At 40.6% G+C, this 57671-nt stretch carries 50 protein-coding genes and 2 tRNA genes (2 of these 52 cut by a window edge); 29 read left to right on the top strand and 23 right to left on the bottom strand.

Translation table 11 applies throughout. The features are described from left to right. Window positions 1-1724: the 5' portion of a DNA mismatch repair endonuclease MutL gene (mutL, locus tag H9X96_RS07900; protein WP_187665775.1), read on the bottom strand. Its footprint begins 178 nt before the window's first position; 1724 of the gene's 1902 nt are visible here — the first part of the coding sequence; it begins with the start codon at window positions 1722-1724; its stop codon lies off the left edge, out of view. Between the two features lie 265 nt (window positions 1725-1989). Between mutL and H9X96_RS07895 the strand changes: the two genes are divergently transcribed. Both H9X96_RS07895 and H9X96_RS07890 read left to right on the top strand, forming a co-directional pair. After that, a complete protein-coding gene (locus H9X96_RS07895; RefSeq protein ID WP_187665774.1) occupies window positions 1990-3822 on the top strand; it encodes a serine hydrolase in 1833 nt (610 codons plus the stop codon). Window positions 3823-3872: 50 nt separating this feature from the next. Beyond that, window positions 3873-4445, top strand: coding sequence for a DUF1579 domain-containing protein (locus tag H9X96_RS07890; RefSeq protein WP_187665773.1), 573 nt, complete (start codon window positions 3873-3875; stop codon window positions 4443-4445). Window positions 4446-4545: 100 nt separating this feature from the next. Here the strand turns inward: H9X96_RS07890 and H9X96_RS07885 are convergent, their stop codons facing one another. Then, the gene (locus tag H9X96_RS07885) at window positions 4546-5511 is read right to left on the bottom strand and encodes an isopenicillin N synthase family oxygenase (protein WP_187665772.1); all 966 of its coding nucleotides are present in this window, start codon (window positions 5509-5511) and stop codon (window positions 4546-4548) included. Between the two features lie 262 nt (window positions 5512-5773). Between H9X96_RS07885 and msrA the strand changes: the two genes are divergently transcribed. Beyond that, window positions 5774-6358: a peptide-methionine (S)-S-oxide reductase MsrA gene (gene msrA, locus H9X96_RS07880; RefSeq protein WP_255431045.1), complete on the top strand. Its 585-nt coding sequence runs from the start codon at window positions 5774-5776 to the stop codon at window positions 6356-6358. 152 nt (window positions 6359-6510) lie between these two features. After that, window positions 6511-6969 carry a copper resistance protein NlpE gene (locus tag H9X96_RS07875; RefSeq protein WP_187665770.1) on the top strand — a complete coding sequence of 153 codons (459 nt, stop codon included), beginning with the start codon at window positions 6511-6513 and terminating at the stop codon, window positions 6967-6969. 138 nt (window positions 6970-7107) lie between these two features. Here H9X96_RS07875 and H9X96_RS07870 read toward each other — a convergent pair whose 3' ends face one another. After that, on the bottom strand, window positions 7108-8391 hold the full coding sequence (locus H9X96_RS07870; RefSeq protein ID WP_187665769.1) for an SGNH/GDSL hydrolase family protein: 1284 nt from the start codon (window positions 8389-8391) through the stop codon (window positions 7108-7110). Between the two features lie 23 nt (window positions 8392-8414). Continuing rightward, entirely contained in the window at window positions 8415-9623 is a 1209-nt protein-coding gene (locus tag H9X96_RS07865) for an OmpP1/FadL family transporter (protein ID WP_187665768.1), read from the bottom strand. Between the two features lie 307 nt (window positions 9624-9930). Here H9X96_RS07865 and H9X96_RS07860 point away from each other — a divergent pair, with 307 nt between their 5' ends. Beyond that, window positions 9931-10563: an NAD(P)H-dependent oxidoreductase gene (locus H9X96_RS07860; RefSeq protein ID WP_187665767.1), complete on the top strand. Its 633-nt coding sequence runs from the start codon at window positions 9931-9933 to the stop codon at window positions 10561-10563. A 528-nt stretch (window positions 10564-11091) separates the two neighbouring features. Then, entirely contained in the window at window positions 11092-13809 is a 2718-nt protein-coding gene (locus tag H9X96_RS07855; protein ID WP_187665766.1) for a carboxypeptidase-like regulatory domain-containing protein, read from the top strand. A 6-nt stretch (window positions 13810-13815) separates the two neighbouring features. Here H9X96_RS07855 and H9X96_RS07850 read toward each other — a convergent pair whose 3' ends face one another. Together H9X96_RS07850 and H9X96_RS07845 are read right to left on the bottom strand one after the other, a co-directional pair. Next, entirely contained in the window at window positions 13816-15372 is a 1557-nt protein-coding gene (locus tag H9X96_RS07850) for a PspC domain-containing protein (RefSeq protein WP_187665765.1), read from the bottom strand. Then, entirely contained in the window at window positions 15369-15737 is a 369-nt protein-coding gene (locus H9X96_RS07845) for a PadR family transcriptional regulator (RefSeq protein ID WP_187665764.1), read from the bottom strand. Before H9X96_RS07845 ends, H9X96_RS07850 begins: the two co-directional genes overlap by 4 nt. Window positions 15738-16051: 314 nt before the next feature. Here H9X96_RS07845 and H9X96_RS07840 point away from each other — a divergent pair, with 314 nt between their 5' ends. Then, window positions 16052-16210 carry a hypothetical protein gene (locus H9X96_RS07840; protein WP_187665763.1) on the top strand — a complete coding sequence of 53 codons (159 nt, stop codon included), beginning with the start codon at window positions 16052-16054 and terminating at the stop codon, window positions 16208-16210. Between the two features lie 113 nt (window positions 16211-16323). Here the strand turns inward: H9X96_RS07840 and H9X96_RS07835 are convergent, their stop codons facing one another. Together H9X96_RS07835 and H9X96_RS07830 are read right to left on the bottom strand one after the other, a co-directional pair. Further along, complete coding sequence (locus tag H9X96_RS07835; RefSeq protein ID WP_187665762.1) at window positions 16324-17466, bottom strand: putative sensor domain DACNV-containing protein; 1143 nt, start codon at window positions 17464-17466, stop codon at window positions 16324-16326. A gap of 23 nt (window positions 17467-17489) precedes the next feature. After that, complete coding sequence (locus H9X96_RS07830; protein ID WP_187665761.1) at window positions 17490-19769, bottom strand: TonB-dependent receptor; 2280 nt, start codon at window positions 19767-19769, stop codon at window positions 17490-17492. Window positions 19770-19873: 104 nt separating this feature from the next. Here H9X96_RS07830 and H9X96_RS07825 point away from each other — a divergent pair, with 104 nt between their 5' ends. The 3 genes from H9X96_RS07825 to H9X96_RS07815 are packed head-to-tail and all read left to right on the top strand — an operon-like array spanning window position 19874 to window position 22190. Next, window positions 19874-20545 (top strand): metal-dependent transcriptional regulator, encoded by a 672-nt coding sequence (locus H9X96_RS07825; RefSeq protein WP_187665760.1) that lies wholly within the window; start codon window positions 19874-19876, stop codon window positions 20543-20545. Window positions 20546-20548: 3 nt separating this feature from the next. Continuing rightward, complete coding sequence (locus H9X96_RS07820; RefSeq protein ID WP_187665759.1) at window positions 20549-21838, top strand: DUF2130 domain-containing protein; 1290 nt, start codon at window positions 20549-20551, stop codon at window positions 21836-21838. Between the two features lie 4 nt (window positions 21839-21842). Continuing rightward, on the top strand, window positions 21843-22190 hold the full coding sequence (locus tag H9X96_RS07815) for a hypothetical protein (RefSeq protein WP_187665758.1): 348 nt from the start codon (window positions 21843-21845) through the stop codon (window positions 22188-22190). On the opposite strand, the gene rlmF is transcribed toward H9X96_RS07815, so the two are convergent. Further along, on the bottom strand, window positions 22129-23091 hold the full coding sequence (gene rlmF, locus H9X96_RS07810) for a 23S rRNA (adenine(1618)-N(6))-methyltransferase RlmF (RefSeq protein WP_187665757.1): 963 nt from the start codon (window positions 23089-23091) through the stop codon (window positions 22129-22131). The two genes, H9X96_RS07815 and rlmF, sit on opposite strands and share 62 nt — an antisense overlap. A 211-nt stretch (window positions 23092-23302) precedes the next feature. On the opposite strand from rlmF, the gene H9X96_RS07805 reads away from it, so the two are divergent. The 5 genes from H9X96_RS07805 (at window position 23303) to H9X96_RS07785 (ending at window position 25971) form a co-directional block, all read left to right on the top strand. Continuing rightward, window positions 23303-23659 carry a diacylglycerol kinase family protein gene (locus H9X96_RS07805; protein ID WP_187665756.1) on the top strand — a complete coding sequence of 119 codons (357 nt, stop codon included), beginning with the start codon at window positions 23303-23305 and terminating at the stop codon, window positions 23657-23659. Beyond that, window positions 23649-24374: a DNA repair protein RecO gene (gene recO / locus H9X96_RS07800; protein ID WP_187665755.1), complete on the top strand. Its 726-nt coding sequence runs from the start codon at window positions 23649-23651 to the stop codon at window positions 24372-24374. The genes H9X96_RS07805 and recO overlap by 11 nt, the downstream gene beginning before the upstream one ends. Before the next feature lie 128 nt (window positions 24375-24502). Then, window positions 24503-24580, top strand: a tRNA-Val gene (locus tag H9X96_RS07795). Window positions 24581-24625: 45 nt separating this feature from the next. After that, a tRNA-Val gene (locus H9X96_RS07790) sits at window positions 24626-24703 on the top strand. Between the two features lie 788 nt (window positions 24704-25491). Then, window positions 25492-25971, top strand: coding sequence for a cupin domain-containing protein (locus H9X96_RS07785; RefSeq protein WP_187665754.1), 480 nt, complete (start codon window positions 25492-25494; stop codon window positions 25969-25971). A 54-nt stretch (window positions 25972-26025) separates the two neighbouring features. Here the strand turns inward: H9X96_RS07785 and H9X96_RS07780 are convergent, their stop codons facing one another. After that, window positions 26026-26847, bottom strand: coding sequence for an ATP-binding protein (locus tag H9X96_RS07780; RefSeq protein ID WP_187665753.1), 822 nt, complete (start codon window positions 26845-26847; stop codon window positions 26026-26028). A gap of 337 nt (window positions 26848-27184) precedes the next feature. On the opposite strand from H9X96_RS07780, the gene H9X96_RS07775 reads away from it, so the two are divergent. Both H9X96_RS07775 and eboC read left to right on the top strand, forming a co-directional pair. Beyond that, window positions 27185-28354 (top strand): glycoside hydrolase family 105 protein, encoded by a 1170-nt coding sequence (locus H9X96_RS07775; protein ID WP_222943850.1) that lies wholly within the window; start codon window positions 27185-27187, stop codon window positions 28352-28354. Window positions 28355-28618: 264 nt separating this feature from the next. Next, window positions 28619-29512 (top strand): UbiA-like protein EboC, encoded by an 894-nt coding sequence (eboC, locus tag H9X96_RS07770; protein WP_370576722.1) that lies wholly within the window; start codon window positions 28619-28621, stop codon window positions 29510-29512. Here eboC and H9X96_RS07765 read toward each other — a convergent pair. Continuing rightward, window positions 29505-30962, bottom strand: coding sequence for a PQQ-dependent sugar dehydrogenase (locus tag H9X96_RS07765; RefSeq protein WP_187665752.1), 1458 nt, complete (start codon window positions 30960-30962; stop codon window positions 29505-29507). The genes eboC and H9X96_RS07765 overlap by 8 nt on opposite strands. 186 nt (window positions 30963-31148) lie before the next feature. Between H9X96_RS07765 and H9X96_RS07760 the strand changes: the two genes are divergently transcribed. Then, window positions 31149-33533 (top strand): phosphocholine-specific phospholipase C, encoded by a 2385-nt coding sequence (locus tag H9X96_RS07760; protein WP_187665751.1) that lies wholly within the window; start codon window positions 31149-31151, stop codon window positions 33531-33533. A gap of 41 nt (window positions 33534-33574) precedes the next feature. Here the strand turns inward: H9X96_RS07760 and H9X96_RS07755 are convergent, their stop codons facing one another. Further along, entirely contained in the window at window positions 33575-33823 is a 249-nt protein-coding gene (locus H9X96_RS07755; RefSeq protein WP_187665750.1) for an isoleucyl-tRNA synthetase, read from the bottom strand. 241 nt (window positions 33824-34064) lie between these two features. Here H9X96_RS07755 and ileS point away from each other — a divergent pair, with 241 nt between their 5' ends. The 5 genes from ileS (at window position 34065) to H9X96_RS07730 (ending at window position 39878) form a co-directional block, all read left to right on the top strand. Further along, window positions 34065-37460 carry an isoleucine--tRNA ligase gene (gene ileS / locus H9X96_RS07750; RefSeq protein WP_187665749.1) on the top strand — a complete coding sequence of 1132 codons (3396 nt, stop codon included), beginning with the start codon at window positions 34065-34067 and terminating at the stop codon, window positions 37458-37460. 4 nt (window positions 37461-37464) lie between these two features. Continuing rightward, a complete protein-coding gene (locus H9X96_RS07745; RefSeq protein WP_187665748.1) occupies window positions 37465-37848 on the top strand; it encodes a TraR/DksA C4-type zinc finger protein in 384 nt (127 codons plus the stop codon). Next, complete coding sequence (locus H9X96_RS07740) at window positions 37848-38450, top strand: lipoprotein signal peptidase (RefSeq protein WP_187665747.1); 603 nt, start codon at window positions 37848-37850, stop codon at window positions 38448-38450. The genes H9X96_RS07745 and H9X96_RS07740 overlap by 1 nt, the downstream gene beginning before the upstream one ends. A 207-nt stretch (window positions 38451-38657) precedes the next feature. Beyond that, entirely contained in the window at window positions 38658-39359 is a 702-nt protein-coding gene (locus H9X96_RS07735) for an SIMPL domain-containing protein (RefSeq protein WP_187665746.1), read from the top strand. A gap of 204 nt (window positions 39360-39563) precedes the next feature. Then, the gene (locus tag H9X96_RS07730; RefSeq protein ID WP_187665745.1) at window positions 39564-39878 is read left to right on the top strand and encodes a hypothetical protein; all 315 of its coding nucleotides are present in this window, start codon (window positions 39564-39566) and stop codon (window positions 39876-39878) included. Between the two features lie 122 nt (window positions 39879-40000). On the opposite strand, the gene serS is transcribed toward H9X96_RS07730, so the two are convergent. Further along, a complete protein-coding gene (gene serS, locus H9X96_RS07725) occupies window positions 40001-41272 on the bottom strand; it encodes a serine--tRNA ligase (RefSeq protein ID WP_187665744.1) in 1272 nt (423 codons plus the stop codon). A 121-nt stretch (window positions 41273-41393) separates the two neighbouring features. On the opposite strand from serS, the gene rsmI reads away from it, so the two are divergent. The 3 genes from rsmI (at window position 41394) to lnt (ending at window position 44676) form a co-directional block, all read left to right on the top strand. Next, window positions 41394-42113 (top strand): 16S rRNA (cytidine(1402)-2'-O)-methyltransferase, encoded by a 720-nt coding sequence (rsmI, locus tag H9X96_RS07720; protein ID WP_187665743.1) that lies wholly within the window; start codon window positions 41394-41396, stop codon window positions 42111-42113. A 187-nt stretch (window positions 42114-42300) separates the two neighbouring features. Next, the gene (locus H9X96_RS07715) at window positions 42301-42981 is read left to right on the top strand and encodes a PH domain-containing protein (protein ID WP_187665742.1); all 681 of its coding nucleotides are present in this window, start codon (window positions 42301-42303) and stop codon (window positions 42979-42981) included. A gap of 72 nt (window positions 42982-43053) precedes the next feature. Then, window positions 43054-44676 (top strand): apolipoprotein N-acyltransferase, encoded by a 1623-nt coding sequence (gene lnt, locus H9X96_RS07710; RefSeq protein WP_187665741.1) that lies wholly within the window; start codon window positions 43054-43056, stop codon window positions 44674-44676. A 124-nt stretch (window positions 44677-44800) separates the two neighbouring features. Here the strand turns inward: lnt and H9X96_RS07705 are convergent, their stop codons facing one another. Further along, the gene (locus H9X96_RS07705; RefSeq protein ID WP_187665740.1) at window positions 44801-46441 is read right to left on the bottom strand and encodes an NAD+ synthase; all 1641 of its coding nucleotides are present in this window, start codon (window positions 46439-46441) and stop codon (window positions 44801-44803) included. Window positions 46442-46473: 32 nt separating this feature from the next. Beyond that, window positions 46474-47145 (bottom strand): porin family protein, encoded by a 672-nt coding sequence (locus tag H9X96_RS07700; RefSeq protein ID WP_187665739.1) that lies wholly within the window; start codon window positions 47143-47145, stop codon window positions 46474-46476. A 187-nt stretch (window positions 47146-47332) separates the two neighbouring features. On the opposite strand from H9X96_RS07700, the gene gldB reads away from it, so the two are divergent. After that, window positions 47333-48313: a gliding motility lipoprotein GldB gene (gldB, locus tag H9X96_RS07695; RefSeq protein ID WP_255431044.1), complete on the top strand. Its 981-nt coding sequence runs from the start codon at window positions 47333-47335 to the stop codon at window positions 48311-48313. Between the two features lie 46 nt (window positions 48314-48359). Further along, window positions 48360-49154 carry a patatin-like phospholipase family protein gene (locus tag H9X96_RS07690; protein ID WP_187665737.1) on the top strand — a complete coding sequence of 265 codons (795 nt, stop codon included), beginning with the start codon at window positions 48360-48362 and terminating at the stop codon, window positions 49152-49154. Window positions 49155-49170: 16 nt separating this feature from the next. Here the strand turns inward: H9X96_RS07690 and H9X96_RS07685 are convergent, their stop codons facing one another. The 7 genes from H9X96_RS07685 to H9X96_RS07655 all read right to left on the bottom strand — a co-directional run bounded on the left by H9X96_RS07685 (window position 49171) and on the right by H9X96_RS07655 (window position 56227). Further along, on the bottom strand, window positions 49171-49887 hold the full coding sequence (locus H9X96_RS07685) for a 2-phosphosulfolactate phosphatase (RefSeq protein ID WP_187665736.1): 717 nt from the start codon (window positions 49885-49887) through the stop codon (window positions 49171-49173). A gap of 48 nt (window positions 49888-49935) precedes the next feature. Beyond that, complete coding sequence (gene gcvT, locus H9X96_RS07680) at window positions 49936-51015, bottom strand: glycine cleavage system aminomethyltransferase GcvT (protein ID WP_187665735.1); 1080 nt, start codon at window positions 51013-51015, stop codon at window positions 49936-49938. A gap of 164 nt (window positions 51016-51179) precedes the next feature. Beyond that, a complete protein-coding gene (locus H9X96_RS07675; protein WP_187665734.1) occupies window positions 51180-52382 on the bottom strand; it encodes a glycosyltransferase in 1203 nt (400 codons plus the stop codon). A gap of 18 nt (window positions 52383-52400) precedes the next feature. Then, window positions 52401-53012: a ribonuclease HII gene (locus H9X96_RS07670; protein ID WP_187665733.1), complete on the bottom strand. Its 612-nt coding sequence runs from the start codon at window positions 53010-53012 to the stop codon at window positions 52401-52403. Window positions 53013-53044: 32 nt separating this feature from the next. Beyond that, window positions 53045-54136 carry an ABC transporter permease gene (locus H9X96_RS07665; protein WP_187665732.1) on the bottom strand — a complete coding sequence of 364 codons (1092 nt, stop codon included), beginning with the start codon at window positions 54134-54136 and terminating at the stop codon, window positions 53045-53047. After that, window positions 54136-55272, bottom strand: a complete 1137-nt coding sequence (locus H9X96_RS07660) for a glycosyltransferase (RefSeq protein WP_187665731.1) — start codon at window positions 55270-55272, stop codon at window positions 54136-54138. The genes H9X96_RS07665 and H9X96_RS07660 overlap by 1 nt, the downstream gene beginning before the upstream one ends. After that, on the bottom strand, window positions 55250-56227 hold the full coding sequence (locus H9X96_RS07655; protein ID WP_187665730.1) for a lysylphosphatidylglycerol synthase domain-containing protein: 978 nt from the start codon (window positions 56225-56227) through the stop codon (window positions 55250-55252). Before H9X96_RS07655 ends, H9X96_RS07660 begins: the two co-directional genes overlap by 23 nt. Window positions 56228-56270: 43 nt before the next feature. Between H9X96_RS07655 and ruvC the strand changes: the two genes are divergently transcribed. Then, window positions 56271-56834, top strand: coding sequence for a crossover junction endodeoxyribonuclease RuvC (gene ruvC, locus H9X96_RS07650; protein ID WP_187665729.1), 564 nt, complete (start codon window positions 56271-56273; stop codon window positions 56832-56834). Here the strand turns inward: ruvC and H9X96_RS07645 are convergent. Beyond that, window positions 56827-57671: the 3' portion of a DUF4349 domain-containing protein gene (locus tag H9X96_RS07645; protein ID WP_187665728.1), read on the bottom strand. Its footprint extends 7 nt past the window's final position; 845 of the gene's 852 nt are visible here — the last part of the coding sequence; its start codon lies beyond the right edge, outside the window; it ends in the stop codon at window positions 56827-56829. The genes ruvC and H9X96_RS07645 overlap by 8 nt on opposite strands.

Genomic DNA, 57671 nt, shown 5'->3' with positions numbered 1-57671 from the left:
AGCGCATCTCTTTTACTCAGTTTAAGTTCCTGCTGAGAATTTTTAAATCCCTCAATCAGGTGTTCAAATAACTGCGTTTCATTGCCGTTGTTATTGCCAAGATCTACTGGAATTCCTTCTATGATCAGGGTATTTTTACCGAATTCTCGTACCTCAAAACCGAGGCTTTTGATGTCTTCCAATAAGCTCTTTGCCAATTCAAAATCGTTCGGACTTAAAGTTACCGTTTGTGGAAACAAGCTCTGCTGAGAAGCGCCTTTTCGATCATCCAGGTGTCTGCTGAAACGTTCATAAAGAATCCTTTCATGCGCAGCCTGCTGATCAATCAGCATCAACCCAGATTTAATCTGCGAGATGATGTACCTGTTGTGCAGCTGCATCAGCTGTTTCTGCAGGGGTACCAAAGAATCATCTGATAATTGTCCGGGTAATTCAATAGCCGCCTGCTGCGCTGTATCGCTATGGTTGGCCACTTCATATAAAGCGCCCCAGCCTTTGGTGTTTGGTACAATCGCTGCGCTGGCATCCTTGCTTCCTGCCCCATTTCCGCCTCCAGACCTCCTGAAACTAGGAAAAGTAACGGTGGTTTCTGGCGCCCTGCTTGGTTTATCCGCAGCAAAAGGGTTAAAGTCCGGGTTGAAACTAATGCTTGGCGGTACAATTTCTTCCGGTGCTTTATGCGTAATCATTCCGCTAAATCCAGTTTCCTGATCAAAATCAATCGTTGGACTGATGTTAAACCTGCCAATAGAGCGTTTAACTGCAGAATGCAGGATCGCATAAATAGATTTCTCGTCCAGGTATTTGATCTCCGTTTTTGTAGGGTGTACATTCACATCAATCTTTGCAGGATCAATTTCGATGAACAGCACATACATCGGAAAATGGTCATCAGGTAGTAAATCTTCATACGATTTACTCACTGCATGATTCAGGTAGGCATCTTTGATGTACCTGTTATTGACAAAAAAGAACTGCTCTCCCCTGGTTTTCTTTGCGAACTCAGGTTTTCCAATAAAACCCTTGATATTGATGATGCTGGTTTCCTCTTCTACCGGGATCAGGCGCTGGTTATAATTATTTCCAAACAGGTGAACAATTCTTTGTTTCATACCTGAGGCAGGTAAACGGTGAATTTCCACTCCATCATGGTGTAAGCTGAAAGCTATTGCTGGATTTGCCAGAGAAATGCGTTGAAATTCTTCCAGCACATGACGCATTTCTGCGGAAGTACTTTTCAGAAAGTTTCTTCTTGCTGGCGTATTGTAAAAGAGATTTTTCACCGAGATACTGGTTCCTACAGGAGTAGCTACCGGCTCCTGATTGGTGACTTCAGAACCTTCAATTTCTACCAAGGTACCCAGCTCATCATCATGACGGCGGGTTTTCATCTCTATCTGTGAAATTGCGGCAATAGAGGCCATCGCTTCACCTCTGAAACCCATGGTACGAATGGCGAATAGATCTTCTGCTTTTCTGACTTTCGAGGTGGCATGACGTTCAAAGCACATGCGTGCATCTGTGACGCTCATTCCACAGCCATTGTCTATCACCTGAATCAATGCCTTACCGGCATCTTTTAAAATCAACTGTATCTTGTTTGCACCGGCATCTATCGCATTCTCCAAAAGCTCTTTTACGGCTGATGCCGGGCGTTGCACTACCTCTCCGGCCGCGATTTGATTGGCAACACTATCCGGTAAAAGTTGTATTATATCTGACATTTATTTCTCTCTGGTAAAGGTTGCTAATTTAGGGAAAATAAGCCTCAATACTCTGTTTTCATTTGTTAATAATTTGTCTTTTAATGCCTATTTCCATTTTATTTGTTCCTTTTTCTATCTTTATCGACAGGAAAGAAAGCTATTGGCCCGACTATTGGAAGCCTCCGATTCGTCAGCTGTAAATACATCATCAGCGGATCTGATCGCCACTTAATTTTACAGCAGTACCAGCAGCAAGGAAACTACCTTCTTAAAACACACCTAAATGAATAAAAAATACAGCAAAAAAAGTAACCTTGCCGGGATCATCATCACCAGCTTCATGGCCTTGTTTACCTTCAGCGCCTGTGCGCAAAGCCACCAGCAGAACCAGCAAAAAGTAGCCGTTATCAACACAATCAGCAGCAATACCGTTCTCTTGAATAACCAAACAAATCTACTCCCTTTAACCGCATTAGATCAGAAAAACATTGCTGCAGTGAGCCTGGATTTTACCTTTAAAACTTCATTTGACAGCCTGCTAAACAAGTACGCGAAAGTCGGCAGTTTTTCTTCTGATGCTTACCTGACTTCTACTACGCTGGACGACCTGGAAGATGACCTTAAATATTTTAACCTCGTGATTGTAGCCTTACCGGTCTCGGCGATAAACAACCCAAGAAATACCAGTTTTATCAATAACATCTCGAAAAGCAAAAAGATCGTTATCGCACTATTTGGAGAAACCGGCAGCCTATTGGCATTTGACGGGATTACGGCGCCTATTGTATGGAGCAATCAATACAATGAAGAAGCCGCGGTCACTGTTCCCCAAATGATTTTTGGCGGCATTCCGTTTACTAAAAAACTAACGGCCAGCTACTCGCAGAAATATGTTGTCGGACAAGGTGCCAGTACTATCCAAACTCGATTAAAATATACGCTTCCGGAAGATGCAGGTATCAATGCCGACGACCTGAAAGAAATTGACAATATCGCTTATGAAGCCATCCGCGAGAAAGCCGCCCCAGGAATTGTGGTCCTGGTGGCGAAAGATGGAAAAGTAATTTTCAATAAAGCATATGGCAATCATACCTATGTAAACGGATTACCAGATAAAGTAAACGACATTTTTGACCTGGCATCGCTCACCAAAACTACTGCAACGACGCCAACTGTGATGCGTTTATTTGAAGAACATAAATTAAATCTTGACACAAACATTGGTGCCTACATCCCTAAAGCAAGGTTATCGCCCATGAACCCGATTAAAGTCAGGGAAGTAATGCTGCACCAGGCAGGCTTTATCCCTTTCATCCCTTTCCACGATTTTGTTAAACCAGGAGATTACAGCAGAGACTCCAGCGCTGCTTTCCCGACCAAGGTGGCCGACAATTACTACATCAAGAAAGGTTTTTTCAAAGAGGTGATGTGGCCAAAAATGCTAAATTCTCCAATCAGAACGCGCGGTAAATATGTTTACAGTGACATCAGCATGTACGTGATGAAAGAAATCTGTGAGCGCCTGAGTGGCATGCCATTGGATACCTATGTATGGGAGAATTTCTACAAGCCCCTGGGCATGCAAACGGCGGGCTTCCTACCAAGAAACCGCTTTTCAAGAGATCAAATTGTACCTACCGAGCAGGATAATTATTTTAGAAAAACATTACTGGAAGGTTTCGTCCATGATCAGGGTGCCGCACTAGCAGGCGGAGTTTCCGGTCACGCGGGATTATTCTCCAGTGCAAATGACCTGGCCATCATTTACCAGATGTTATTGAATAAAGGCAGTTATGGCGGAAACCAGTATTTCCAGCCGCAAACAGTAGATATGTTCACAAAAAAACAATCAGATGTGAGCAGAAGAGGATTAGGTTTCGACAGGTGGGATCCTGATTTGACCAAAAAATATCCTTCGCAACTGGCCTCTCCCCTTACTTATGGCCATACCGGCTATACCGGAACTGCAGTCTGGGTAGACCCCGCAAAAGGACTCGTTTACGTATTCCTGTCTAACCGGGTAAACCCCGCAGTATCAGAGAAATTAGGGAGCTTAAAGATCAGACCTAGAATCCAGGACGCCATTTATAAAGCCATAGAAAAAGGTAGTAATTAGGTTCAGTTTTTCGTAAATTAGAGTACCAAATAAAACTTAATTCTAATGAAATGAAAAAGTTAACATTATCTGTTGTGGCTTTGCTGATGCTAGCCATAACCTGTCGGGTTCAAGCTCAGGATAATGCCATGATGAAAGCATGGCAAACATACATGACACCCGGCGATGTGCACAAAATGCTTGCAAAAGACGATGGGAAATGGGATGGAGATGTCACCATGTGGATGGCGCCGGGTGCTGCGCCCGAGAAAAGTAAAACCAGCAGTACAAACACAATGATCATGGGGGGCCGTTATCAAAAATCTATTCATGAAGGAAACATGATGGGAATGCCTTTTGAAGGAATGAGCCTATTGGGCTACGACAATTCAAAAAAGGTTTTCATTTCCACCTGGATAGACAACATGGGCACAGGTGTCATGACCATGGAAGGCACCTGGGATGATGCCACAAAAACTATTAATTTTAGAGGAAAGTGTGTAGATCCGATGACCGGAAAAGACATGGATGTCCGTGAAGTTTTCAAATTTGTTGACAATGACCATCAGGTGATGGAAATGTACGCCAACACGGATGGAAAAGAAATGAAAACAATGGAAATCCAGTTCAGCAGAAGAAAGTAATCCCCATTCACCTTAAAAAATCAATCCATATTGATCAAAACAAGGCGGCCGCATCATTTTGTGATGCGGCCGCTCTGTTTAATACTGCTTTAGAAAAGCATTACATTTTCTTCAACCCAATTTCACGTAAACGCTCATCAAGATATTCACCTGCGGTCATATCTGCATATACTTTAGGATGGGCATCATCCACAGTAGATGGTAGACTTGTCAGATCCATATTTGCACGTGGGTGCAAAAAGAAAGGAACAGAGAAACGAGATGTTTTCATCAGTTCAAGTGGTGGATTTACTACTCTATGCGTGGTAGAACGTAATTTGTTATTCGTTAAACGCTGCAGCATATCTCCTACATTCACTACGATATCTGTATGACCAGCTTTAATTGGTAACCATTCATTGCTGCGGGTCAATACTTCTAAACCGTCCGCGCTAGCACCGATCAATAAAGTGATCAGGTTGATGTCTTCATGTGCCCCCGCACGTACAGCATCTGCAGCTAATGCTTCTGGGTTTTCAATTGGGAAATAATGAATACCTCTCAGGATTGAATTACCATTGTGCACATGTTTATCGAAATAATCGATTGGCAGTTCCAGGTAAGTCGCAATGGCGCGCAGTAAATGTTTACCATTGTTTTCTAAACGCTGATAAATTTCACGGGTTACCGCATTAAATTCAGGAAGTTCTTCCAGCACTTCATTAGCCGGGTATTCCGCTTTGATCGGATCGCCATCTGTTACTTCCTGACCAATTTGCCAGAATTCTTTCAGATCTGCCGTTTTAGCACCTTTAGCAGTTTCTTTACCTGGGCTGGTGTAACCACGCTGACCGGCAAGTTCTGCTCTTTCATATTTTTTCTTTTGCTCTGGCGTCAAGGCAAAAACACCTTGAATGTTGGCGTATAGCTTATCAATCAATTCTTGGTCTACACCATGATTAGTGATGGTTACAAAACCAGAATCGTTAAAAGCTCTGCCCAATTCATCAGAGAATTTTTTACGCTGCGCATCATCTCCATTGATGTATGAGCCCAGGTCTAAACTAGGAATATAAGGTGTTGACATATCGATATTTTTATAGGTATTAACATCGCAAATTTAGCAAAGTATTGTTAATAAATGTTAAATATCAACACAATTGAAAATTAATCAACTGAAAATAAATACTTTAAGTTATACACATTTACAGATAGGCTGCTGCAAATTATCAGTTGATTGTAATACTAGGCATAGATACCGTTTTAAGAAAACTATAAACGCTACACTTACGTATTATATTTTGAATGGTTTTCAATTAGCCCTTACTATCATGAAGTATTTATCAATTATGATCCTAATTTTATTATCCGCTGGCAGTGCAGATGCACAGTCAAAAAAATTACAGAAAGCGACCTTTGGCATGGGGTGTTTTTGGTGTTCTGAAGCGCTCTTTCAACGCCTGGAAGGAGTCACGGCGGTCAGATCGGGTTTTGAGGGCGGATCAGTTCCAAACCCAAGTTATGAAGATGTATGTACCGGAACAACCGGTCATGCTGAGGTGATTGAGGTCAGCTATGACCCTTCGAAAATTAAATATGATGACTTACTCGAAGTATTCTGGAAAAGTCATGACCCAACTACACTGAACCGTCAGGGTGCAGATGTAGGTACGCAATACCGTTCCGTGGTGTTCTACCATAATGACGAACAAAAACAAATTGCCGAAAAGTATAAAAAGGAACTCAATGCAACCAATGCTTATGGGAAACCGGTAGTGACTGCCATAGATAAAGCAGGTCCGTTTTATGTGGCAGAAGCTTACCACCAGGATTATTTCAACAAGAATGGAAATCAGCCCTACTGCAGGTTGGTCATCCTTCCTAAATTGGAGAAACTGGAAAAAGTTTTCAAAGCGAAACTGAAGAAAAATTAAAACGCAGAATAGAGAATAAACAAACAGCAAATGCCTGATATTGAAAATGCCGGGGTGGATATAAAACACCTTGGCTTTTTTTTTCAAACATATTCCTTATGAAATCGTTTAATTGGCAGTACCTCTTTAGGTAACACTAAAAAAAGCTACCCATGAAAATGAAAATCTTAACACTCGCCAGCATTTCCCTATTTTTTATGGCCTGCAACAGCGATCAAAAAACGGCCAGCAATGCAGATAGCACAAAGAAATCAGCAGACACCGTCATCAACGATTCCCACAATGCAAAAAATTCACTGGATTGGGCCGGCACTTACAAAGGTGTCACTCCTTGTGCGGATTGCGAAGGCATTCAAACAGAACTCACTTTAAGCTCAGATATGAGCTATACCCTGAAAACTAACTACATGGGTAAAGACACTCATTTCCCGGAAGACCGTGGTACTTTTGCCTGGGATACGAGTGGATCAAAAGTAGAACTGATCGGCTTAAAGGATGGACCAAGTAAATACTTTGTGGGGGAAAATATGTTGAAACAATTGGACATGGAAGGTAAAGAAATCAGTGGTCCTCTTGCCGATAAATACGTGCTTAAAAAAGAAATGAATTAAACCCGGGTATCATTTTATCCATCGCAATAGTATGCGTCCTCAATAGGAGGCATTAGCAACAAAAAAAAGAGGGAATATCATGATTTATGATACTCCCTCTTTTTATATATAACTGAACCAGTTGTTCAGTCTGATTCATTAAGGGAATTTAACTCCTCTATATCTTGTCACATCGACAATTGGAATAGAAGAACCATATTTTGAATTAATCGATCGGATAAATTCATTGGCTACTAAGGCATAACCCATTGGGGTTAGGTGAATCCCGTCCAAAGAGAATAGATTTCCGGTGATGTAAGCCGCACTAATTGGTACGCCATTCACCACTTTGCCTGAACCATATTCTCTTAGCAATGCAAAAGCATCCACAATGGCTAAGCCTTTATTCGTGGCCACGGCTTTAATTGTTGCATTATAAGAAGCCACATAATCTGAAACTATCCCAGCTTCATCTTCATCCAATACCCACTGACTTTCCACTGGATTGGAAGGAAATAAACCATAAGGAACGGCTCCTGTACCAATAAGATTTGCTGACGCCAATGGCAATACAAAAAAGTCTTTTGCAGTAGCTGCTCTGGTTGCATTCTTGCCTGTTTTGATATAGATCGTATTTATGGTTGGTGCGGTAACATGAACCGCAGCCAATAGAGAATTCAAAGTAACCGTATTAAAAAATGGTGTTTTCAAAATATCAGGGATGGTGGCCACCACACCTTTTGCATTATTCGCGGTCATTTTATTTGCGGCATCCGCATACAAACTGGCAAATGTATTTTTATCCGTAGGCTGGTCTGCAGGATTTGCCCCCCCAGAAGTCGCATACCCCAGGATATCATTGTTACCCAACCACATGCTAAAGAAGGTAAATGGTTTTGAAGTGACGAAGTTCAGGTATGTAGTAGTTGTGTTGTTAGGAAAGTCTGTTGGGAGCATCCTTTCATAGAAATTGTTCAGATTACCGTATTGAGGGATATTGATGTGCACCAGCTTGATTCCCGGAACACCATAATTGTTAATTTCTCCAACATACTTAGTCAACAATACTGTAGGTGTAGTGGTACGTACCGCAGTATGTGCGTTCTGATCACCAATAATTGGCAGACCTGCTGGGGTAAAACCTTTCAGGATCTTGTATCCAGAACCATCTGCTTGAGATTCATTAAAGAAAGGGGTATAAAAAGCACCACCACCAACTGTTTTCATTTGGGTGGCGATCATTTCAGGAAAAGAGTTTTTCTGTCCTTCCAAGTATAGCCCATTATCGGCATAACCGGAAGTCAGGGAATTACCTATAGCGATATATCTGGAAAAATCAGCGCTTCCTTTAGATGGAGTAATCGTACTTAGTTCGGGTTTGCAGGAGGCCATTCCAAGAATAGCGACCGCAATCATACTTCTAAAAATATATTTTGAGTTCATTGTGATTTGTCTGAAGGAGTGGATTACCATTTATAAGAGAAAGAAATACCTGGAATATAGGCCAGTGTTTTAAACTCACCGCTCAACTGGGTTTCAATATTCGTTTCATTTCTTTTCTCTACGTTTTCATACAGGAAAGAAAAGTCAATATTGAATCGCTCCGTTGCCTTAAACCCTACACCTGCACTCAGCAAAAGACGGTTGGCATCCGGCACCTCCGGCGTCACATAACCTTTTCCTACTGGGGTAAAAGCATAGCCGATACCAGCGCGTAAAGCCAATCTATTGGTGGTTTGATTTTGAATACCAAAACGTAATGCCGCAGCATCATGGTAATTTCTTGGAGAAGGAGGCGACACAAAATTATTGTTATAATCAAAAGCCAGCTCTTTATATTTACTCCAGTGTACCCAGTTTACATCCAGGGCAAGAGTCGTTTTATCCGAAGGATGGAAACCTAAACCCAGCGTTGTTGTGGCAGGTAAAGGAAGTTCTGCACCAAATTTAGTAGGCACACGGTCTCTGATCGCATCAGGCACGTCAAAAATCGCATCCCCATCTTTAACCGTTGCGGTCACCTGCGAACGGTGAGTTACCCCGATAGAGACTCCAGATACAGTTTCCACATAAATACCTGCATTCCATCCAAAATCTTTAGCATCTCCTTTTAGTTTTGCAGAAGCTTGTCGGCCATCATTTAAGGTATAAGGCAAGGCCTTTCTCAGGTCAACTTTTCCTAATGAATAAACCAGACCACCACCGATACCAATGTGATCAGTAATCTTTAAACTTAAGGTTGGCTGGATATAGATGGCTTGTAAGTCTAGTGAGGTCACCGAATATCTGCCTGTCCAATCTTCCTTCCAATGCATGGCACCACCAAAAGGCGTATAAATTCCCAGACCAAAGCGAAGCCTGTTCTCCGGAGATCCGAATACGGCATAACCCATAATCGGAGTCGCAATCTTATCTTTATTGTATTCTGTGACATTGGAACCGTTCTCACGGAAGGCTGTTTTCAGGTACAATGGAGAGATTCCAGCCTGTACTCCATTTTTTTTCAGAAAGGATACGGCACCTGGGTTGAAAAATACGGCGGCTTCATCTAAGGCCAGCCCTGTCCCCGCCCCGCCCATGGCAGTTTGTTTTTGTCCTTGCAGATTGACCTGAAAAGACTGGGAATAGCCCAGAACGGGCAAGGCCAGCAAGCAACTAAGTAAAATCTTTTTCATATATGGTTAGAATTAAATTGGTACTTATTAAACAAAAATAGTCAGATAGAGTTTTATCAAAATAGCTATGCTTGCATAATAATTAACGAGTTTAGTTAATTAACTAAAATAAACCAAATGTTATTTTACAACTTTCAGGAATAACGAGGTGTAACCTGCATAGAAACGAGTATCATCTAAAAGTAAAAAGCCAGAAAGATGAAGTCAGACTATAGTAACATACGTACATTTGCTAACAGTGTTATTTATTTGGTTGCTATATAACTAATACCCAAGAAAAAAAACATTTACGATAAAAAAATATATTATGAGCTTAATTGAAGCATTAAACTGGCGTTATGCCACTAAGAAAATGAATGGCGAAAAAGTTTCGCAAGACAAAGTTGATCAAATTATTGCAGCTGCACATCTTGCCCCTACTTCTTCTGGTTTACAACCATTCAAAGTAATTGTGGTAACTAACCAAGAATTAAAAGAAAAAATCAAAGCGTTAGCTTTTGGTCAAGAGCAGATCACAGATTCTTCTCACCTGTTGATTTTTGCAGCATGGGATAACTATACTGAAGAGAACATCAGACATATATTTACTCAAGGTAATATAGAGCGTGGCTTACCAGAAGATGCAAATGCAGACTATCTGAATAGACTGATTGGAATGTACACTGCAAAAACTCCTGAAGAGAATTTCCACCACGCTGCAAAACAAGCTTACATTGGCTTTGGTGTAGCTTTGGCAGAAGCAGCTTTATTAAAAGTTGATGCGACTCCAATGGAAGGTTTTGACCCGGCTCAATTAGACGAGTTGTTAGGATTAAGAGAAAGAGGATTACGTAGCACAACTTTGTTACCTCTTGGATATAGATCAGAAACTGGCGACTGGTTGGTGAACCTTAAAAAGGTACGTACCCCAATGTCTGATTTCCTGATTGAATTTAAATAAGGAAGGTTATTCACATCTAAAAGATGTGAAATCTACCTAAAAGACGCCTCTGTAAGCTTTAATAGCAGACAGAGGCATTTTTTTTATACTTAAAATTGTAGCTTAATCCACAAAACCAGATCTTATCCACACCACAATGTGAATAAACTAATGTGAGTAACTCACTAATCAGCACAAAAACAAGTCTTTAAATCCTTCCAAAACTCACATTTTTATCCATAATCCCTAGCAATAAAAAAAATCAAATGTGTATATCCTTTAAATATCAACCAGTTTTTTGAGTTTTTCCACAACAATGGCCCGCAAACACCCAGCTTATCCACATAAATATGTGGATAAGCCCATAACAACTTGTTAATTTAGCCTTAATCAGCTCTTTACTCAAAAAAACAATCCACATTTACAAAAAAGAACCTCCCTTCCCTCCGTCTTTTTTAAATGTAAAAATATGTTAAACATCACTCAGCATAAGGCTATTCCCTCCATAAATGAATATATTAGCCATATTAACCGTTTTTAACTATTTTGATGAAACTGATAAACTTCGTTATTGCCTTTCTTTTGCTATCCTCCACTTTGCACTTTTCTGCAAATGCACAACAGGACAGTGTTGTTTTAAACAACATCATTAGCAAAACCAAAAAACTTTCCGACGAGCAGCCTATAGAAAAAGTCTACTTACATTTCGACAAGCCCTATTATAGTGTTGCGGATACGATCTGGTTTAAAGCTTACCTGACGATGGAACAAAATATTCCATCGCAGCTCAGTAAAATTGTATATGTGGACGTCATCAATGAAAGAGATTCATTAGTAGAAACCTTAAAACTGCCTACCACAAACAGTGTGGCTACTGGAAACATTCCATTAACCCCTGGAAATTATAAACAAGGCAACTATTTCATTAGGGCCTATACGGTATGGATGCTGAATTTCAGCGATCAGTATTTTTTCAAAAAAACCATTCCAATTGGTGAAGCGATAGAAAAGCAATTGATCACCCACTTCAATTATACCAGCATCCAAACTGATAAAAGCCAAAGCATCAACGCAATTATTCAATTTAAGAATGCGGATAAAGTCGTGCAGTCTAATAAAGTAGTGAACTGGAGAGTCATTTCCAATTACGAGACAGTAAGTAAAGGAAAAGGGACAACAGATCAGAACGGGATTTTGAAAATTAAAATAGAACCCCGTAAAAATGAGATCATCACCAATGGAGAGCTGATCACAGATCTCAGCCTGACAGAAAAAGAAATCCTGACTTCCTCTTTCCCTTTAAGACCAGTCAAATCAGACAATGACCTTCAATTTTTCCCGGAAGGTGGAGAACTGGTCAATGGACTAGCCGTAAGGATGAGTTTCAAATCGCTAAATGCAAAGGGACTCGCTGCACCATTGACCGGGAACATTACCGATAATGCAGGAAATAATTTAGCTTCTTTCAGCTCTAATGCTTTAGGAATGGGCGCTTTCTACCTGAACTCAGAAGCGGGAAAAACATATAAAGCGAACGTGACTTTTAAAGACGGTAGTACGAAATCTTTTGATCTACCAAAGGCCAATCCAGCAGGAATCATTACCCAGATCACCAATACTGATCCGGTTAATTTTAACCTAAAGATCCTTGCCAATGACCCATATTTTGAGCAAAACAAAGGAAAGACCTTTTTTATTATAGGTACGCAAGGTGGAATTATCTATTATGCAGCAAAAACACGCCTAGCTACACAAGTGAACTCAGCAAAGATTCCTAAAGAAAAATTTCCAGCTGGAATCGTACAGGTGACTTTGATTGCTGAAAATGGAGAGCCCCTAAATGAGCGTTTGGCATTCAATTATCCTACACAGGAAAATCTGAGCCTTAAAACAGATTTACCAACCTATAAACCACGACAAAAAGTAAAATTAAGTGTGATCCCTAAAAACGCGACACAGCCTTTAGAAGGCACTTACTCTGTATCCGTTACTGACGAAACGAAAGTCCCAGTAGATGAAGATTCAGAAACTACGATATTAAGCTCCCTTTTATTAACCTCAGATCTACAGGGCTATGTAGAAAAACCTAATTATTATTTCACTAAACCGGATGAAAAAAAGCTGGCAGATTTAGACCTGCTCCTGTTAACGCAGGGCTTCCGCCGTTTTGCCATGAAAGAACTGCTGACGGGGAAACCTACACCAATCACTTTATTACCAGAGCAAGATATGCGCATTACCGGTACCTTAAGAGATCGTACAGGAATGCCAGTAAGAAAAGGTGCACTACGTTTAACCGTCCCTGGGACCAGTATTTCTGCAGAAGCGATCACTAGCCCTTCCGGTATTTTTGCTTTTGGCAACCTGGTTATTCCAGATTCTTCAGAAGTACTGATCAATGCAAAGTATAGCACTAATGGTTCTAATCTGATGATTTTATTGGATGGTTCTATATTACCTGATGTAGGAAAAAACATCAGTCATGTTGGATCGGCAGACAATATCGACAGTACGTTATCTGCTTACCTGAACAATAGCAAGAAACAATATAACTTCTTACGTACCTTAAAAGAGGTAAAAATTGAAGGTGCTAAAGTAAAAAGACCGAGTCATGCAGACCATCCTAGTCTTTCAGGATTAAGTTCAATAAATGCCACTGTAATTGATGGAGACCGATTAAAGGACTGTAATTCCCTCGCTCTATGCTTACAGACGATGGCTATGGGATTAACCTATTTCGAGAACAATTTCTACGTGACCCGTGATTACCAATCTGGCAGCAGGGTTCCAGTACAGATATTTATCAATGGAATGGCACTAGATTATATGGCGCTATTGGGTGTAAATCCGAAAGAAGTAGAATCGGTAGAAGTCTTCACTAAAGATGATCTGGGTACGATCAACAGGATGTACAACACTAACGGTGTACTGGTCGTAAACACGAAAAAAGTAGTGAAAAGCACGATGAGCCTTGCAGATTTAAAGAAAATTCTTCCTAAGGAAAACATGCTTAAATTTAATCCGAAAGGTTTCAGCAAACAGCGTGAATTTTATATGCCTAAATATATCAATCCTGCAAACACCTATAACTTCAATGACTTGAGAACCACTATTTATTGGAACCCTAAAGTGAACTTTAACGGTTCTGCACCATTGGTATTAGACTATTGGAATGCCGATGGCAGAGGAACTTATAAAGCAGTAATTGAAGGGGTAGACAAATTCGGTAATATAAGCCGCTTTGTCTACCGCTACTCCGTAAAATAATAGGACTTATTTGTCTGAGTGATCGTCTTTAGGTTCACTCAGACATTCTAAACCGTTCTCGGTCATCATCCATTCCGAAAAGTCCTGATTGTCGTTCGAATCGCAATCCCAATAACTGTATCCTGTTAAGTAGTCCCTTAAGTTGTGATTGATCTTTAAACGAGTACCTACTGGTACATATAAAATCAGCTGCACTTCCTGAGCACGATAATTCGATTTCTTCAATAACTCTAAACCAGAGCTAAAATTCAAGACTGAATCACGTTGCTGAAAATCATAATGTATGTTCTGTGCATTTTTTAAAGCCATCTCAAACGTTTTGCCCATGGCACTATAGTTTTCTGAAAGCGTCATTTTTCCATTCTCACTTTTTTCCAGTCTCAGGTTCATATTTCTCGGCTGATCCAAGGGCCCACGGCCATCTTTCAAGATCCTGCGCCCTTTGTAATTGATCGGATCGATCTTATAGTTTAAGCTATCTTCCTTAGTAAAGAACCTGGTTTTATCAACAGACAATACCATAGTTTGATGCGGCACCAGCTCTTTTACCTGTGCGAACTCCGCACTTTCCTTGAACTCTGCAGTTACTTTAGCAATGTAGAATACGGACACAGCAATACCTGCCAGCCAAATGATCAATAAACCAAAAGAAACTGTTTTATGGACAGGCTTACCATTAAAAGCCACCCGGATAGAAAATAGTACCAGTGCCAGGATTGGGATCATGAACACCACAAAAGCAGCGAGGATCATTTTGCTGAAATAAGCTTCATTGATGATGCTGAAAGGAAAATAAGAATAGACATCTGCATCCCATACTCCAAATACACCCGCCAGACTGATGATCAGCATCAGTAGTAAAAAGGAGCCAAAGATGACGATGGCAGTAGCCAACAACTTAAGTACCGCTTTTCCAGTGCCATTGATAAAGTTCCCTAGAAATTCGAAAAACTCCGCAAGAAAACCACGGGATTGTTTCACCAACGGATTCTGGTGGCTGTTCATAAAACCTCTCAAATTAGCTTCTTCCCCTCTCATCGCCATTTTATCAGACTTAGTTTCTGCTTTAGGAATCACGATCCACATGATCAGGTAAATTAGAATTCCTGAACCACCCATAAAGATGGAAAGTAATGCTGCCAACCGCACCCAGCGTGCCTCGATATTGAGGTAATGACCCAATCCAACACATACACCAGCGATCATTGCCTGATCCGTATCGCGGAATAATTTCTTAATCCCATCATGAGGAGGCATCGCCTGCTGCGGATTTCCTGGGATTTCATCCTGCTCTTCCGAGTTTTCAAAATCTTTCACAGAACCCATTTGGGCAATCACCGTTTGCACATCCTGAATATCGATTACTTGCTTTTGCTGTTGCGACAGCATCTCTCCAAACATCTCTGCAATCCTGTTCTCTATGTCCGTTACAATTTCGAAATCATCTGCATTTTTTGCAAAATGGTGTTTTACTTCATTCAGGTAAACGGTGAGCGTCTCATAGGCATCTTCTTCCAGGTGGATGATGGAATTGCCAATATTTATATTTAAAGTCTTCTTCATGATTTGGTTAGGTTTATTTGGGTTTCGGATTCCATAGTTGTTCCTTTTTTAGAGGTGTTGATGGCATAAGCCAGTTCCTGCCAGGTATGGTCCAGCTGACCAAGAATCGCTTTTCCTTCTTCGGTTAACACGTAGTATTTTCTGGGTGGCCCTGAAGTTGATTCTACCCAGTTATAACTCAGCAAGCCGTTGTTCTTCAAACGGGTGAGCAATGGATACAAAGTACCTTCCACCACCAGCAATTTTGCCAACTTTAATTCTGCGATAATATCAGAAGCATAGATCTCTCCTCTGGATATGATCAGGAGCACACAGTATTCCAGTATGCCCTTTCGCATTTGTGTTTGTGTATTTTCTGCTATCATAATTCAAAGTTATGTGTTTTATATAGTAATATGCAATACATAGTACTATATAACAACAAAAGCAGGACATAACATATTGTAAATCAGTGTATTTATTTTTTAGGTGGATCTAAACAATCGATTTATGAAAAAGGCTTAAAAAGAGTACACTGCAAATAGAATACAGTACCAAATCATTGATAATGAGTGTAAAAACGAAATAAATAAAGGTAAAAATCGATGAAAAGCACAAATTATGAACATTCCAACATTTACAGGCAAGTTTGGCTCGCAGTTTGCATTAAATTAAGCATATCTAAGAAAAACATCTACCTATGTTAAGTAAATCGTTTTCCATATTTCATGTTTTTGCAAGGCAAAAGAAAGAAAAGGCTGAAAAGGCATTGACACGAAGAGAGTGGATCAATGCAGATCGGATCGTGCTGATCTTTTTGCTGCTAGCAACGATTGTTGGAGCGATTGTTTTTTCCTGAATTATGGGAGAAACAGAGATTAATTAATTTTTAGAGCGTACTTATTGTACGCTTTTTTTATGCGGTTAAAATCCAATTAGAAAAAATCATTGATCCCCTTTTACCAAAAAGAATTACAGCAATAGGGTGTCAATCCGATGGGCTTGTACCCGATCTTGTCTGACGGACCAGCTATAAATGGTAAAATGGCCATCCTGGGAGGCCACTAATGCCGTCGCATCTCTTTGATCATGCACAAACTGAGCGGCAGAAAGATGTCTTGTCCCCCCTACTTTTGTAGGATGAACCACAATGGCATCTCCACCTTTAATCGGTTCCGAGAAAGAAATTTCGTCAATATTGTCTTTTCCTTTCGCGCGTCCGATCTTGGCACCAAAAGCCAAGAGCTCATAATCATCGCTGATTACTGTAGCGCCATCTACTGCTGTTAAACCTGCTAAATGCTCCACTTCCCGCTTCAGGGCAGTTTGCCAGAAAATCTGACTCGCTTCTTTACGGTCTTGTTGCAGTAATTTAGAAAGCCCGGTAAAAGCCGGCTGTACATAGTACTGAATAGGTTTAATAATAGATTGCAGCCATTGATTGGTCTCATTAGGCACGATCAGCAAGGTTCCGCCTCGCCCATGGCTCCGCATAGAAACCGCAAGCTGAATCATCACATTGACAGAATCATTCCAATAAGAAGGCGCAGTAAGGTCGAGCAAGGAAAGCAGCATCGGCGGACAATCCCCCATATCAGTATGGTTTTCCTCTACCATTTTCACCTGGTCACCTTTGAGCACAGCGATATTCGTAAACTTTCCAAATCCATAAATGCGACGGTGTTTGATCACCAGTAAAGCAGGTTCAGAAACATCAAGTACAAAGCAGAAATTAGGAATGCTCACCGTAGTTCCCCAGATAAAAAGCTCATCATTTTCCATCCATACGCCCAGATGAATTCCTGCTCTTTCCACACCAGGTGCGATTTTAGTCAGAATTCCAGCGCTTAAAGGCAGCCGGTGCTTGAAAAGCAATGGATTTCCTGCCTGCTGAGGAGGGAGATAAGCCAAAGAAATCTTCGGTGAATGTCCCTCCTCTTTGCGCAAACTTGCCCAAAAAGTAGCGTCAATGATCGCTTCAACCACATTTGCAGTAGGCAGGGGTGCCAGATCATCCTCTCCACTTTCTCGGGCAGCAGAAAGATGTGCTGCGAAAATAGCTTCAACTTTTGGGGCAATCACCCTTGCTGCCTGATAGGTCGAGTAGTAGATCATGCCATAAAGTTAAACTATTCGTACTATTTTATGGTATACCTGATGCCAAAAAAACCACGGATATTTTGATTGGGCCCATACACATAATTCGGGTCAAACGTCAAGGCGTAAGGATTGCTTTCTGTAGATTTTACTTTACCATGGTCGTCATAAACCACGTTTTTATCAAAAGGATCATTTGCTCCAGCAATGATAAAAGGATTTCCGCGATTTGGTGTCCAGTTCAGCAGGTTCTTTATCCCCCCATAGAGTTCAAATCGCTGAAATCCACTGTAGGTAAACTGAATATTCTGGATGCTCCAGGTTGGAGAGAATTCATCCCTAGGATCTAGTGGACCAAGCAACGGCAGTCGCATCGGACTGTAGACATTCCCGGTATAATCAATGCCTAGATCCAGCGCTCTAATTTTATACGAAACTGCCCAATTTCCGGAAAATCTTTCCGTCAGGATCTGCTGCTTTTTGATGCCATGTTCGTAGCTGGCCACATCTTGATAAGTAGCGCCTATAACCACTTTTAAACCGTTATTTAAGGCCATATCGAAATTTGCTGTTAAGCCTTTACTCACTGCATAACCATCCAGGTTATCATAAATGATCTTATTCGGATCAGTATCAAAATCTCCAATAATCCGATTATTGAAATGTGTATAAAATGCTGAGGTTTCAATTCCAAAATACGTCCCATCATTGGCGTACATTTTCCTTAGGAAATTCAGGTTCACATTATACGTTTTTTCAGGTTTCAACTTTGAGGCAATGACTACATCCCGGGCACCGGTTAATGCAGCATGGTCTTCAGTAAAGATATTAACCACCCTAAAGCCGGTTCCTGCATTTAAGCGGAGGATATTCTGATCATTCAGCTTCCATTTATAAGCTACTCTTGGCGTTAGGATATCGCCATGGAGAGAATTATAATCGTATCGGAAACCAGCCAAAACGGAATGTTTAGTATTCAAACGGATTTCATCCTGTATAAAAATCCCAGGAAGCCAAATGTTTTTAGCGGGGTTATTCAGCTCCGTTGCCGGCGTATTGTCGTCATAATAAGTATAGCGCAATGCCGTTCCGATCAATAAATCATGACTGCTGATCTTTTTATCCCAGGTCAACTGACCGAATCCGACCTTTTGATTTGCGATGTACGATTTATCACCATATCGGCTATCCTGGTCATGGTTGTTAAAAGAGAAGGCGAAGAACATTTTCTCTTTTACAGGCAATTGATAATTTCCAATCAATTCCCATCTTTTGGTATAGATACTTTCGCCATATACCTCATCGCCTCCACGGTAGGAGGTATTCCAATTCGTTTCTCCACCCCATCGGTCTTCATATAAATAACGGCCTGCAATGGTAAACAATCTCTTGTCTTTACGCTGGAAATTCCATTTCTGAAAAATGGAGATTCTATCCTGCAAAGTCACATCAGTAAAATTATCATGGTTATGGTCTACCACATTCCCGAATTTATAATAATTAACACCTGTTAATGCCGTTGCGGTACCAAGTTTAGTTTTCAATCCAAGATCTGCATTAAACTCCTGATAGGTGGTTCCAAAGATATCCGCAGTAAATAAAGGTGCGTTTTGAGGTTTTTTAGTGATAATATTGATCAATCCTCCCACCGCCTCACTTCCATATAAAGAGGAAGCCGGACCTTTTACAATCTCCATCTGTTCAACCAGGGAATTTGGGATTCCTGAAAGGCCATAAACCGTCGACAAACTACTTACAATTGGCATCCCATCAATTAAAATCATTGTATAAGGCCCTTCTAATCCATTGATATGGATGTCTCCCGTGTTACAAATATTACAATTCAGCTGTGGCCTTACCCCATTCACATTTTGCAGGGCATCAAAAATACTTGGTGTTGGATTTTTTCTAAAGAACGCCGGGGTATATACCTCTACCGGGACCGGACTTTCTAATCTATTCACCTCTTTCAATGTACCGGTAACGACCACTTCATTCAGGTCGTTCTGGAAATTACTTAGGTCGAAATCCAATCGCAATGTTTCTTCTGATTTCAAGAAAATGTTTTTAAACATTTTCTTGAAGCCAACTGCAGAGGCCTGGACTTTATAAGTCCCTGCTTTTACTGAAGGTAATTCATAAAAACCGGCACTATCAGTAGTAGTCACTATAGCCGGCTGCCCAATACTGATGTTGACTTGCGAAAGCGGAGTTCCTTCGGAAATCACCCTTCCCCGGATGGTACCCGTTTGGCCGGGGGCAGCCAGGCTGCAGAGTAAAAATAACATCAGGGTAAGGGATCGCGTAAAAACTATTTTCATATACACTTAATTTAAAAAGTTAGACCAACAAAACATTACAAAACTATAAAAGTTAGACTTGCCTAACAAATGTTATTTGAGATTTATTGTTTTATATTTGTTGCATGCTATCTTATACGGAAGAAAACTATTTAAAAGCCTTACTGAAATTGAGTTTTCAGAATGAGGCAAAGCCTGAAGCTGGCACCAATGAAATGGCTGCCCATTTGGGTGTAAAGCCTGCCACCGCCACGGATATGCTGAAAAAGCTGAAAGAAAAGGAACTGGTCAACTATAAGAAATATGGAAAGATCTTATTGACTGATTCTGGAAAGCAGCAAGCGATTGCCATTTTAAGAAAGCACCGTTTATGGGAAACTTTTCTTTATGAAAAGCTGGACTTCAGTTGGGATGAAGTTCATGAGGTTGCGGAACAACTGGAGCATATCCAATCCAACAAATTGGTGGATAAGCTGGAAGAATTTCTGGGCTTCCCTGAATTTGATCCACATGGTGATCCTATTCCGAAAGCCAATGGCGATATGCCTAAAGTGGAGAAGATCCTGCTTTCGGAAGTAAAAGAAGGGGAAGTTTGCTGGGTAGTCGCGGTAAAAGACACCTCAACTGTATTCCTGCAATACCTGGAAAAACTAGAAATTACCATTGGAACCCCTATAAAAGTATTAGAACGCATAGATTTCGACGGTTCAATGAGCATTCAGATCTCCGATCAGGAAGCCAGAAACGTATCTATGAAATTTGCAGAAAATTTATTTATCACCCTCCATCAACGATAAAATATGTCAACAGAAATAAAATGTCCGAATTGCGCCCATTCTTTTCCAATAGAAGAAGTGATGGCGGAGGAGTATAAAAAAGACCTCAGAGAAAAAATGGTCACTTTTACAAAGCAAAAGGATGAAGAATACCAACAGAAGCTAAGTAAGTTAACGCAGCAGCAAAAAGACCAGGAACAGGTTTATGAGCAGCAGCAAAAACTGCAGGCCCAGGCTTTTGAAAAACAGTTGGCGGAAGAAAAGAAGGTACTGCAGACTGCCATCGAGGAAACGCTAAGGAAAAGTATTGCCAGTGATTTTGAGAACAAACTTGCCATGATGGACAATGCCCAGAAGGAAGCGGAAGAAAAGTTAAAACTTGCCCGTTCCAAAGAGCTGGATTTCCTGATGAAAGAAAAGGCAATGAAGGAGAAAGAAGAAGAGATGGAGCTCCAGCTGCATCGGAAACTTCAGGAGCAGCGTGCCGAAATGGTGGAGCAGATTAGAAAACAAGAAACAGAAAAAAACAACCTTAAAGATACCGAGCACCAACTCCGCGTTAAAGAGCTGGAGAAACAATTGGATGATCAGAAAAAACTGGCGGAAGAAATGAAGCGCAAGGCGGAACAAGGATCTATGCAATTACAGGGAGAAGTTCAGGAGCTGATCCTTGAAGAATTATTGCGCAATGCCTTCCCTTTTGACCTGATTACGGAAGTTGGTAAAGGCGTAAGAGGTGCGGATTGCGTGCACCACGTGAGAAATCAATTTGGGCAGGAATGTGGGAAAATCATTTATGAAAGTAAGCGCACCAAGGATTTCTCGATGGAATGGATAGAGAAATTAAAGAAAGACATGCGGAGCATGGGTGTAGATGTAGCCGTAATTGTGACCCAGTGCTATCCAAAAGGAATGGATTGCTTTGGTGAAAAAGATGGTGTATGGATCTGTTCATTTGATGAGGTAAAGGCAGTTTCTTACATCCTTAGGGATGGTATTGTGAAGTTGTTTTCTGCCGCAAAATCACAGGAAAACCGTGGTGATAAAATGCACATGTTATACGATTACCTAACCAGCAACGAATTTTCTGAACAGTGGAAAGCGATCAGAGAAGGCTTTATGAGCATGAAATTATCGATTCAGAAAGAACGTGATGCGATGGAGAAAATGTGGAAAGCAAGAGAGAAACAGCTGGAAAAAGTGATGTTGAATGCCGCACATATCCGTGGTTCCATCGAAGGAATTGCCGGTACTGACACCATTCAGCTGAGCCTGACCGATGATGAAGATGATACTTTACTCCTAGAATCTTAGGCACATGATTTACGCAAAAAAGAAAGTTCAGCATACGGCCAATCTAGCCGCACAAACGGCAAAGATTATTGCCAACGTAAAAGAACTGGAAGAGAAAAACATCATCCGGATCGAAGGGAATGAGGTTTATTTATATCCTGAGATATGGAAAGATAAAGCCACTGCCCTGAATTGGATCAAATGTCTTCACCTTTATTGCATGATGAAAAAGCGCTTCAAAGAAAATGATGCCTTATTCTTTAAACATATAGAAACGAAAGCGCCGATTGGCGCTTTCAAAAATAAAAAAGCTATAGTACTGATTTCTTTTGAGACCAGCGATCAGTCTTCCAGCACTCCTGCTCCTCAGTAGTTAAAAATGACCAGGCCAGAAAACGGCTGATCTTCTGTCCTTGTGCCATCTCTATCGTTCTAATTTGTAATGGATTAACTTTATCTAAGGCAGTATATATAAAAGGAAGATGCATGCTTTTCGAAACTAGTGTGGAAAACCAAAAACATTGTTTTCCGATGGTTTCACTCTCCTGAATCATCTTTCTGATGAAGCCAACTTCACCACCTTCACACCACAATTCAGCCTGCTGTCCACCGAAATTCAGCACAGGAGTTTTACCTCTTTGCGTGCCCAAATTCCTCACTTTTCTTTGTGAACCTTCTCTTGCCTCTTCTGCTGAAGCGTGGAATGGTGGGTTACACATCGTGAAATCGAAAAGCTCTCCAGGTTTCAATATGCCTTTAAAAATCTGATTTTTATGAGCCTGTAATCTCGGAAACACGGAAGCCGATAAGGCCGGGTTAATCGTTGCTAAGTTTTTAGCAGATTTAATCGCATAAGAATCTACATCAGAACCAACAAATGACCATCCATATTCCTGATGTCCAATGATGGGATAAATACAGTTGGCACCAATACCAATGTCAAGGCCTTTAATTTTTAGGCCTTGAGGAACAGCACCAGCGTTTACCGAGGCCAGTAAATCTGCCAGGTAATGCACATAATCTGCTCTTCCTGGAATTGGCGGACAAAGGTATCCTTCAGGAATATCCCAATGGTCTATCTGATAGAAATGTTTCAGCAACGCCTGGTTCAACAACCTCACCGCCATGGGATTTGAAAAATCTATGGACTCATCACCATAAGGATTGACCGCCACAAAAGGACGTAATTCCGGCAATGTTTTAATCAGTTCCGGAAAATCATACCTGGAACGGTGTTTGTTTCTTGGGTGTAACTCGTTTTTCTCTATTGACATTACCTTCAGCTAAATGATCGCCAAAGGTAAGGTTATTTTAATTTTCGACCGGGATTAAATCATCTTCTACATTTATGTAATCGGATCCATCATCGCTGAGACCCCCTCCAACAATTTGCGATTAAAAGCAAGATGGCGCATTTAATAATTGGAAATCCAGTAAAGCATGACGTACTTTGTAAGGTTACAAAATAGAATTTGTACCGCAGCTATGACTAAATTTATCAAGAGTTTTGGTTATGCCTTTTCTGGAATCGCTTACGCCAGCAAAAGCCAATTTAATTTCAGATTTCATGTAGTGGTGCTGATGCTGGTCGGCATTGCCGGATGGTATTATCGGCTGAATTCTTCGGAGTGGCTTTGGATCATCGCGGCCTCAGGAATTGTATTGGGCGCAGAATTGTTCAATACTGCCATAGAGGTGCTGGTAGATCTGGTTTCTCCGGATGTCCATCCAAAAGCAAAAATCATCAAGGATGTTGCTGCCGGAGCAGTACTGATTGCGGCATTCTCCGCTGTTTTGATTGGATTAATCATCTTCCTGCCAAAAATCTATTATGCTGCATAAAACACGTGGAATCGTATTAAAAACGACACTATATAGTGAGAGCAGTGTGGTGGTACAAATGTTTACCGAGAAATTTGGCATGCAGTCTTACCTGATCAATGGAGTAAAAAAACCAAGGGCGAAGATCAGAATGAATATGCTGCAGCCGCTGCATCTCGTAGATATGGTAGTTTACCATAAAGTAAATTCCAGCATTCAACGCATTTCTGAACTGAGACCATCCCCTATTTTTAGCAGCATACCTTACGACATTCTAAAAAGTACGATGGCCATGTTCCTGAATGAAGTGCTGTATAAAAGCATTCGTCAGCAGATGACCGACGAGTATTTATTTGATTTTATCTTTAATGCAGTCTGCTGGCTTGATGAATCTCAGGGTATAAATGTGAATTTTCACCTGGCTTTTCTGTTAAAATTATCGCGTTACCTCGGTTTCGCCCCGAGTTCACAGACCAAAACTGACCAAAGTTATTTCGATTTACAGGAAGGAGAGTTTAAATCTTTACCTCCTGCACACCCACATTTTATCGAGAAGGACGACTCAGTACTCTTTATTTCACTATTTATTTTGCCTTTCGAAAAAATAATTGAAATAAAATTAGATAATAAAACTCGACGTAGAATCCTTGATAAAATACTGATTTACTATACCTTACATACGGCTTCTTTTGGAGAAATCCGCTCACACCAGGTTCTGGAAGATATATTATCATAAAATAGTTGAAAATATTTTTGCAAAACTGATTTAAGGGTGTATATTTGCAATCCCAAAACGAAGGTAACTTTGCAAAACGGGAAAGAGCTTACTCAGCTCATATTTAATACAAATAGAGTACAGCAGAAGGGAAATTAGCTCAGCTGGTTCAGAGCACCTCGTTTACACCGAGGGGGTCGGGGGTTCGAACCCCTCATTTCCCACCAAAAACAGACACTCCGCTGTTTTAAAACAAAAAGAGTAAACCAAAAGGGAAATTAGCTCAGCTGGTTCAGAGCACCTCGTTTACACCGAGGGGGTCGGGGGTTCGAACCCCTCATTTCCCACCAAAACCTTTCAGATCTTCTGGAAGGTTTTTTTATGTCTTCTATTTTGAGACCTCTCCAGCCAGAAATGGGGGATCAAGCGGATCAACCCAAATGTTAAGATCAATCCCAAATGTTGTGGAGCAAATGGATGCACAGCTATTAAAATGTTAATTAACAAAATCAAAAGTTATCCACAATCTCAGCAAAGACAAAAACAAATAAACAACTGTAAAACAAATAATTAACCTCATTAAACACCAACAAATCCATGTGGATAAACTGTGAAGAACCCGTGCATAAGTATGTGAATAAGGTGTTGATAACAGCTGTTTTTACTATTTAAACTTCTTATTCAATTAATTCAAATTCCTTTAACACCTTTTCTACACATAGCCATTACAGCTCACCGAAGGTAAAAGAAAAATGTCGCCTGCAACATAAGGATGCGTACTCCCATTTACATACTGCTACCCTTCCCCTTTCAGGATATAAACCAGTTCAAAAAAATCACTTGATTTCCCACGTTTCTTCCAGTTTTCATAGGATACGATGCTGACAAAGAAGTTTTCGTGATTAATTTCCATGATGCAACATAAACTACAATTCTATCAAGAGCGAAATATTCCATATAAATACTGCTTTTTCTCATTCCCATACTCAGCAAAATCTGGGAATATATTCAACTTTGCCTAAGTTTCTAGGGGAAAAAAATCACTGCTGCTAAAAAGAAAGATAAATGATCAAAAGAAACAGCATGCTCCCAAAAGAACAGCATACATCCAAAAAAGCACCCACCCTAAAAAAGTAATATGAAAATAAGCGCGATACCCAGAAGAATCGTAACGGGCCTTAAAAACGGCCGATCCCTGATTATTGAGGATAAAAAAGTAACGAATGTTTCCGAACACCTACCTGGATTGCTAATTTCCGATATTTGGGCGACCAATTCCATGCCCGTGGATTTAACACAGGAGCTAATCGTTGACAATACCCTGATTCCAGACCCACCAAAACAAGGCCGTTATTTTAGGTATGTAAGTATTCCACCAGACAAAGACCTGGGTATACAGGATAAGATTGCAAACGAAGCACACCCCCTGATGCACAAAACTGACACGTTGGACTACATCATTATTTTATCCGGAGAACTTTACCTCATCCTTGATGAAGAAGAGACCTTATTAAAAACCGGCGATATTGTGATTCAAAAAGGAACAAACCACGCATGGAGTAACCGATCGGATCAACCCTGCGTTCAGTTGGCTATATTATTAGATACCAGTAAATAACAATAGCCGGAAATCTCCTTAGGAATCCGGCTATTGTGCTTGATGATCAACTGACTATTTCAATTGATAAGCCATCACTGTTTTCTTATAAAAAGTTGGGATATAAACGATCTTTTTTACCGGATCATAACCAATGTCTGCTGTATTTTTCTTCTCTAAATGCGTATCCAGTAATACCTCCGTTTTACCATCAGCGGTTACATAATAAACATAACCACCCCAGCTGGAACAGATAAAGTCCCCATTACCAATAGGCTCTAATCCATCTCCGCCAGCTGGCAGCAGTCCTATTTCAGTGATCTTTTTATTTTCGTCAGCTTTCAAAAGGTTCTTACCGGCAAGGATGTATAAATCCTTTTTAATGGCTTTTAATCCATTAACGCCACTTAGATTGTTCAGGTATAGGGAAGGAACATTATCTTCAATTTTAAAAATCTCTTTTGTTCTGGAATCAGATACATATACAATTCCTTTATCATCCACAGTGACATCGTTTAAGAATTTAGTGTTTTTAATCGGGATTTTACGAATCACTTTCCCTTTGGCAATATCCATTACTACGACCTCAGTTAAATCCGTAGCATACAGCAGATTTCCGAATTTGGCCAGACCTTTTGGAGAATTTAAGCCGGTAATCCATTCCAGATTGATCACTTTTCCATCCAGACCGAGCTTCCCAATCCCCCCAATCCCATCCTTATCATCCGGACTATTTCCCATAATAGACACATATAAAATCTTTGCTTTCGGATCGTGTAAAACTGACTCCGGCATATTTACCACACTATCCGTTTCCCAGAGTTTAACTAGCTGCTGCTGTGCCTTTAAGGAAATGGACAAAAAAAACATAGAGATTAAAAAGAAATACTTTTTCATGTTTACCTGTTTTGATGAATGGAAAGTTTGCAATTAAATAATTAGGGGATTAAAACTACTATCCCAAGTTAGCCAATTAGTAAACAATATCATCAAAAACGGTCGATTATCCTCATAAACAGTTAAATAAGAGCTGACAAGCAAAGTCCCTACTTTCCAAAAATCAAATAAAAGTTAACTTCAAATACGCAAAACAGATAAAACAAGCAGAAAACCAAATGAAGTTAATCAGGAAATACGGTAAGAAAGGGAACAAGAATACGATATCCTAAAAACCAATTAAAAAACTAAGTAGAAACAACCACCATAACCAATCATACCAAAAATCAGGCAAACCATGAACAACAGAAACATCATGCCCCGCATCAGCGGACTTATCTTTTCGTTATTCTTTTCTGCAACAACCTTTTTATATGCGCAATCCAGTTTGTATGCACAATCCAATTCCTCGGATTTAAAAAATTGGCCAAAGGGCAGTTCTCCAAAGGAGATTGGCAACCGGGTGGCCGCACGATTTGTCCAGACTCCACATACCAATTTTAACAAACCAGGGCCACCAAGAGTGATCACCTACCCGGAATCTGTGGCCTGGTACGGGGCCCTTACTTTCGCAAAATCCAGTGGCAATAAAACCCTGGTTAAGCAATTAGCTGATCGTTTTGATCCATTTTTTGGAGTAGAAGAGAAAATGATTCCCACACCGGATCATGTAGATTATAGCGTATTTGGGGCTGTTCCTTTAGAGTTCTATAAACAGACAAAACATAAAAAGTACCTGAATATGGGACTTGCCATTGCCGATAAACAATGGGGACCACCGGAAGGCCCAAGAGTAAAACCGGAGTCTCATGACTTCTATAATAAAGGTTACACCTGGCAAACACGGCTATGGATTGATGATATGTATATGATTACTGCACTGCAGGCCCAGGCTTTCCGCGCTACTGGAGATCAGAAATACATCGACCGCGCGGCCAAAGAAATAGTGTTTTACCTGAATGAACTTCAAAAACCAAACGGCTTATTTTTTCATGCACCGGATGTGCCTTATTACTGGGGAAGAGGTAATGGCTGGATGGCGGCCGGCATGGCTGAACTGCTGAGTTCTATGCCAAAACAACATCCCAACAGACCAAGAATCCTGAAAGGATACCTGGATATGATGGCTTCGCTGCTTAAATATCAAGGTAAAAATGGGATGTGGAATCAGTTGATCGACGGCCCGGAAGCATGGCCGGAAACTTCGGCAACGGGCATGTTCACTTTTGCCATGATTACGGGTGTAAAAAATGGCTGGCTGAATAAGGACCTCTATGGAAAAGCGGCAAAAAATGGTTGGCTGGGCTTGATCAGTTACCTCAATGCAGATGCTGATATTTCGGACGTATGCGAGGGAACAAACAAAAAGGACGACCGTCAATATTATCTGGATCGGAAACGAAATACTGGAGATTTGCATGGACAGGCCCCTATTTTATGGTGTGCCACCGCACTATTGAGCCCTTAATATTTACTGCAATCATCAATCTCTCACTTACTGATTTTCTAGGAAATCTTCATTTTCTGATGAGGTTGAGCACGATTTACTATAGAAATCAGGCTCAACCCCTTCTTTTCAGTAGAAAAACCGTTACCAAAACAATAAATTAAGGTTAAATAGGTTTTTTTATATGTTTATTTGTAGTAATAAACTAACCTAAACTTAAATTACTTTGTTATACCTGAGCAAGCTGTGTTTTCAGCGGCTCTGTATAATTTAACTGACCATTCTGTGAAGCACCAAATCGCCTATATCACCATCATTCGTCCGGCCAATCTGGTCACGTCTGTTGCAGATGTGCTTGCCGGCGTGGCTATTTCAGGATACTTTTTAACTACTGCTTTCGACTTCGAACACCTGACTCCAATTTTACTTCTTTGTATTGCTACGCTTGGGCTTTATAGCGGCGGCGTGATCTTCAACGATGTATTTGATGTAGAGACCGATAGAAAAGAACGTCCGGGGCGTCCAATTCCAAGTGGAGCAATCAGTCGAAAAGATGCAGCGGTTTTTGGGGGAATTTGCTTTACCATCGGCATCATTGCGGCAGCCTCGGTAAACCTAACCTCACTCGTATTGGCGCTGCTCATCTTAATTGCAGCTTTAACTTATGATAAATGGTCGAAGCACCTAACCGTGATCGGTCCCATCAATATGGGTTTATGCAGAGGATTAAATTTACTTTTAGGGGTAAGTATTTTTTCCAGAACCCCAGAGATTTGGTGGCTGGTGATTGCCGTTATTCCAATTGTTTACATTGCTTCTCTTACCATTATCAATAGAAGAAAGGGAGATGATAAAAGTAAAACGAGCTTATATCTTGCTGCCTTTTTATATGCTTTTGTGATTGCCTGTATCTTATTTATTGCCAATAGCAAGGGCTTTTTCCTAATGACTATTCTGTTTGTAATTCCTTTTTACCTGATGATTTTCACACCCTTATTTAAAGCGGTCGACCATCCTAACGGGGAAAACATCGATAAATCAGTAAAGGCGGGAGTAATTGCCCTGATCCTGCTCAATGCGGCATGGGCCAGCGCTTTTGGCATCTGGTATATCGCATTGCTGATCGTTCTATTACTCCCTTTATCCTTATGGCTGAGTAAAAATTTTACCGTTAGTTAACCGGTACCAGCTTATAAATGATGCCTGGTGATTCTACTGCAATGTAGATATAACCATCCGGTGCCATTCTCACATCTCTTAGTCTGCCGATATTTTTGAAAAGGATCTCCTCTTTAGTCACTTTATTATCTTTTAACACACTTCTATTTAAATATTGAAAACGCAAAGATCCAGTTAGTAAATTACCTTCCCAGCCTTTATAGCGGTTTCCGGTCACGAAAGCCATACCACTTGGCCCTATCGAAGGAATCCAATAATGTATCGGCGGCGTAATTCCCTCTTTTTCTGACACATCGCTGATCACTTTTCCATTGTAATTGATGCCATAAGTAGCTACCGGCCAGCCATAGTTTTTACCCGGCTGCACGATGTTAATTTCGTCACCACCTCTTGGTCCATGTTCATTTTCCCAGATGGCTCCGGTTTGCGGATGAATCGTCATCCCTTGAGGATTTCTATTGCCATAAGTATAAATTGAAGTTGCGGCTCCAGCAGTTTTCACAAAAGGATTATCGGATGGAATACTGCCATCAGTTTTAATTCTATGAATTTTGCCCAGGTCATTTCCTTTGATCTCCTGTGGATTTTCCTTTTCATTTCCACGCTCTCCAACGGAGATATATAGATATCCCTCTTTACCAAAAGCCAGTCGCGAGCCATAATGATGCTGGGTACGAGACCATGGTTTGGCCACAAAAATATCTTTTTGTTCAGTCAGCTGATTACCTTCCAGTTTAGCTTTCAACACGGCAGTAGTGGCCAATACCACACCATCTTCAGTTTTAGGTTTAGAATAAGAAAGGTAAATAGTTTTGTTTTGTGCGAAATTTGGATCCAGCACCACATCCATCAATCCACCTTGTCCTTTATTCAATAAAGCAGGCAGGCCCTGGATATTCTGTAAAGATTTATCTTTGCCAACACGGTAAAATTTGCCGTTACGGTCTGTCACCAATAGTTCCTGATTAGGCAAGAAGGCCATTCCCCATGGAATATCCATTCCTTTTGCTACCGTATCCAAACGAATGGTCATGACTTCCGTCTTGAAGACACTACTCTTTGGCTTATCTGAATCCCTGTAACGGTCTACGTTTTTGATTCCTTTTAAGATATAATCAGCCAGGTCTTTAATCTCCACATCGGTAAATGAGGAATCAAAAGAAGGCATCCCTTCATTGGCATAACCTTGTTTAATGGCTTTCACCAGGTCTTCTTTTTTATTGCCATGTTTCCATTGGCGATCCACAAAAGCATCCATTTTTTCGCCATGGCAGCCACCGCAAAAATTACGATAGTTTAAGGCCGCTTTTTCTTCCAGGAATTGGGGATCAGCAATGAGGTGTTTTTTTAATGGTGTTGTCTGAGGCTTGATTTGAGGCTTTTCATCAAAACTCAGCAAAGTTGTCAACACGCCACCAAGAACCAGGGCGCTGCCAAAATACTTTATCATATTGAATTACTTTTAGTGTGTTTGAACACCTAAAATACACATAAATCCAGAGAAATCACTGTCAGGAAAGGCATGATTTCCTATAATAATTGTTACATAAAGGTAATCCAGATTTTTTCGCTACCCTCCTCCCTTTTTTTATTGTCATAGTTATTACATTTGAATAGACACACACCTAGAACCACCATGAATTCGAGAAGATCATTTTTAAAGAAAGCAGCGCTCTTGTCCGGAGCTGCCGGACTTCCAAACGTCCTCCCCATGTCCATTCAAAAGGCCATGGCTATCAGTGCGGACCCGGGAACCACCTTTCATGATGCGGAACATGTGGTCTTCCTCATGCAGGAAAACCGCTCTTTCGATCACCTGTTTGGTAAATTAAAAGGAGTTAGGGGTTTCAATGACCCAAGAACGTTTAGCCTACCGAATAAGAACAAAGTATGGCTGCAGCAAGATGCCGCCGGAAAAACTTATGCCCCCTTTCATGTAGACATCAATAAGACTAAAATCACCTGGCAAGGTGGATTGCCTCATTCCTGGTCGGACCAGCTTGCGGCCCGTAATGAAGGAAAATACGACAAATGGGTTCCTGTAAAATCGCATCTGGCACTTGGTTATTACGACCGTACCGATATTCCTTTCTACTATGCAATGGCTGATGCCTTCACCATTTGCGACCATAATTTCTGCTCTTCTTTAACCGGAACTACCCCAAACAGGCTATTTTTCTGGACAGGCACCATCCGCCCGGAGCAAAATGGAACCTCCATCGCTGCGGTGAATAATTCTCAGGCAGAATCCCGCGAGAATGCTTTTGTAGACTGGGATACTTTCCCGGAATTACTGGAAGACAATGACATCAGCTGGAAAATTTACCAGAATGAAATCTGGACAGCCGATTTACCAGGTGACACTGTAGACGATTGGCTGGGTAATTATGGCGATAATGCGATAGAATATGTGAAGCGCTACAATGTAAAACTTGCGGCTTACTTCAGAAAGAACGGTGATAAAACGGCTAAACCACCATTAACACCAGCTGAAGTAACCGAAAAATACAATAAACTGAGTAATCGTGAGAAAAACCTGATCGACAAAGCTTTTGCCAGTAACATTAATGCCCCGGAAAATTACCTGGAGCTTGCTCCTTTTTCATTTACTGATGATGAAGGGAAATCACAAACGATCAACATCCCGAAAAACGATATTTTCCACCAATTCCGTTCTGATGTAGACAACGGAAAATTACCTACTGTTTCCTGGCTGGTGGCTCCTCAAAGATTTTCTGACCATACCAGCTCCCCATTATATGGCACCTGGTATGTTTCTGAAGCAATAGATATACTAACGAAAAATCCTGAAGTCTGGAAAAAGACAATTTTCATCCTTACTTATGACGAGAATGACGGTTATTTTGATCACATTCCGCCTTATGTAGTTCCGAAACCTGGGGATGCAGGTACTGGAAAAGTTTCTGAGCAGATAGACATTGCACCGGACTATGAATTGAAAAAAGACAGTCCGATTGGATTGGGTTATCGGGTACCGATGCTGGTTGCCTCGCCATGGAGCAAGGGCGGATACGTGAATTCACAGGTATTTGACCATACCTCCTGTCTGATGTTTTTGGAAACCTTCCTAAGTCAGAAGACAGGGAAAAAGATCAAAAGTAAAAACATCAGCAGCTGGAGAAGGGCAATTTGTGGAGATTTAACCTCTGCATTCCGACCTGCAAAAGCAGATCCCTCGAAGCCAGTTACTGCATTGAAAAAAGAAGCAGTAATTACCGGAATCCAGAATGCAAAAAATAAACCGGCACAGGTAAAACCTGATGCATTAACCGCAGCAGAAATTTCAAACATCAATGCGCATGCTGCTTTTGATCCTGATGCTCCATCGGCCATGCCGCAGCAAGAAAAAGGAACAAAACCGGCCTGTGCTTTACCCTATCAACTTTTTGCAGATGTACATCTGGATCCTGCAAAGAAAACCATTCAAATAGATTTAGAATCAGGAAAAGGCAATTTCGGACAGAAGTTAGTTCCCGTAGGTGCACCCTTCCTGATGTATAGTCGGGCAAATTACCAGCAGAAGCCAGGCAAAACCTGGAATTATGCCGTACTTGCAGGAGATCGAATTAGTGATCATCTGAAACTATCCGACTTCGAAAAAGACAGTTATCATTTGTGTATCAATGGTCCAAATGGATTTTTCCGTCAGTTTAAAGGCAATCCACAGGATCCCGCTTTAAAAACCAGCTGCGGATATGAAGTTTCCGGTATGCTGACTAAAAAAGGTACTGGAAATATCCAACTGTTATTGGAAAATGAAGGTCCCATTCCACTAAAGGTTAAGATTAAAGACCTGAGTTATCAGAAAAACAAAAGCCAGGAAATCTCTTTATCTCCAAAAGGAAAGGCTAAAGTAATCGTAGATCTGCAAAAAAGCAAGTCATGGTACGACTTTTCAATAGAGGTAATTGGACACCAGGGTTTCCTTAAACACTATGCTGGTCATGTGGAAACAGGTGAAGAGAGCATCACCGATCCATATATGGGCGGACTCGTCTAATTTAAAGCAATAAAGAAAACAGTTGGCAGCAGCTGTTTTCTTTATTGCTTTACTTCCTGCTCTTCCTGCTTCTCTACATCGAGCTCTACCTCCCCACGTTCATTCTCTTTTGCTGTCCATAGCGGGTATAGAAAAAGAATCGCTGCGGCCATAAAACATAAACCTGCCAATTCGAGCGCATAGATGTTATACTGCTGCCCGCTAGTCGCCATGATGATGTAGACAACCAGTGCAATTACCCCAAGGATAATGGCATACACCGCTTTCTGAAGTTTCATTACTTTGATCATAATAGGAGGTCATTAGTTTATCATTCATTGTTAACAAAAACCAAACCAATGTTCAAAAAGAAATCCTCTCAGAGGAGGCCAGCGAGGAGATAAATCTATTTTTTTTCCTAATTTACGAGCTTATTAAATAATAACCTTCGGTTTGCGGGGGCTCTTCGGCGTATTGCCAAGGATAACAATGCATTTTTTAATTCTAAAAAATGTAACTTTGCAACTTTAATTTTTTGGAGATACTTGATTGATGTATAGGGAATTTAAACAGCTGGAACTAGCTAAAATAGGAAAAGAAATACTTGAATTTTGGAAAGCGGAAAACATCTTTGAGAAGAGTATTTCAACGCGTTCAAAATCGAACCCATTCACCTTTTATGAAGGCCCGCCTTCTGCAAATGGAATGCCTGGGATCCACCATGTGATGGCACGTGCGATTAAAGATATTTTTTGCCGTTATAAAACATTAAAAGGCTTTCAGGTAAAGCGTAAAGGCGGATGGGATACCCATGGATTGCCTATTGAGCTTGCTGTAGAAAAGAAATTAGGCATTACTAAAGAAGACATCGGAAAGAAAATTTCCGTGGAAGAATACAATACTGCTTGTAAAGAGGAGGTGATGAAATACACAGATGTATGGAATGACTTAACCGAAAAAATGGGCTATTGGGTAGACCTTGAAAATCCTTATATCACTTATGAAAGCGAATATATTGAGTCTTTATGGTCGATCTTAAAATCGTTCTACGACAAAGGTCTTTTGTACAAAGGATATACCGTACAGCCCTACTCTCCTGCTGCAGGAACAGGCTTAAGCTCACATGAGCTGAACCAGCCAGGTACCTACAAGATGTTGAAAGACACCTCGATCACCGCTCAGTTTTTCCTTAAAAAGGATCAGCAGCATCCATTGATGGCAGATCTTTTTGAAAATGAGCAGGAAGAAACCGCAATTATCGCCTGGACCACAACGCCATGGACCTTGCCTTCTAACTGTGCATTGGCCGTCGGCGAAAAAATCACCTATGTGAAAGTGAAAACTTTCAACCCTTATACTTTCCTTCCGGTAAGTGTGGTTCTTGCCAAAGATCTGGTAGGAAAACACTTTAAAGCGGATGCCGCAGCAATTGCTTTGGAAGATTATAAAGCTGGTGATAAACTGGTTCCATGGACTATCGTTAAAGAATTTACAGGTAAAGATCTGATTGGCCTACATTACCATCAATTGATGCCTTATGTGACCAATGATGACCTGGAAACAAATGCTTTCCGCGTAATTCCTGGTGATTTTGTAACTACAGAAGACGGTACAGGTATCGTTCACACTGCTTCTATTTTTGGTGCAGACGATTTTCGTATCGCCAAAGAGGCAGGTGTTCCTTCCGTACTGGTGAAAGATGAAAATGGGAATGATGCGCCTTTAGTAGACAAACAAGGTAAGTTTGTGAAAGAGGTGACTGATTTCGCCGGTCGTTATGTAAAAGAAGAATACTATTCAGACGAAGAACGTGCTGCTGTTGATTTTAAACCTACAGATGTGCTGATTGCCATCAAATTAAAAGAAGACAACAAAGCATTCGACGTTAAAAAATATGAACACAGTTACCCGCACTGCTGGAGAACTGACAAGCCGATCCTTTATTATCCTTTAGACAGCTGGTTCATCAGAACAACAGCAGTAAAAGAGAAAATGGTGGCTTTAAATAAAACTATTAACTGGAAACCTGAGGCCACAGGAACAGGGCGTTTTGGCAACTGGCTGGAAAACCTGGTAGACTGGAACCTTTCGCGCTCGCGCTATTGGGGTACTCCTTTACCAATCTGGCGTACAGAAGATGGCAAGCAAGAAAAATGTATCGGTTCTATCGAGGAACTGAATGCAGAAATTCAGAAATCCGTTGCTGCAGGCTACATGGAAGCTGGTTTTGAGTTGAAAGATATGCACCGTCCTTATGTAGATGATGTTATCCTGACGGCGGATAACGGCGAAAGAATGCTGCGTGAATTAGACCTGATTGATGTTTGGTTTGATAGCGGTGCCATGCCTTATGCACAATGGCATTTCCCTTTTGAAAACAAAGAAGAATTTACAAATTCCTATCCTGCTGATTTTATTGCCGAAGGTGTAGATCAAACGCGTGGCTGGTTTTTTACTTTACATGCCATTGCAGTGATGTTAAGCGAGTCTAGCGAGGAGATTAAAGCGATCAATGAGAAAGTAGGCAATCCAGGTGTAGCATTTAAAAACGTGGTTTCCAATGGATTGGTACTAGACAAAAACGGCAACAAAATGTCTAAACGATTGGGCAATGGTGTGGATCCTTTTGCTACAATCGATACGTATAGTGCGGATGCAACGCGTTGGTACATGATCAGCAATGCTTCACCTTGGGATAACCTTAAATTTAACACCGATGGTATTGACGAGGTTCGCCGTAAGTTTTTCGGAACCCTTTACAACACCTATTCTTTCTTCGCTTTATATGCGAACATTGATAAGTTTGTGATCGATGAGGAAAACCAGACACCAATTGCAGAACGCAGTGAGTTAGACCGCTGGATCCTATCCTTATTGCAGACGCTGATTGCGGAAGTAGATGAGAGTTACCAGAGTTATGAGCCAACAAAGGCTTCAAGAGCGATTCAGACATTTGTGGATGAGCATTTGAGTAACTGGTACATCCGTTTATCCCGTCGCCGTTTCTGGAAAGGTGAGATGACCGCAGATAAAAAAGCTGCTTACGAAACTTTATATACCTGTTTAACGAGCATCGCCCAGATCATGTCGCCGGTAGCACCATTCTTCGCAGATTGGCTGTATCAGAACTTATCGGTAACTGTTCAAAACAATGCTACCGAATCTGTGCATTTGACCTTATGGAATGAAGCAGATCATTCTCTGATCGATACAGGACTAAATGAACGCATGGAACTGGCACAAAACATCTCTTCGATGGTACTTTCCCTACGTAAAAAAAGCAGCATTAATGTACGTCAGCCATTGGCAAAAATCTTAATTCCGGTATTGGACAAGAAATTTGCGGAGCAGGTGGAATTGGTGAAAGAGCTGATTTTGTCGGAAACAAACATCAAAACGATTGAATATATTACGGATGCTGCAGGTTTCATCAAGAAAAAAATCAAACCTAACTTTAAAGCCTTAGGACCTAAGGTAGGTAAGGAAATGAAAATGGTGGCTGAGCTGATCACGAACATGAGTCCGGAGGAATTAACTGGTTTTGAGGCTACTGGTGAGTACCTGGTTCCAAACACCGAGTACATTGTTCAATTGACTGATGTGGAGATCATTGCGGAAGATATTCCGGGATGGCAAGTGACCAATCTCGGCAGCCTGACTGTTGCTTTAGATGTCACCATAACTGACGAATTGAAGCAGGAAGGTTTGTCTCGTGAGCTGATTAATAGAATTCAAAATCTACGAAAAGAATTAAACTTTGAGGTTACCGATCGCATTACAGTCTCTTTACAAAACCATAATCTGATTGCAAATGCAGTTGCTCAAAATAAAACCTACATTTGTTCAGAAATTTTAGCAGATAAAATTAATTTAATAGATAAATTAGAAGGTGGAAACAAAATCGTCATTGATGATGTTGAACTAGATATTTCGATCGCAAAACAATAATATTATGGAAAAAGCTATAAAAACACGGTATTCAGATAGTGAACTTCAAGAGTTTAAAGAACTTATTCAAGGAAAACTACGTATGGCGAGAGAAGAATTTCTTTCACTAACCAGCTCATTAAGTAGCCCGAACTCTAACGGAACTGAAGATACTTCAGGAACCTATAAAACATTAGAAGATGGCTCTGCAACTTTAGAGAAAGAACAATTGAACCAGCTGGCAGCACGTCAGAAGAAATTCATTGAAAACTTAGAAGCGGCATTGGTACGTATTGAGAACAAAACGTATGGCATTTGCCGTGAGACTGGTAAACTGATTCAGAAAGAACGTTTACGCGCAGTGCCTCATGCTACGCTAAGTATGGAAGCTAAATTGAAGCAGAGCTAATGAAGGGATATACTAAACCTTTACTGATTATATTTTTAATATTGCTGGCTGATCAGCTGATCAAGACATGGGTTAAAACCAATATGTACTTGGGACAGGAGTTCAAAATTATTGGAGATTGGTGTATCATCCACTTCACTGAGAACAATGGAATGGCTTTTGGCCTTGAATTTGGCGGTGAATTTGGTAAACTATCCCTTTCTTTATTCAGAATTGCAGCGGTAGCAGGTATTGGATATGGTTTACATTACCTGATCCAAAGAAAATACCACAGAGGATTAATTATGAATGTAGCCCTGATCTTTTCCGGCGCATTGGGCAATATCATTGACTCCGTGTTTTATGGAAAAATCTACGGTTACGCAGGTTGGTTTCATGGAAGAGTAGTAGATATGTTTTACTTCCCGCTGGTAGAGGGCGTGTTTCCTAAATGGGTGCCAATATGGGGTGGTGAAGATTATATCTTCTTCAGACCGGTGTTTAACCTTGCGGATGCAGCGATTTCTATCGGGGTAATCCTGATCCTGATTTATCAGAAAACTTATTTTAAGGAAGAGATAAATGAAGAAATTGGTCTGAACAATGAAATTGCAGAAGATTAAAACCTTATAAATCTAATCAGCCCGTAAAGCAAATGTTTTACGGGTTTTTTTATTCTAATCGATTTTTTAAGCAAAGAATTTTAACAAAAAATACAACTCATAATGAATGAGTTAAGTGCAATTTTGTAAATTGTGTGCTTGGTTGATATGGAATTGACCAACTATTTACATCTTCTTATCAAATACACAAAAAGAAAAACAACTATTATGAAAAAGTTATTTGCCCTTGCCTTCGTTGCCTTATTCAGTTTAAGTGCCATGGCTCAACAAGTAGACCTAAGAAAAAAAATTAGTGTGAGCGGATCTGCAGAAACAGAAGTGACTCCAGATATTATTTACATCAGCATCTCTTTAAAAGAATATTTAAAAGATAACAACAGCAAGAAAAAAGTAGAAATTACCACCTTAGAAACTCAATTGTATAATGCGATTCAGGCTGCTGGTATTTCAAAAGAGAATTTAACGATTAACAATTTATCAGGTTATACCGTTGCCGAGAAAAAGAAAAATCCTGATTTCCTGGTGAGCAAACAATACCGTTTGAAAGTAAGCGACCTGAATAAGTTCAATGAAATCATTGGTGATGTAGATCCAAAAGGAATCGCTTATACCAATATTGATAGCTATGACTATTCAAAAATTGAAGCGTTAAAAAAAGAATTAAAAATTAAAGCATTGCAGGCTGCAAAAGCAAAAGCGATCTACCTTGTAGAAGCAATTGGGGATAAATTAGGTGGTGTAATCGATATTCAGGAATTAAACAACGAATCTTACCCTCAGCCAATGTATCGTAATGTGATGATGATGAAATCAGAAAGCGCAGATATGGCTGGAGCACCAGCTCCGGAGATCGACTTCAAGAAAATAAAACTGACTTACACCATGAATACCGTGTTTGAGATCAGATAATGCTGACCACAGGAATACACACTTTTAGTCTTTCCCTGCTGATCAGAGGCCCTATAACAAATTAAAATATATTTTGCTATATGCCTCAGGCATACTAAAAACAACGTTTTTTTAAGCAGGAAATCCTTGATAAAAAACCTACCATTATTTTTTGGTAGGTTTTTTGTTTGTCATACAATAGTAAGACACATAACCCTATATCACATGAAAAAATTCATTTACTCGTTAGCCTTGATCTTTATGCTGGGCGTTAGCGCAAACACTGTTGTTGCGGCAGAAAAATCTAACCATCCAAAAACGGAAATGACCGCTGAACAGCAGGTTCAATTGAAAAGAATTACAGAACGTGTAGAGGAAATCAAATCAATGGATAAATCTAATTTGTCCAGAACAGAGAAAAAAGAACTTCGTAAAGAACTTAAAGAACTAAAGAAACAATCTAAAGCTTTAGGTGGTGGTGTTTATCTTTCTGTTGGAGCGATCATCATTATCATTCTGTTGTTAATCTTAATCTTATAATAGTATCATCTACCGATGAATAAAAAAACCTTCTCCGTTATGGAGAAGGTTTTTTTTTGCCCAATTTATTGTAGACAAACTGATGGAGCTTTTATCAAAAGCTATTTGTTCATTCACCAGCACTAATCAATGTATTCGAATCCTGTGTATTTCACCAATACCTCAGGAATTTTAACGCCTTTATCAGTTTGGTTGTTTTCCAGGATACAAGCCACAATACGTGGTAATGCCAGGGCACTTCCATTTAAAGTATGCGCCAACTGTGTTTTACCGGCAGCGCCTTTAAATCTTAATTTTAATCGGGTACTCTGATAAGTTTCAAAGTTTGAAACAGAAGAAACCTCTAACCAGCGCTGCTGTGCAGCACTCCATACTTCCATATCGTAAGTCATGGCTGCAGCAAAGCCCATATCTCCTCCACATAAACGTAAAACACGGAAATGAAGGCCTAAATCCTTTAACAAATCTTGTACATAAGCACTCATTTGTTCTAATGTTTCATAAGAGTGATCCGGGTGTACTACCTGTACCAATTCCACTTTATCAAACTGGTGCAAGCGGTTTAAACCTCTTACGTGTGCACCATAAGATCCAGCCTCGCGACGGAAACATGGGGTATATGCGGTATTTTTAATCGGAAGTTCTTCCTCTTTCAAAATTACATCACGGTATAAATTTGTTACCGGTACTTCAGCAGTAGGGATCAGGTAAAGGTTATCCACACCTGAATGGTACATTTGACCTTCTTTATCCGGTAATTGTCCAGTTCCAAAACCTGAAGCTTCATTCACCAATAATGGCACCTGCATTTCTCTGTAACCAGCATCTACCGCTTTATCCAGGAAATAATTGATCAGCGCTCTTTGTAAGCGTGCACCTTTTCCTTTATATACTGGGAATCCTGCACCGGTAATTTTTGTACCCAGTTCAAAATCAATGATGTCATATTTGCTGGTCAGTTCCCAATGTGGTACTGCATTTTTGTCCAATACTGCAGGCTCACCATGGATAAATATTTCTTCATTTTCTTCCGCAGTATTACCTGTAGCCACAGAGTCATGTGGCAGGTTAGGCAATTGTACCATCAATTGAAACAATTGCTCTTCTGCAGCAGTCAATACCTCTGAAAGGTTTTTGATTTGCTCTTTATTTGCTGTAGTCTCCGACTTTAATACTTCCGCTTCCTCTTTTTTTCCATTACGCATCAGCTCACCAATTTGTTTAGCACTGGAATTAGCAATTGCAGAAAGTGAATCTAAGGCGGTTTGAGCTTGTCTACGCTCTTCATCAATTTTAATAATTTCATCAACCAATTCTGGTTGCTTGAATTTACGAACACTCAGTCGTTCTAAAACTTTGTCTCTATTTTCGCGGATATAGTTAACTTGCAGCATTATTTTATATTTTAAACAAAGATAATAACTTAAACGTCATTGCGAACCCAGATAAGGCATCTGTAGGAATAATATCCTTCAACATGGCCCCTATTTTGGCTGAGCTGATGAAAAAAATACTATGGAAGGCAAATTATTTCTTGTTCCCACGCCGATTGGCAACCTTGAAGATATGACCTTCAGGGCGATAAGGATTTTAAAAGAGGCAGATGTAATTCTGGCCGAAGATACACGTACGAGTGCACCAATGCTGAAACATTTTGGGATCGAAAAAAAGGCGTATTCTCACCACCAGCACAATGAACATCAGGCCACTTCTGAGATCATCAAATTTCTAAAAGAAGGAAAAAATGTGGCACTGATCTCTGATGCAGGGACTCCAGCTATCTCTGACCCAGGTTTTTTCCTGGTGAGAGAAGCCATAAAAAATGACCTTGCGGTAGAATGTTTGCCGGGCGCAACTGCTTTTGTACCTGCACTGGTGAACTCCGGACTTCCTTCCGACACCTTTATTTTTGAAGGATTTCTGCCGGTAAAAAAAGGCAGACAAACACGTTTTAAGAAACTGGCAGAAGAAGACCGTACGATTATATTGTATGAAAGTCCGCATAGGTTACTTAAAACACTAGAAGAATTTGCAGAATATTGTGGTGAAGACCGTCAGGCTTCCGTAAGCAGGGAGCTGACAAAAATGTACGAAGAAACGGTAAGGGGGACCTTATCGGAAATCAAAGAACATTTTGAGAATAATATTCTGAAAGGCGAATTTGTGATCTGTATCGCAGGAAAAGTAGAAGTGAAGAAGTCTAAATATGACAAGAACGACGATTCGGAAGATTAAACAGAAATCTAGTGTTTAGGTTGGCTGTCCTTGACAATTTGGGCTAACTACACGCTAAAAAAGCAATTGCTAAACTGGAAAAAGAGATCGGATTAAAAGAAAAACAATTCCAGGTTAAATAACAGCAGGCCAGGAAAAGAAGAAGATTTCAGGTTCAATTTTTGATAGCATTATAAAAAGAATTAGTATGATTTTAATTGATAGATTTTTAAGTGATGAACAGGACCCTAAAGCTGTTGAAAAGGTTTTAGGAAAATTAAATGATATGCTCAGTGCAAATGAAGAGCTGATTTATATGGCGGTACAAAAAAGACCGGCAGTGAACATTCTTCCTACCTGTATTGTGGTGAGTAATAAACGTATTTTCTATTGTGAGCCTGGCAATTTTGGGATCACCATGAATTTCAAAGACATCTCCTGGAAAACCATTAAAGAGGTTTCTTTTAAAGAGGAGATCTTTGGTTCTAAATTTATCTGTGTGCCTACTCACGGTGAGAACATCATTACGGAATACATTCCTAAAGTTCAGGCCCGTAAATTATATCAGGCTGCACACGAGCAATTGGAAGAATACAAAGAACAGCAAAGACAGGTAGAACTGGAAGAAAGACGTTCTTCAACCTCTCCGGTAACCGTAAATACAGCACCAACTCCTGTTGTAGAGGAAGAGCCCTTAGCTTTTATCCCCCATACTCCGGCACCAGCTCCTTATATACCCCCAACTCCTTATGCAGCGCCTGCTCCGGTTGAAGAACCTGAAGATGAAACCACGCTAAAACTAAGGAAATTGAAAACATTGTATGATAAACAATTGATTACTCTGGAAGAATATGAAGCGAAAAAAGCAAGCATCCTGGACAGCTTTTAATTGGACCGCTAAAAAAATAAAGCTGTCGGCACCCGCCGACAGCTTCCTTACCATACCTCCATTAATTATCCGATGAATTCAAAAAACACGACGCTCCTTGCATTACTCAGCGCTTTTTTAATGTGGCTGGCCTGGCCGCCGATTCCATTCACTGCCCCTCTTCTGTTAGTTGGCATGGTCCCTTTACTCATCGCCATTACACAAATCAGCAATAACAGCAAAGAGAAAAAAGGAAAACAAGTTTTCTTAACCGCCGGACTCACCTTTCTAATTTGGAACACGGCCTGTATTTACTGGGTTTACAATGCAGTTAGTGCCTATAATAATCCATTTGTCGCCTTCCTGATTTCGCTGATTCCTTACGGACTAGGTGCATTACTGATGACTTTCGCTTTCTGGCTGTATTACCGTTTAAGTCGATATTCCAGCAAATGGATAGCTTATACCGGATTAATCAGCTTCTGGATCGCCATGGAATACCTCCACCAAACCTGGGACCTGGCCTTTCCATGGATGACATTGGGCAACGGCTTTGCCACCAGTCACCAATTGGTACAATGGTATGAATATACTGGGGTCTATGGCGGTTCTCTATGGATCTTGTTAACTAATATTCTCGCTTTTGAGGCTTATCAAGCCTGGAAAACACAAAAAGCTTACTTAAAATTCAGACCGGTCATGGTATGGGCAGCGGTGATTTTAATCCCAATTGCGGCATCATTGATCAGGTATTCTACTTATGAAGAGAAAAAGGTGCCGGTTAATGTAGTGACCGTTCAGCCAAACATTGATCCTTATCAAAAATTAGGTGGTATTTCTGCACAGGAGCAGATGCAGACGCTAACCCAGCTGTCTGATGCTATAGGACAAGTGAATACTGAATATTTCATCTGGCCTGAAACTGCAATTCCTAACTACAGCGATGAAGACAGGATCAGAAGTAATCCTGATTTCATCCAGCTTCAGGATTTTATTTCTAAGTATAAAAACGGCACATTGATCACCGGAATTGAAAGTATTAAGGTGTATAATGATAAACAGACGATCAGCTCCAAACTGGATCCAAATAGCGGTAGGTACTTCGACAATTTCAATGCAGCGATGCAGGTGGAAAACTCGGCTAATGTACAGTTTTACCATAAATCGAAATTAGTACCAGGCGTAGAAAAAATGCCTTTTCCAAAAACACTGGCCTTTTTAACCCCTGTTTTTGCCCAGCTAGGTGGTACTGCTGGTGGCTGGGGATGGCAAGACCATCCGGGTGTATTCTATGCACAAAGCGGTATTGGCGTAGCTCCTGTGATCTGTTACGAATCTTTATGGGGAGACTGGGTTGGTGAATCTGTAAAAGAAGGCGCTCAGTTCATCGCTATCATCACCAATGATGGCTGGTGGGGAAATACCTCCGGAAAAGATCAGCATCTGTTATACGCGAAATTACGGGCAATTGAAACCAGACGCTGGGTAGTCCGTTCTGCGAATACCGGAATCTCCGGATTTATTGATCAGAAAGGAAACATTATAAAACAAAGCAAATGGTGGACACGCACTGCTTTAAAAGCAGACATTAACCTGAACAGCGACCTGACTTTCTACGTAGAAAACGGCGATCTGATTGCAAAACTATTTTCTTTAATCGCTATCCTACTGGCCTTAATTATCCCTTACCGGAAATGGGTAAAAAAAACCGTTTAAAAATATCAGTTCAAGTATTGATTTCAAATATTAAACTAAAATCAATCAAAAAAACCTTAGCTATTTAAACAGCTAAGGTTTTTTTGTTCGCCAGTAGAGCTCATCTGCTGGGAAAACAGCGGCGCTAAGAAAGGTACTTTCCTACAATCGGCATCCTTCTCCCCATTCCAAATGCTTTAGGCGATACCCTTAAAATCGGCGGCGTTTGATAACGCTTAAATTCCGCATTATTCACCATTTTCAGAATCCTTCTGACTAAAGCTTCATCATAACCTTGTGCGATAATCGCAGCAGAGCTTTGTTTCAGCTCAATATACTGGAAAAGAATTTTATCAAGAATATCATAATCTGGCAGGGAGTCCGAATCTTTTTGTCCGGGTCTCAACTCTGCAGATGGTGGTTTAACGATCGAATTCTCTGGGATCACGATGCCATCTTTATTGATATAGTGCGCCAATTCATACACCTGAATTTTGTAAACATCTCCAATTACCCCAATTGCACCACACATATCTCCATATAAAGTGCCATAACCTACTGCACATTCACTTTTATTGGAAGTATTTAACAAGATGTAGCCGAATTTATTGGACATCGCCATCACAATAATTCCCCTGCATCTGGCCTGAATATTTTCTTCCGTCAGGTTGAAAGGCAACCCTTGAAAAGCGGGTGCCATCATTTGATCAAAAGCATCTGCTGCTGCGGCAATGGGTATGATCTCCTGTTTACAGCCAATGTTTTTTACCAAAGCTAAAGCATCATCAATAGAATGATCGGAAGAATATTTCGAAGGCATCAAAACTGCCATCACATTCTCTGATCCGAGTGCTCTGCAAGCTAAAGCGCAAACAATTGCGGAGTCAATTCCCCCGGAAAGTCCCAATACCGCTTTACTGAAACCCGATTTTTCAAAATAATCTTTAATACCCAATACGAGCGCGTCATGAATCTGCTCAATATCAGGTGCAGCTACATGCTCGATTGGGGAATGATTTTTGAAATGACCATTTTCCAATTCATAAAGCCTTAGTTCCTCTTTGAAATAAGGCATTTCATCCACAAGCTGTCCTTTTTTATCAAATACCATAGAACCCCCATCAAAAATAATCTCCGTCTGCGCTCCTACCTGGTTCACATACAGCAATGGCAGCTTATATTTCTTGGCGTTATCAGACAGTACTACGACCCTTTCCTCATCATGACAATAAGAAAACGGAGAAGCCGCAATGTTGATCATTAGGTCTGGTTTCTGACGAATCAGCTCGTCCATTGGCGAAGAAGCATATAAGGGATTGTTGTTGATATTCCACAAATCTTCACAAATAGTCAATGCAATTTTCTGCCCTTTAAAACGAATACATTCGAAATGATTGGCTGGTTCAAAGTATCGGTATTCATCAAAAACATCATAAGTAGGCAATAAGGCTTTTTTTACGATATTTTTAATGTGGCCATCTTCAATAAAATAAGCCGCATTGTAAAGGTCTTTACCAGCCAGAATATCATTCTTTACGGGCAGTCCGATAATACAGGCGATACCATGGCATTTGCTGGCGATTTCTAAAGCTGCAGTTTCGCACAATTGAATAAACTCATCGAACTCTAAAAAATCCCTGGCAGGATAGCCGCAAACGGCTAATTCTGCAAAAACAACCAGGTCGGCGCCTTTTGCTTTTGCTTGCTCGATACTGTCTATGATCTTTTTGGTATTGTGTTCAAAGTTCCCAATATGGTAATTGAGTTGTGCCAGTGCGATATTCATGTGTCTGTACTTATAATCTGATTTGTAATTCCTTAAAAGAAAACGCCTACGTTCAGGCCAATAAAATGGTTTTTCGCCCTGCGATCGCCATCCTTTACAATATTCGTTAAGCCGTTATTGAAGGTTAAACCGATGGCCAGACTGGTACGATCGTCCAGGTCATATTCTCCACCTGCGGCAACGACCATACCGGCACGGTAAAATTTACTATAGTCAGAAATGTTTCTATCATTCTCCACTTTCTTACCTAACATCTGGGCATTCTGCTTTGCTCCAATATTAAAATCATTGGAAATACCGAATTGCCCATACCATCTTAACTCACCAATTTTATTGGTTTTCAACTTTATCGTCAACGGAATTTCGATGTATTGCATTCTATACCTTAAATCATAAGCCATGTTACTACCATCTGTAGCATCATGGTAAGGACGTACATTCACTTCCGTACTTTTACCATTAATTGTGGTGATGGTCAATCCTGTGGCAAATGAATAGTTTTCTGCGAAATTAAAATCACCCAACAAACCGTAAGAAAAACCTAAAGCCAGCCCTTCTGATTTCCCGACTTCCGGTTTCACCCATCCTAAAGTTGGATGTGCAGTTAAACCTAATCTGAACCCGTAATATGGCGATCCACCCTGTTGTGCGAAAAGTTGTCCCGTTAAAAGAAGTAAGAATAAAGTAAGATATGTATTTTTCATTATTATATTATTTGTTTTCAATCCTATGAAGCGCTCATCAGCCAATTTATTGCTGCATTAAAATGTATGATGAGAGGGATCCATTTTCAGTCAATTTGTTTTGCAATTTTAATATGGGATGTACATATATTTGCTATTAATGACATATAACGTAAAACCCAGCCAAATCTATCTATTTTTTCTTTCTATGCTTGCTTTTTTTTCATGTAAGCAGGCCAGTAAGCCGGATGTAAGCGATATAAAACTAGACTTGAAAGTAGAACGTTTCGACAGAGACCTCTATCAGGGCAAGTCCGCAGACCTGCAAAAAACTGATGAGCTGCTGCAGAAAAAATACGGGGCTTTTTACCAGGACTACGTTCACCGTATGGTGGGAGATGGCAGTTACACCAGTCCCGAAATTTTAACTACCCTTTATAAAGATCAGGCCTATACGGACCTCAATAAAGAAGCCGACAGTGTTTTCAAAAACATGGACCACATTGAAAAAGACCTGACACAGACTTTTAAATATATAAAGCATTACTATCCTGATGTAAAAATCCCCAGAATGATTTCTTTTGTTTCTGGATTTGCGGTACAAACCCCAATCGGAGACGATTATATGGGTATCGGATTGGATATGTTTCTTGGAAAAAACAGCAAGTTTTATGGAGCGATCGTTCAAAGCGTACCCGCCTATCTTTCCCGCCGTTTCAGTCCGGAATATGTGGTACCCAGAGTAACGGAAACTTATGCCCGCGAAGATTTATTCCCCGCAAAAGACGAAGACCGGACCCTTTTGTCCAAAATGATTCAAAACGGAAAAATCTTATATTTTATGGACCAGGTATTGCCGGATGCAGTACCAGATGCGGTAAAGATTGGCTACACAAAAGCACAAATAGATTGGTGTAAAACTTACGAAGTAGACATCTGGGCCTATTTATTGCAGAACAATCTATTATTCGAGACTGACTACCAAAAGATTCAGGTGTTTTTAGGGGAAGGTCCTTTTACACCGGGATTAGGCGACAAACAGGAATCCGCACCAAAATTAGGCGTATGGATGGGTTGGCAGATGGTCAGAAAATATATGGAGGAAAATAAAGAAGTCTCGCTTCAACAGTTAATGGCAGAAAAAGATCCTCAAAAAATATTGAACTTATCAAAATATAAGCCTAAATAGCAATAGAAAAGAATTAGCAATTCTAAACAGCAAAGAAACGAGTAATATGGTTAAGGTAGGAATAGTATTATCAGGCGGAGGGATTAGAGGCATCGCTCATCTGGGTGTTTTAAAAGCTTTAAAAAATGCAGGAATTGTGTTCAGTCACATCAGCGGAACCAGTGCGGGTTCAATTGCAGGTGCTTTTTTTGCTTCCGGGATAGATCCGGAGGCCGGCCTAGATATCTTCATTAAGGCAAAACTATTCCGTTTCATCCGACCAGCCTTGGGCTCCCTCGGACTCATCAATATTGAGCATGTAGAAGAATTGCTAAAAGAACACCTTCCCGTAGACAGGATGGAAAACCTAAAAATTCCACTCACCATTGCCGCAACGAATTTCAGTGAGGGAAAACTGGTATATTTCACTAATGGACCGCTGATCAGAGCCGTACTTGCTTCCAGCTGTATTCCCGGTATTTTCAGGCCCATCATGATAGAGAACCAGATGTACGTAGATGGAGGGATTTTGAATAACTTCCCAATTGAACCACTCATGAGCAGCTGCGATTATATCATCGGCTCCTCCTGTAATCACCTGACCAAAGTTGATAAAATTACCAACATCTCTACCCTCATGAAAAGAGCAGGTGTGATGTCTATAAATAAAGATACAGAGCAGAAAGCTGCGTTCTGTAATGCAATGGTAGAGCCAACAGGTATGGGGGATATCAGTACTTTCGATATGAAGAAAGCAGAAACCATTTACTGGCTGGCTTACGAACAGACTTTAAAAACCATTCAAACTAATGAAAGTTTGCAGGAGCTGATCCTAAATTTTAAGCTGGGATTTCCTGAATAGGATTTCCGATTCGGAATTAAGCTTCCAGTGCCACCAGCGCATCACCAACTAAAACCGGAATAGTACTGCAAATATTAAGCTGCAGACAGAATTTCACATCTTCTTCAATGTTCAGTTCAGCCAGTCTATGGCTATGTGATGATTTATGAAGATAGCTTCTTAAATCGTCTTTTGCCAGGTCATAAAGATCCTCAGCGGCAACGCAGGAATCGTCAAAATAGGTAAAATCTTTACGCAATTCCTTTACCACAGCACCGGCAAACAGCGTGTCTTCCAGGTTGAATTTATCTTTCCAGCCTGCACAAAGCAATAACACGCCTTTATCCTGTATACGAAGCCAGTTACAAAGTGCTTCCAGGTTTAAAAACGAACCGATCACCACCTGGTGTGCTCTTTTTTGAGCCAGGTGTAATGCTTTCGTACCATTTGTGGTGGTCAGTACAATTGTTTTCCCATTTACTTTTTCATGGGAATAAGAAAATGGAGAATTGCCGAAGTCATAGCCTTCAACCACTTCTCCATTTCGCTCTGCAGCCAATAGAAAACCTTTATCCGCATAGTTCAGACAATCTTCTACCTGTGCAACAGGAATGATTGCACTGGCACCATTATCAATTCCATATACCATTGAAGAGGTAGCCCTCAGCACATCTATGACCACCACTACACGGTCTTCTATTGAATAAAGATCTAATAATGCTGGTGTTAAACAAACTTCTAAACTTTTCTGCATGGGTAATGGAATCTCGCTAATTGTTTTCTATTGCTGAATTGATGTTACTTATTTTGCGAAAGGGAATTTTACCACTTTCGCTTTAATTTTGTTGTTACGGATATGGATAAAAATCTCTGTACCTTCTTTGGCCAGTGCTTTATCAATATAACCCATACCGATTGCTTTCTGTAAAGATGGTGCTTGCGTACCTGAAGTTACTCTTCCGGTTACCTTACCTTCTGCATCAACGATCTCGTAATCATGACGAGGAATACCTCTGTCGATCATCTCAAAACCGATTAATTTACGGGCAACACCAGCTTCTTTCTGCGCTTGTAATGCTTCAGAATTGGTGAATTTTTTGCTGAATTTAGTAATCCATCCTAGACCTGCTTCAATTGGAGAAGTGGTATCATCGATGTCATTTCCATACAAACAGAAACCCATTTCCAAACGCAGTGTATCACGAGCACCTAAACCAATTGGCTTAATACCGAATGCCTCGCCAGCTTCGAAAATCGCATCCCAGATCGCTGCTGCATTTGCATTGTCGAAATAGATCTCAAAACCACCAGCACCAGTATAACCAGTTGCAGAAATGATTACATTTTCAATACCTGCAAAAGTTGCTTTTACGAAGTTGTAATATTCCATAGAAGCAAGATCAACGTCTGTTAAGCGCTGTAATGCTTCAGCAGCTTTAGGACCTTGAATTGCTAAAAGAGAAGTCTGGTCAGAAATGTTGTGCATTTCTACGCCTTTATCATTGAATTTTTGAATCCAGTTCCAGTCTTTCTCAATGTTAGAAGCATTGACCACCAACATATAAGCAGCTTCATCTATTCTGTAAACCAATAAATCGTCTACAATACCACCATCTTCATTCGGCAGACAAGAATATTGTACTTTACCGTCATATAATTTTGAAGCATCATTGCTGGTTACTCTTTGAATAAGATCCAGTGCATTTTCACCTTTTACGATGAATTCACCCATGTGACTTACATCAAAAACGCCCACAGATCCTCTTACGGTTGCGTGTTCGGCATTGATACCTTCATACTGAACTGGCATATTGTAACCTGCGAAAGGCACCATTTTGGCACCTAATGAAATGTGTTTTTCTGTTAATGCGGTATTTTTCATTAGAATATTTGTTTTTTAGCGTTTATGAACGATCAGCGCTGACCTACCTAATGCGGGCAGATTTCATCGTTTATTATTGTTTTCTAAGTTGTTTAGGTTTTTGGTTGCTTTATCCACATTTATCCCCTTTAACCAGCCAAAAACTGGGCAAAAGTACGTAAAAATTAAACAGTAAGTAATTTTTGGTAGATATTCAGCATTCTTTCAGCGATGATTTTAATATCATGGTCTCTTTCCACAGTTTTCCTTGCGTTTTCCCCAATTTCTTTCCATTTCTTCGGGTTGGTGATGCATTGCAGGATGGCCCTGTAAAACTCATCTGCGGTATCCGCAATGAGGATATCTTTTCCATGTTCACAGCGAATTCCTTCTGCGGCCATACTGGTAGCGATGACACATTTTCGCATCGCCATCCCTTCAATAATTTTCACACGCATCCCACTTCCAGACAGCAGGGGTACAATCATGATGGCTTTTGAATTGATAAATTCTATTGCATCAAAGACCTCTCCTTCTACCACCAGGTTATCAGAATCGTATTCAAAAAATTGCTCCTGCATATTTTTCCCGGCGATATAAAAACGAAGTTCAGAATTCAACTTCTCAATATCCGGCCAGATCTCATCCAGAAACCATTCCAATCCTTCTTTATTGGGGCGCCAGTCCATAGCACCTAAATGAAACAAGGTAGGGAAACTGGTTTTCGAAGGATCCGTCACATACTTCTCAAAATCCAGTGCCACTGGGAAAACTTCCAATGCTGTTGCCGAGCCGAACCTTAAAATGCTCTGCCTGTCAGGCTCGGAAATGGCAAAAACCTGGTGGAAACGATTGATCTGCTCCGTTTCATAACTTTTCAACCGACGCGCAAGAAACTGGAGATAACTCCTTCTTGGCGTAAATTTCTCCGTCAATGCAATACGCTCCCATACATCGAACTCAATATTATGAGCACGATAAATCACCTTTGCCTTACTATTTTCTTTCACTACATCCAGGTAAGGCACTACAAAAAGTCCCTCAAACTGAATAATGTCGAAATCATTTTCACGCAAAATATCAGCGAGTAAACGGGCAGCATCCTCGTCATAATAACGCGAAACATTGTAAGATTGATTGGAAAAAATATTCAGCAGTGCCCCATATACATTGACGCCGGTATCCAGATCAAAGGAATGAAAATTGATCCGTTCAAATAAAGGATCATAAATATCTTCAATATCTACCTGATACTTCTTAGGGTTGAGACTAAACAAAGTGATTTCCACCCCCAGATTCAACAGGCCTTTTATGGTGTTATACACCACAATCGGATAGCCACTATTGGGCGGAAAGGGTATTCTGTTGGTGAGTAGTAATGCTTTCAAATTATGTGAAAATACGAATTATCCTTCGCTTTCGGAAAACAGTGCCAACTGGGGTCTGGAAATACTGAAAGTTTTACGATGGTATGGTGATAAGCCATGCGCCAAAGCTGCGTTGCGGTGAACAATAGTTGGATACCCTTTATTTTGTTTCCATTGATATACCGGGTATTCTTCAGCAATCTGATCCATAAACGCATCACGATGTGTTTTTGCCAGAATTGAAGCAGCAGCAATGTTTAGGTATTTACCGTCTCCTTTCACGATACAGGCATGCGGAATTTCAGGATAGGTTTTAAAGCGATTGCCATCTATGACCAGGTATTCCGGTCTCCTCGTTAACTTTTCAATCGCCCTGTGCATGGCCAGGAAAGAAGCATTTAAAATATTGATTTTATCAATCTCCAGGTGGTCTACCTCGGCTACTGCCCAGGCAATCGCTTCCTTTTCAATGATGATCCTTAATGCTTCACGCTGTTTATGGTTCAATTTTTTAGAGTCGTTCAGTTCAGCTGCCTTAAAATCTTTCGGCAAGATCACGGCAGCGGCAAAAACAGGGCCTGCAAGGCATCCTCTGCCCGCTTCATCACAACCGGCTTCTACTAATTCGTTCTGGTAACAGTTTAACAGCATTCCACAAAGTTAATAAAAAGCAGGAGCATAAATTACACAGAAATATTCTGCGATTTCACATCAAATGCATCTCTCAGACCGATGGCCAGCAGATTAAAGGCGTAAACAGTTACCATGATGGCCACACCAGGAAGGATGGCAAGATAGGCTGCATCCATAATGATGTATCCATAATGTTCTTTGATCATACTTCCCCAGCTGGGCATTGGGGCTTGTGCACCAAATCCAAGAAAACTCAGTCCGCTTTCCAATAAAATAGCTGCAGCGAAATTTGCGGAGGCCAGTACCAGAATTGGTCCGGCAATATTGGGTAAAATATGTTTGATGATGATCCTTGGTGTAGAAAATCCGAGTGCCCTTGCTGCTTCCACAAACTCCACATTTTTAAGGGCCATCACCTGACCTCTTACCAGTCGGGCAACATCCACCCAGGTCGATAAGCCAACGGCGATAAAGATTTGCCAGAATCCTTTTCCGAGTGCAAAAGATATCGCAATCACCAATAATAAGGATGGGAGCGACCAGATTACGTTCATGAACCAGCTAATTGCGGCATCTGTTTTACCTCCAAAATAACCGGCAAGCGCTCCTAAACTGATGCCGATAAAAAGAGAAATGAGCACTGCCATCAGTCCCACAGATAAAGACACGCGAATCCCAATCATCAATCTGCTCAATAAATCCCGGCCATAGACATCGGTTCCCAGCCAAAAAGTCTGACTATATCTGTTTTTACCTTCTAGTAAAGGATAAATCGCCTCTTCTGCCTGTTCATCGTCGCCAATATATTCCCGGGCATAGACCTTATTTCCAGCTTCCCGATAGGAAGTAACTGGAATACTTTTATAATCACATTCTTGTCCGGATAGCATCTTTTCCAGGAAATTCACCTTTTTTATCGCGGGATTTCTGCTGATGACCAGAAAGTCAAAGCTCCGTCCTGGTTTTTTATTGCTGAGCTGCAAATGCATCGTATTCGCATAAGGTGTCTGATCCGGGGTAATCAAATAGCCTAAAATGCCCAGAATCATCATCAATAGAATAAACAATAGTCCGAAAAAAGCCATTCTATTGTGCCTAAACCGCTTCCATACCTGTTTCGACGGACTATCCTGCTGTTCCATTATTTGACCATTCTGCCTTTCCAATTGTATTTACCTGAGTTTCCGGCTACCCCAATGTAAACCAGATAAACGATGTGCATTAAATTGAGAATCGGTAATAATACCAATAATTCCCTTCTTTTAGCGAAGCCGGTGACCTGATATAAAAATATAAATTCCAGGAAGATCTTGATCAGCAGCTGCGTTACTGCCAGACCGAAATAGTAGCCATCAAATAAGCCAATGCCGATATTCAGTAAGATGCTCACATTAAACAGCCAGATGGCCACACCGAGCACAATAATCGCTTTGTTTTTATAACGTGTACTTTTCGAAGCCCAGCGTTTTCTTTGCTGAATAAATTCACCAAGCGTTGGCTTAGCATGGGTATAAACTACGGCATCCTCGTTTTTCAAGAAGCCGATATGATGGTCGTAACGTGCCGCCATTTTATGCAGCAATAATTCATCATCTCCTGAAGCCAGGTCATCAATCCCTTTGAAACCGCCAACTTCATAAAAAGCTGCTTTTTCATAAGCCAGATTAGCCCCATTACAGGTAGAAGGTTTTTTATTGCCGATAGTAGAGGCCCCCAAACCGATCAGGTATAAAAATTCCAATGCCTGTGCACGTTCAAAGAAAGTTTTTTCTTCAAAATAAGCCACTGGTGAGGAAATCATTTTATAGTCTTTCTCTTCATAAAAGCTGATGATGGTCTTCAACCAGTCTTTACCCATCCTGCAATCGGCATCAGTAGTCATGATGAGGTCGCCGGTAGATTGGCCGATGGCTGTTTGAATGGCTTTTTTCTTATAAGAATTGAGTGCAGGGTCTTCGTTCAGGCGAATCAGCTTTACCCCTTTCGAAGCATAAGAGGCAATGATTTCGGCGGTATCGTCGGTAGAATGATCATCTATAAAAATGATTTCTGTAAGTGCTTTGTCATACGACTGGGCGCATAAATCATCGAGGGTTTTCCTGATGATTTCCGCTTCATTTCTGGCAGCCACCAAAATGGATACCTTAGTTTTAAGTGCGGTTTTCTGCGGTCGATAATAGCTCAGTTTATTCCAGCCCCTAATAAAGGTAAATACAACGAATACATAGATGACCGTTAAAATGGAAGCAATAAAACTAGCTGCGCTGTGAATTTCCAAAAAAGTTAAGTTTAAATACGAAATAAGTGCCTAATATAGCAGGAATAATAATATTTATCAGCCAAATACTGGCCGTACATGCAATGACTGCCACTTCCTGATCCGTGATCGAGCTAAAGAAATAAGAAGCGGTAGCCGTTCTTACCCCAATATCAAAAAGGTCTAAAGAAGGTAAAGTAGACTGTACAAAGAACAGGATACTCACCATCATCAAAATTTCCATATAATGGAGGTTCGGAATCAGCCAGAAGAACAGGATAAAATACTGTGTACTAAAAACGAGGTACCTTAAAAAACAAAGCGTCAGAATTTTCAGCAGTTCTTTCTTTTGGTATCTCGCCAGGATGCTATAAAACTTTTTATATTTTCTAGTAAACCTCATGGAAAGTAATAATCCATTCAGCCATCTGATGTTAAAATAAAAGATCAGGAAAAATAAGCAAAAGACCAATGCGAAAAATGACAATGCATAAAACAGCAATGGATCTATTTTCACGAAGCGATACACGAAAACGCAGAAGGCAATCGCACCAAAAACATTGGTCAGTACCATTTGCCCGATGTTCCCAACGGCCATAGCGACTACCCCAATTACCCGCCTTTTAGGGGATAGGAAGAACACACGTCCGCCGTATTCTCCAATCCGATTGGGGGTAAATACGGCCCAGGTTAAACCACAAAAAACGGAAGCTATTGCTTTCCAGAGAGAGATTTTCTCCACACTGGAGATTAGTCTTTTCCATTTTACAGCTTCCAGTCCCCAGTTCAGCAGCATCAGCAGCAAGACTACCCCCATAACGGTGATAATTTCCCATTGCGGCAATTTACTGAGCAGATTTTTGAAATCCTGTAGGTTCCTGTTCGCTGTCAGCTTGCTGTACACAAACCAAAATGCGAAAAGAACAATTCCGGCTTTAAGAATATAAGAAACTATTTTTTTGTACTGTGATGTCAACTTTTTTGCTTTTACTCTCTGCAAATATGCTTAATATTGTTCTATGTTGGTGGAAAAAAAGGAAAGGGTGATCATCGGTATAGATCCGGGCACTTCGATTATGGGCTATGGGGTGATTTTGGAAAAGGGAAGTAAGATCGAATTGATCAGCATGGGGATCGTCCGGATGGATCATTTAGACGACCATTTCCTAAAACTACAGCGTATTTTTGAAAAGACCGTTGTGCTCATTGACGAGTATAAACCAGATGCGATGGCACTGGAGGCGCCCTTCTATGGAAAAAACATCCAGGTGATGCTGAAGCTAGGTCGTGCACAAGGTGTGGCTATGGCAGCAGCCCTGTCCAGAAATATTCCGATTACGGAATATGCCCCACGTAAGATCAAGCAATCGATTACCGGCAGCGGAAGTGCGGGAAAAGAACAGGTTGCAGCTATGCTGCAAACCCTGCTTAAATTTAAAGAGAGTCCACAATTTCTAGATGCAACGGATGGATTGGCCGTAGCCGTATGTCATTCCTTTCAAAGAGTGAGCAACTCTGGCAGCGGAAAATCATATTCTGGCTGGGAGGCTTTTGCTAAAGACAATAAAAAGCGACTTAAATAGTCGCTTTTCTGTTTCTTTTGCGGTATTGCTTAAACGCGATAAAAGCGACTGCAGCTACCAGGATCAACATCCATAAGTTGGCCAGAATCAATAAGAACTCCATAAAGATGACCCATCCATTTTGGATATTCAATCCTAGTCTTCTAAGAAAAGAAGGACGGTAATCTGATAAATGATCATTACCTACGACCAATTTTTTTACCGTATTGTCCTGATAAAAAGCAAGCGTGATGTCACTGTATTGCACACGGTCATTGATCCGCATATTCTCCAATTTCTGATCTACATAAGTATCCTTTAACTCTAATGCAGTTTCCACAGGATTACTTTTCTTGTTGGCGTGTTTATTCAACTGACTAACGGCCGCTATCCTATTCTGGTTTTTCAGTTGATTGGATAGGTAAGAAAGACTCAGATCATCAAACTTCATGGATTGCTGGTCTACAAAAACGGCCATTCCTGCCACCTTATTGGTAAAATCATCTAATTTATCTGCGGGTACTTTGGCTACAATCGAACCTTCCGTACGGTAAGAGGTCAGCTCCAATAAAGAATCTGTAGAATAACGTACTTTCTCCGACTGGTATACATCGCTATGGATGGAGAATTCAGCGAGTGTTCCACCTTCGGCCTTGATCAGGTTGCCGAGTTTCTCTTTGGCTTGCTGTACATCTTTCACGCGGAAGCGCATGTCGGCGGTCTTAATGATTTTCGGTGCAGAAGAACTATCTGTAATCATCAGCTCATTGGAAGTGGCATCAGCATCGGGTTCATGAGACTTTTTATCTTGGCTGCAGGCTGCAAATAAGAGCACTGCAAGCCCATAAACTACATGTC

Source organism: Pedobacter sp. N36a (assembly GCF_014472395.1).
Classification (GTDB): Bacteria; Bacteroidota; Bacteroidia; order Sphingobacteriales; family Sphingobacteriaceae; genus Pedobacter.
The sequence above is the reverse complement of the archived record's forward strand: the minus strand, read 5'-3'. Positions and strand labels throughout refer to the sequence as shown.

What these genes read in the sequence shown, in the direction of transcription:
- H9X96_RS07755 (WP_187665750.1), bottom strand. Translation starts at nt 33,823, where the DNA reads ATGATCAAAGTAATGAAACTTCAGAAAGCGGTGTATGCCATTATCCTT.
- ruvC (WP_187665729.1), top strand. Translation starts at nt 56,271, where the DNA reads ATGTTGGTGGAAAAAAAGGAAAGGGTGATCATCGGTATAGATCCGGGC.
- H9X96_RS07765 (WP_187665752.1), bottom strand. Translation starts at nt 30,962, where the DNA reads ATGATAAAGTATTTTGGCAGCGCCCTGGTTCTTGGTGGCGTGTTGACA.
- rlmF (WP_187665757.1), bottom strand. Translation starts at nt 23,091, where the DNA reads ATGTCAATAGAGAAAAACGAGTTACACCCAAGAAACAAACACCGTTCC.
- ileS (WP_187665749.1), top strand. Translation starts at nt 34,065, where the DNA reads ATGTATAGGGAATTTAAACAGCTGGAACTAGCTAAAATAGGAAAAGAA.
- H9X96_RS07775 (WP_222943850.1), top strand. Translation starts at nt 27,185, where the DNA reads ATGAACAACAGAAACATCATGCCCCGCATCAGCGGACTTATCTTTTCG.
- H9X96_RS07855 (WP_187665766.1), top strand. Translation starts at nt 11,092, where the DNA reads ATGAAACTGATAAACTTCGTTATTGCCTTTCTTTTGCTATCCTCCACT.
- H9X96_RS07780 (WP_187665753.1), bottom strand. Translation starts at nt 26,847, where the DNA reads ATGAAAAAGTATTTCTTTTTAATCTCTATGTTTTTTTTGTCCATTTCC.
- recO (WP_187665755.1), top strand. Translation starts at nt 23,649, where the DNA reads ATGCTGCATAAAACACGTGGAATCGTATTAAAAACGACACTATATAGT.
- H9X96_RS07835 (WP_187665762.1), bottom strand. Translation starts at nt 17,466, where the DNA reads ATGATCTACTACTCGACCTATCAGGCAGCAAGGGTGATTGCCCCAAAA.
- H9X96_RS07860 (WP_187665767.1), top strand. Translation starts at nt 9,931, where the DNA reads ATGAGCTTAATTGAAGCATTAAACTGGCGTTATGCCACTAAGAAAATG.
- H9X96_RS07740 (WP_187665747.1), top strand. Translation starts at nt 37,848, where the DNA reads ATGAAGGGATATACTAAACCTTTACTGATTATATTTTTAATATTGCTG.
- H9X96_RS07730 (WP_187665745.1), top strand. Translation starts at nt 39,564, where the DNA reads ATGAAAAAATTCATTTACTCGTTAGCCTTGATCTTTATGCTGGGCGTT.
- lnt (WP_187665741.1), top strand. Translation starts at nt 43,054, where the DNA reads ATGAATTCAAAAAACACGACGCTCCTTGCATTACTCAGCGCTTTTTTA.
- H9X96_RS07700 (WP_187665739.1), bottom strand. Translation starts at nt 47,145, where the DNA reads ATGAAAAATACATATCTTACTTTATTCTTACTTCTTTTAACGGGACAA.
- rsmI (WP_187665743.1), top strand. Translation starts at nt 41,394, where the DNA reads ATGGAAGGCAAATTATTTCTTGTTCCCACGCCGATTGGCAACCTTGAA.
- msrA (WP_255431045.1), top strand. Translation starts at nt 5,774, where the DNA reads ATGATCCTAATTTTATTATCCGCTGGCAGTGCAGATGCACAGTCAAAA.
- gcvT (WP_187665735.1), bottom strand. Translation starts at nt 51,015, where the DNA reads ATGAAAAATACCGCATTAACAGAAAAACACATTTCATTAGGTGCCAAA.
- H9X96_RS07885 (WP_187665772.1), bottom strand. Translation starts at nt 5,511, where the DNA reads ATGTCAACACCTTATATTCCTAGTTTAGACCTGGGCTCATACATCAAT.
- H9X96_RS07875 (WP_187665770.1), top strand. Translation starts at nt 6,511, where the DNA reads ATGAAAATGAAAATCTTAACACTCGCCAGCATTTCCCTATTTTTTATG.
- H9X96_RS07870 (WP_187665769.1), bottom strand. Translation starts at nt 8,391, where the DNA reads ATGAACTCAAAATATATTTTTAGAAGTATGATTGCGGTCGCTATTCTT.
- H9X96_RS07845 (WP_187665764.1), bottom strand. Translation starts at nt 15,737, where the DNA reads ATGATAGCAGAAAATACACAAACACAAATGCGAAAGGGCATACTGGAA.
- H9X96_RS07890 (WP_187665773.1), top strand. Translation starts at nt 3,873, where the DNA reads ATGAAAAAGTTAACATTATCTGTTGTGGCTTTGCTGATGCTAGCCATA.
- H9X96_RS07820 (WP_187665759.1), top strand. Translation starts at nt 20,549, where the DNA reads ATGTCAACAGAAATAAAATGTCCGAATTGCGCCCATTCTTTTCCAATA.
- gldB (WP_255431044.1), top strand. Translation starts at nt 47,333, where the DNA reads ATGCTTGCTTTTTTTTCATGTAAGCAGGCCAGTAAGCCGGATGTAAGC.
- H9X96_RS07715 (WP_187665742.1), top strand. Translation starts at nt 42,301, where the DNA reads ATGATTTTAATTGATAGATTTTTAAGTGATGAACAGGACCCTAAAGCT.
- H9X96_RS07865 (WP_187665768.1), bottom strand. Translation starts at nt 9,623, where the DNA reads ATGAAAAAGATTTTACTTAGTTGCTTGCTGGCCTTGCCCGTTCTGGGC.
- H9X96_RS07665 (WP_187665732.1), bottom strand. Translation starts at nt 54,136, where the DNA reads ATGGAACAGCAGGATAGTCCGTCGAAACAGGTATGGAAGCGGTTTAGG.
- H9X96_RS07690 (WP_187665737.1), top strand. Translation starts at nt 48,360, where the DNA reads ATGGTTAAGGTAGGAATAGTATTATCAGGCGGAGGGATTAGAGGCATC.
- H9X96_RS07805 (WP_187665756.1), top strand. Translation starts at nt 23,303, where the DNA reads ATGACTAAATTTATCAAGAGTTTTGGTTATGCCTTTTCTGGAATCGCT.
- H9X96_RS07735 (WP_187665746.1), top strand. Translation starts at nt 38,658, where the DNA reads ATGAAAAAGTTATTTGCCCTTGCCTTCGTTGCCTTATTCAGTTTAAGT.
- H9X96_RS07685 (WP_187665736.1), bottom strand. Translation starts at nt 49,887, where the DNA reads ATGCAGAAAAGTTTAGAAGTTTGTTTAACACCAGCATTATTAGATCTT.
- H9X96_RS07895 (WP_187665774.1), top strand. Translation starts at nt 1,990, where the DNA reads ATGAATAAAAAATACAGCAAAAAAAGTAACCTTGCCGGGATCATCATC.
- serS (WP_187665744.1), bottom strand. Translation starts at nt 41,272, where the DNA reads ATGCTGCAAGTTAACTATATCCGCGAAAATAGAGACAAAGTTTTAGAA.
- H9X96_RS07830 (WP_187665761.1), bottom strand. Translation starts at nt 19,769, where the DNA reads ATGAAAATAGTTTTTACGCGATCCCTTACCCTGATGTTATTTTTACTC.
- H9X96_RS07815 (WP_187665758.1), top strand. Translation starts at nt 21,843, where the DNA reads ATGATTTACGCAAAAAAGAAAGTTCAGCATACGGCCAATCTAGCCGCA.
- H9X96_RS07705 (WP_187665740.1), bottom strand. Translation starts at nt 46,441, where the DNA reads ATGAATATCGCACTGGCACAACTCAATTACCATATTGGGAACTTTGAA.
- H9X96_RS07850 (WP_187665765.1), bottom strand. Translation starts at nt 15,372, where the DNA reads ATGAAGAAGACTTTAAATATAAATATTGGCAATTCCATCATCCACCTG.
- H9X96_RS07760 (WP_187665751.1), top strand. Translation starts at nt 31,149, where the DNA reads ATGAATTCGAGAAGATCATTTTTAAAGAAAGCAGCGCTCTTGTCCGGA.
- H9X96_RS07825 (WP_187665760.1), top strand. Translation starts at nt 19,874, where the DNA reads ATGCTATCTTATACGGAAGAAAACTATTTAAAAGCCTTACTGAAATTG.
- H9X96_RS07785 (WP_187665754.1), top strand. Translation starts at nt 25,492, where the DNA reads ATGAAAATAAGCGCGATACCCAGAAGAATCGTAACGGGCCTTAAAAAC.
- H9X96_RS07670 (WP_187665733.1), bottom strand. Translation starts at nt 53,012, where the DNA reads ATGCTGTTAAACTGTTACCAGAACGAATTAGTAGAAGCCGGTTGTGAT.
- H9X96_RS07840 (WP_187665763.1), top strand. Translation starts at nt 16,052, where the DNA reads ATGTTAAGTAAATCGTTTTCCATATTTCATGTTTTTGCAAGGCAAAAG.
- H9X96_RS07745 (WP_187665748.1), top strand. Translation starts at nt 37,465, where the DNA reads ATGGAAAAAGCTATAAAAACACGGTATTCAGATAGTGAACTTCAAGAG.